Annotated in this window: 54 protein-coding genes and 3 pseudogenes (2 of these 57 only partly in view); 41 read left to right on the forward strand and 16 right to left on the reverse strand. The window is 66.6% G+C overall.

What is annotated here, in order from left to right:
* The 3 genes from ABIA65_RS22610 to ABIA65_RS22620 form a co-directional block, all read right to left on the reverse strand.
* Positions 1-299 carry the start of an ABC transporter permease gene (locus tag ABIA65_RS22610; RefSeq protein ID WP_354524962.1) on the reverse strand. 517 nt of this gene lie to the left of the window's left edge, so the window shows 299 of its 816 coding nt (coding positions 1-299); it begins with the start codon at positions 297-299; its stop codon lies off the left edge, out of view.
* Entirely contained in the window at positions 296-1,144 is an 849-nt protein-coding gene (locus tag ABIA65_RS22615; RefSeq protein ID WP_354524963.1) for an ABC transporter permease, read from the reverse strand. The genes ABIA65_RS22610 and ABIA65_RS22615 overlap by 4 nt, the downstream gene beginning before the upstream one ends.
* A 73-nt stretch (positions 1,145-1,217) precedes the next feature.
* Positions 1,218-2,255 carry an ABC transporter substrate-binding protein gene (locus ABIA65_RS22620; protein ID WP_354524964.1) on the reverse strand — a complete coding sequence of 346 codons (1,038 nt, stop codon included), beginning with the start codon at positions 2,253-2,255 and terminating at the stop codon, positions 1,218-1,220.
* A gap of 159 nt (positions 2,256-2,414) precedes the next feature.
* Between ABIA65_RS22620 and ABIA65_RS22625 the strand changes: the two genes are divergently transcribed.
* Complete coding sequence (locus ABIA65_RS22625; RefSeq protein WP_354524965.1) at positions 2,415-3,173, forward strand: TetR/AcrR family transcriptional regulator; 759 nt, start codon at positions 2,415-2,417, stop codon at positions 3,171-3,173.
* A gap of 9 nt (positions 3,174-3,182) precedes the next feature.
* Here the strand turns inward: ABIA65_RS22625 and ABIA65_RS22630 are convergent, their stop codons facing one another.
* Positions 3,183-4,058 carry a D-alanyl-D-alanine carboxypeptidase family protein gene (locus ABIA65_RS22630; RefSeq protein ID WP_241399808.1) on the reverse strand — a complete coding sequence of 292 codons (876 nt, stop codon included), beginning with the start codon at positions 4,056-4,058 and terminating at the stop codon, positions 3,183-3,185.
* 144 nt (positions 4,059-4,202) lie between these two features.
* Here ABIA65_RS22630 and ABIA65_RS22635 point away from each other — a divergent pair, with 144 nt between their 5' ends.
* From ABIA65_RS22635 to trmD, 8 genes are all read left to right on the forward strand, one after another.
* Positions 4,203-6,020, forward strand: a complete 1,818-nt coding sequence (locus tag ABIA65_RS22635; RefSeq protein ID WP_354524966.1) for an N-acetylglutaminylglutamine amidotransferase — start codon at positions 4,203-4,205, stop codon at positions 6,018-6,020.
* Between the two features lie 11 nt (positions 6,021-6,031).
* Positions 6,032-7,738: an N-acetylglutaminylglutamine synthetase gene (gene ngg, locus ABIA65_RS22640; protein ID WP_354524967.1), complete on the forward strand. Its 1,707-nt coding sequence runs from the start codon at positions 6,032-6,034 to the stop codon at positions 7,736-7,738.
* Between the two features lie 77 nt (positions 7,739-7,815).
* Positions 7,816-9,051: an osmoprotectant NAGGN system M42 family peptidase gene (locus ABIA65_RS22645; RefSeq protein ID WP_354524968.1), complete on the forward strand. Its 1,236-nt coding sequence runs from the start codon at positions 7,816-7,818 to the stop codon at positions 9,049-9,051.
* A gap of 25 nt (positions 9,052-9,076) precedes the next feature.
* Positions 9,077-9,493, forward strand: coding sequence for a nuclear transport factor 2 family protein (locus ABIA65_RS22650; protein ID WP_354524969.1), 417 nt, complete (start codon positions 9,077-9,079; stop codon positions 9,491-9,493).
* A 216-nt stretch (positions 9,494-9,709) separates the two neighbouring features.
* Positions 9,710-10,189, forward strand: a complete 480-nt coding sequence (rpsP, locus tag ABIA65_RS22655) for a 30S ribosomal protein S16 (protein ID WP_241399799.1) — start codon at positions 9,710-9,712, stop codon at positions 10,187-10,189.
* Complete coding sequence (locus ABIA65_RS22660) at positions 10,186-10,428, forward strand: RNA-binding protein (protein ID WP_056548932.1); 243 nt, start codon at positions 10,186-10,188, stop codon at positions 10,426-10,428. The genes rpsP and ABIA65_RS22660 overlap by 4 nt, the downstream gene beginning before the upstream one ends.
* A gap of 11 nt (positions 10,429-10,439) precedes the next feature.
* Positions 10,440-10,967, forward strand: a complete 528-nt coding sequence (rimM, locus tag ABIA65_RS22665) for a ribosome maturation factor RimM (RefSeq protein ID WP_241399797.1) — start codon at positions 10,440-10,442, stop codon at positions 10,965-10,967.
* Positions 10,968-10,977: 10 nt separating this feature from the next.
* The gene (gene trmD, locus ABIA65_RS22670) at positions 10,978-11,676 is read left to right on the forward strand and encodes a tRNA (guanosine(37)-N1)-methyltransferase TrmD (RefSeq protein ID WP_354524970.1); all 699 of its coding nucleotides are present in this window, start codon (positions 10,978-10,980) and stop codon (positions 11,674-11,676) included.
* Here trmD and ABIA65_RS22675 read toward each other — a convergent pair.
* Positions 11,673-12,617 carry a serine hydrolase gene (locus ABIA65_RS22675; RefSeq protein ID WP_241399793.1) on the reverse strand — a complete coding sequence of 315 codons (945 nt, stop codon included), beginning with the start codon at positions 12,615-12,617 and terminating at the stop codon, positions 11,673-11,675. The genes trmD and ABIA65_RS22675 overlap by 4 nt on opposite strands.
* A 299-nt stretch (positions 12,618-12,916) precedes the next feature.
* Here ABIA65_RS22675 and rplS point away from each other — a divergent pair, with 299 nt between their 5' ends.
* From rplS to ABIA65_RS22715, 8 genes and pseudogenes are all read left to right on the forward strand, one after another.
* Positions 12,917-13,258 carry a 50S ribosomal protein L19 gene (gene rplS, locus ABIA65_RS22680; protein ID WP_163798073.1) on the forward strand — a complete coding sequence of 114 codons (342 nt, stop codon included), beginning with the start codon at positions 12,917-12,919 and terminating at the stop codon, positions 13,256-13,258.
* A 91-nt stretch (positions 13,259-13,349) separates the two neighbouring features.
* Complete coding sequence (gene lepB, locus ABIA65_RS22685) at positions 13,350-14,243, forward strand: signal peptidase I (protein WP_241399792.1); 894 nt, start codon at positions 13,350-13,352, stop codon at positions 14,241-14,243.
* Positions 14,244-14,254: 11 nt separating this feature from the next.
* A complete protein-coding gene (locus tag ABIA65_RS22690; RefSeq protein ID WP_241399791.1) occupies positions 14,255-15,034 on the forward strand; it encodes a ribonuclease HII in 780 nt (259 codons plus the stop codon).
* Positions 15,031-15,336, forward strand: a complete 306-nt coding sequence (locus ABIA65_RS22695) for a DUF2469 domain-containing protein (protein ID WP_066983311.1) — start codon at positions 15,031-15,033, stop codon at positions 15,334-15,336. Before ABIA65_RS22690 ends, ABIA65_RS22695 begins: the two co-directional genes overlap by 4 nt.
* A gap of 2 nt (positions 15,337-15,338) precedes the next feature.
* The gene (locus ABIA65_RS22700) at positions 15,339-16,151 is read left to right on the forward strand and encodes an SDR family NAD(P)-dependent oxidoreductase (RefSeq protein ID WP_354524971.1); all 813 of its coding nucleotides are present in this window, start codon (positions 15,339-15,341) and stop codon (positions 16,149-16,151) included.
* 21 nt (positions 16,152-16,172) lie between these two features.
* Positions 16,173-16,946: an HAD-IIA family hydrolase gene (locus ABIA65_RS22705; protein ID WP_241399789.1), complete on the forward strand. Its 774-nt coding sequence runs from the start codon at positions 16,173-16,175 to the stop codon at positions 16,944-16,946.
* 85 nt (positions 16,947-17,031) lie between these two features.
* The gene (locus ABIA65_RS22710; RefSeq protein ID WP_354524972.1) at positions 17,032-18,237 is read left to right on the forward strand and encodes a CoA transferase; all 1,206 of its coding nucleotides are present in this window, start codon (positions 17,032-17,034) and stop codon (positions 18,235-18,237) included.
* Positions 18,234-19,040: pseudogene (locus ABIA65_RS22715) on the forward strand (acyl-CoA thioesterase); the annotation flags it as partial. The gene ABIA65_RS22710 and the pseudogene ABIA65_RS22715, both read left to right, overlap by 4 nt.
* Here the strand turns inward: ABIA65_RS22715 and ABIA65_RS22720 are convergent.
* From ABIA65_RS22720 to ABIA65_RS22740, 5 genes are all read right to left on the reverse strand, one after another.
* On the reverse strand, positions 18,921-21,560 hold the full coding sequence (locus ABIA65_RS22720; protein WP_354525206.1) for an AMP-binding protein: 2,640 nt from the start codon (positions 21,558-21,560) through the stop codon (positions 18,921-18,923). The pseudogene ABIA65_RS22715 and the gene ABIA65_RS22720 sit on opposite strands and share 120 nt — an antisense overlap.
* Positions 21,560-22,621: an ABC transporter ATP-binding protein gene (locus ABIA65_RS22725; RefSeq protein ID WP_241399787.1), complete on the reverse strand. Its 1,062-nt coding sequence runs from the start codon at positions 22,619-22,621 to the stop codon at positions 21,560-21,562. Before ABIA65_RS22725 ends, ABIA65_RS22720 begins: the two co-directional genes overlap by 1 nt.
* Positions 22,618-24,189, reverse strand: coding sequence for an ABC transporter permease (locus tag ABIA65_RS22730; protein WP_354524973.1), 1,572 nt, complete (start codon positions 24,187-24,189; stop codon positions 22,618-22,620). The genes ABIA65_RS22725 and ABIA65_RS22730 overlap by 4 nt, the downstream gene beginning before the upstream one ends.
* 12 nt (positions 24,190-24,201) lie before the next feature.
* Positions 24,202-25,221 (reverse strand): iron ABC transporter substrate-binding protein, encoded by a 1,020-nt coding sequence (locus ABIA65_RS22735; protein WP_241399784.1) that lies wholly within the window; start codon positions 25,219-25,221, stop codon positions 24,202-24,204.
* A gap of 105 nt (positions 25,222-25,326) precedes the next feature.
* A complete protein-coding gene (locus ABIA65_RS22740; RefSeq protein WP_241399783.1) occupies positions 25,327-25,611 on the reverse strand; it encodes a DUF8820 family protein in 285 nt (94 codons plus the stop codon).
* Between the two features lie 233 nt (positions 25,612-25,844).
* On the opposite strand from ABIA65_RS22740, the gene ABIA65_RS22745 reads away from it, so the two are divergent.
* Positions 25,845-26,228, forward strand: a complete 384-nt coding sequence (locus ABIA65_RS22745) for a heme-binding protein (protein ID WP_241399782.1) — start codon at positions 25,845-25,847, stop codon at positions 26,226-26,228.
* A gap of 11 nt (positions 26,229-26,239) precedes the next feature.
* On the opposite strand, the gene ABIA65_RS22750 is transcribed toward ABIA65_RS22745, so the two are convergent.
* Positions 26,240-26,668: a DUF732 domain-containing protein gene (locus ABIA65_RS22750; protein WP_241399780.1), complete on the reverse strand. Its 429-nt coding sequence runs from the start codon at positions 26,666-26,668 to the stop codon at positions 26,240-26,242.
* A gap of 252 nt (positions 26,669-26,920) precedes the next feature.
* Between ABIA65_RS22750 and ABIA65_RS22755 the strand changes: the two genes are divergently transcribed.
* The 10 genes and pseudogenes from ABIA65_RS22755 to ABIA65_RS22800 all read left to right on the forward strand — a co-directional run bounded on the left by ABIA65_RS22755 (position 26,921) and on the right by ABIA65_RS22800 (position 34,681).
* Positions 26,921-27,502: a GNAT family N-acetyltransferase gene (locus ABIA65_RS22755; protein ID WP_354524974.1), complete on the forward strand. Its 582-nt coding sequence runs from the start codon at positions 26,921-26,923 to the stop codon at positions 27,500-27,502.
* Positions 27,503-27,673: 171 nt separating this feature from the next.
* A pseudogene (locus tag ABIA65_RS22760) lies at positions 27,674-27,772 on the forward strand (DUF1326 domain-containing protein); the annotation flags it as partial.
* Positions 27,773-28,027: 255 nt separating this feature from the next.
* Positions 28,028-28,639, forward strand: coding sequence for a sigma-70 family RNA polymerase sigma factor (locus ABIA65_RS22765; RefSeq protein WP_354524975.1), 612 nt, complete (start codon positions 28,028-28,030; stop codon positions 28,637-28,639).
* A gap of 62 nt (positions 28,640-28,701) precedes the next feature.
* Positions 28,702-28,902: pseudogene (locus ABIA65_RS22770) on the forward strand (FAD-binding protein); the annotation flags it as partial.
* Positions 28,903-29,005: 103 nt separating this feature from the next.
* Entirely contained in the window at positions 29,006-29,377 is a 372-nt protein-coding gene (locus ABIA65_RS22775; RefSeq protein ID WP_354524976.1) for a YraN family protein, read from the forward strand.
* Positions 29,377-30,882: a YifB family Mg chelatase-like AAA ATPase gene (locus ABIA65_RS22780; protein ID WP_354524977.1), complete on the forward strand. Its 1,506-nt coding sequence runs from the start codon at positions 29,377-29,379 to the stop codon at positions 30,880-30,882. Before ABIA65_RS22775 ends, ABIA65_RS22780 begins: the two co-directional genes overlap by 1 nt.
* A complete protein-coding gene (gene dprA / locus ABIA65_RS22785; protein ID WP_354524978.1) occupies positions 30,882-32,006 on the forward strand; it encodes a DNA-processing protein DprA in 1,125 nt (374 codons plus the stop codon). Before ABIA65_RS22780 ends, dprA begins: the two co-directional genes overlap by 1 nt.
* Before the next feature lie 38 nt (positions 32,007-32,044).
* Complete coding sequence (locus ABIA65_RS22790; RefSeq protein WP_241399766.1) at positions 32,045-32,896, forward strand: siderophore-interacting protein; 852 nt, start codon at positions 32,045-32,047, stop codon at positions 32,894-32,896.
* A gap of 23 nt (positions 32,897-32,919) precedes the next feature.
* Positions 32,920-34,080 (forward strand): lactate 2-monooxygenase, encoded by a 1,161-nt coding sequence (locus ABIA65_RS22795; protein WP_354524979.1) that lies wholly within the window; start codon positions 32,920-32,922, stop codon positions 34,078-34,080.
* A 214-nt stretch (positions 34,081-34,294) separates the two neighbouring features.
* On the forward strand, positions 34,295-34,681 hold the full coding sequence (locus ABIA65_RS22800) for a VOC family protein (RefSeq protein WP_241399763.1): 387 nt from the start codon (positions 34,295-34,297) through the stop codon (positions 34,679-34,681).
* Positions 34,682-34,710: 29 nt separating this feature from the next.
* Here ABIA65_RS22800 and ABIA65_RS22805 read toward each other — a convergent pair whose 3' ends face one another.
* A complete protein-coding gene (locus tag ABIA65_RS22805) occupies positions 34,711-36,093 on the reverse strand; it encodes an HNH endonuclease signature motif containing protein (protein ID WP_354524980.1) in 1,383 nt (460 codons plus the stop codon).
* Between the two features lie 234 nt (positions 36,094-36,327).
* On the opposite strand from ABIA65_RS22805, the gene ABIA65_RS22810 reads away from it, so the two are divergent.
* The gene (locus ABIA65_RS22810) at positions 36,328-37,245 is read left to right on the forward strand and encodes a tyrosine recombinase XerC (RefSeq protein ID WP_241399759.1); all 918 of its coding nucleotides are present in this window, start codon (positions 36,328-36,330) and stop codon (positions 37,243-37,245) included.
* Between the two features lie 14 nt (positions 37,246-37,259).
* Here ABIA65_RS22810 and ABIA65_RS22815 read toward each other — a convergent pair whose 3' ends face one another.
* A complete protein-coding gene (locus ABIA65_RS22815) occupies positions 37,260-38,231 on the reverse strand; it encodes a TIGR03621 family F420-dependent LLM class oxidoreductase (RefSeq protein ID WP_354524981.1) in 972 nt (323 codons plus the stop codon).
* A 140-nt stretch (positions 38,232-38,371) separates the two neighbouring features.
* Here ABIA65_RS22815 and ABIA65_RS22820 point away from each other — a divergent pair, with 140 nt between their 5' ends.
* On the forward strand, positions 38,372-39,166 hold the full coding sequence (locus tag ABIA65_RS22820) for an alpha/beta fold hydrolase (RefSeq protein WP_354524982.1): 795 nt from the start codon (positions 38,372-38,374) through the stop codon (positions 39,164-39,166).
* On the opposite strand, the gene ABIA65_RS22825 is transcribed toward ABIA65_RS22820, so the two are convergent.
* On the reverse strand, positions 39,155-39,646 hold the full coding sequence (locus tag ABIA65_RS22825; protein WP_354524983.1) for a M23 family metallopeptidase: 492 nt from the start codon (positions 39,644-39,646) through the stop codon (positions 39,155-39,157). The two genes, ABIA65_RS22820 and ABIA65_RS22825, sit on opposite strands and share 12 nt — an antisense overlap.
* Positions 39,647-39,953: 307 nt before the next feature.
* On the opposite strand from ABIA65_RS22825, the gene rpsB reads away from it, so the two are divergent.
* The 11 genes from rpsB to ABIA65_RS22880 all read left to right on the forward strand — a co-directional run bounded on the left by rpsB (position 39,954) and on the right by ABIA65_RS22880 (position 51,414).
* Positions 39,954-40,832: a 30S ribosomal protein S2 gene (gene rpsB / locus ABIA65_RS22830; RefSeq protein WP_354524984.1), complete on the forward strand. Its 879-nt coding sequence runs from the start codon at positions 39,954-39,956 to the stop codon at positions 40,830-40,832.
* A gap of 2 nt (positions 40,833-40,834) precedes the next feature.
* Complete coding sequence (tsf, locus tag ABIA65_RS22835) at positions 40,835-41,650, forward strand: translation elongation factor Ts (protein WP_241399751.1); 816 nt, start codon at positions 40,835-40,837, stop codon at positions 41,648-41,650.
* Positions 41,651-41,832: 182 nt separating this feature from the next.
* Positions 41,833-43,068 carry a PucR family transcriptional regulator gene (locus ABIA65_RS22840; protein WP_354524985.1) on the forward strand — a complete coding sequence of 412 codons (1,236 nt, stop codon included), beginning with the start codon at positions 41,833-41,835 and terminating at the stop codon, positions 43,066-43,068.
* Between the two features lie 136 nt (positions 43,069-43,204).
* A complete protein-coding gene (locus ABIA65_RS22845) occupies positions 43,205-45,172 on the forward strand; it encodes an AMP-binding protein (RefSeq protein ID WP_354524986.1) in 1,968 nt (655 codons plus the stop codon).
* Positions 45,169-46,332, forward strand: a complete 1,164-nt coding sequence (locus ABIA65_RS22850) for a thiolase family protein (RefSeq protein WP_354524987.1) — start codon at positions 45,169-45,171, stop codon at positions 46,330-46,332. The genes ABIA65_RS22845 and ABIA65_RS22850 overlap by 4 nt, the downstream gene beginning before the upstream one ends.
* Entirely contained in the window at positions 46,329-46,778 is a 450-nt protein-coding gene (locus ABIA65_RS22855) for a Zn-ribbon domain-containing OB-fold protein (RefSeq protein ID WP_354524988.1), read from the forward strand. The genes ABIA65_RS22850 and ABIA65_RS22855 overlap by 4 nt, the downstream gene beginning before the upstream one ends.
* Positions 46,775-48,160 carry an MFS transporter gene (locus ABIA65_RS22860; RefSeq protein ID WP_354524989.1) on the forward strand — a complete coding sequence of 462 codons (1,386 nt, stop codon included), beginning with the start codon at positions 46,775-46,777 and terminating at the stop codon, positions 48,158-48,160. Before ABIA65_RS22855 ends, ABIA65_RS22860 begins: the two co-directional genes overlap by 4 nt.
* Positions 48,161-48,169: 9 nt before the next feature.
* A complete protein-coding gene (locus tag ABIA65_RS22865; protein WP_354524990.1) occupies positions 48,170-49,444 on the forward strand; it encodes an MFS transporter in 1,275 nt (424 codons plus the stop codon).
* On the forward strand, positions 49,377-49,811 hold the full coding sequence (locus ABIA65_RS22870; protein WP_241399742.1) for a MaoC family dehydratase: 435 nt from the start codon (positions 49,377-49,379) through the stop codon (positions 49,809-49,811). The genes ABIA65_RS22865 and ABIA65_RS22870 overlap by 68 nt, the downstream gene beginning before the upstream one ends.
* Entirely contained in the window at positions 49,808-50,974 is a 1,167-nt protein-coding gene (locus ABIA65_RS22875) for an acetyl-CoA C-acyltransferase (RefSeq protein WP_241399741.1), read from the forward strand. Before ABIA65_RS22870 ends, ABIA65_RS22875 begins: the two co-directional genes overlap by 4 nt.
* 41 nt (positions 50,975-51,015) lie before the next feature.
* Positions 51,016-51,414 (forward strand): VOC family protein, encoded by a 399-nt coding sequence (locus tag ABIA65_RS22880; RefSeq protein ID WP_354524991.1) that lies wholly within the window; start codon positions 51,016-51,018, stop codon positions 51,412-51,414.
* A gap of 83 nt (positions 51,415-51,497) precedes the next feature.
* On the opposite strand, the gene ABIA65_RS22885 is transcribed toward ABIA65_RS22880, so the two are convergent.
* Positions 51,498-54,017, reverse strand: coding sequence for an FAD-dependent monooxygenase (locus ABIA65_RS22885; protein ID WP_354524992.1), 2,520 nt, complete (start codon positions 54,015-54,017; stop codon positions 51,498-51,500).
* Positions 54,014-57,055: the end of a non-ribosomal peptide synthetase gene (locus tag ABIA65_RS22890; RefSeq protein ID WP_354524993.1), read on the reverse strand. It continues 4,179 nt past the right edge of the window; 3,042 of the gene's 7,221 nt are visible here — the last part of the coding sequence; the start codon falls outside the window, past its right edge; its stop codon occupies positions 54,014-54,016. Before ABIA65_RS22890 ends, ABIA65_RS22885 begins: the two co-directional genes overlap by 4 nt.

Genomic DNA, 57,055 nt, shown 5'->3' on the forward strand with positions numbered 1-57,055 from the left:
GCACCGGAGCCGGGGAGTCGGCTTCGGTTCAGCCCGTAGGCGGCCAGGGTTCCGACCACGGTCGCCACAACCCCGGTCAGCAGCGCGAGGGTGAGGCTGGTGCCCAGTGCCTCCAGCCAACCGCGGTCGGTGAAGAACTTCTCGTACCACCGCAGCGACCACCCCTCATTTGGGAACGCGAAGCTGCGGCGGTCGGTGAATGACAGCGGGATGACGACCAGCGTCGGTGCCACGAGCAGCAGTCCGACGACACTCGCGACGACGACGATGGGCCAGCGGACCCGGGTGGCTTGATTCATCGGGCACCCGCCGTCGTCCCGGTCCCGACCAGAGCGCGAAGCGGTTTGAACGCCAGCAGACCGACCAGGAGGCTGGCCACTGTTGCCAGCAGCAGGATCAGCGAGAGGCCGCCGGCGCCGGCGAAGTCCACCAGCCGCTCAACTCGGACGCCGATGACCTGAGCAATCAACGACTCCTGCGGGCTGCCGAGAAGCTGCGGAGTGATGTAGAACCCCAGCGCGAGGATGAACACCAGGACGCTGCCTGCGAACACGCCCGGCGCAGAGAGCGGCAGGTAGACCTGCGCGAACGCACGGAATCGGTTGGCGCCCAGGCTCTGCGCGGCGGTTAGCAGGCCGCGGTCGATCTGGCCCAGGCTGGTCGACAGGGTGAGAACCATATAGGGCAGGAGAATCTGGACCATGCCGATCATGACGCCGATGCTGCTCCCGAGCAGGACCACGTCAGGCATCCCGAAGAATCCGAGCACCGCAGCGACCGGGCCGTCGCGTTGTAGCAGTGAGATCCAAGCGAACGTCCGCGCCATCAGACTCGTCCAGAATGGCACCAGCACGACGACCATCAGGATGGACTTGGCGGTGGGGCCCACCAATGTCATCAGGTACGCGTAGGGATAGCCGAGGAGTAGGCACACGACGACGGCGACGGCGCCCGTTAGCAGTGTCCGCCCCAGCACCCGAAACGTGGTCGGGTCCGCCAGCAGGGCGCGGTAGGTCTCGAGACCCAGCTGCGGTTCGGTGAACGATCGGACGAGGATCGCGCCGATCGGCACGAGGAAGAACACGATTATCAGGAGCAGCGCCGGGGCTAGCAGCGCGAGTGCCCAGCGTCTTTTCACTGACATGGCGACTTCCACCTACCTGCGCGGTCTCGCGGGCTCTGTCGATCTCGAATGCTGATGTGGGGACTCGGCACCATCAAGACGTCGACCACGCCGTCCACGCCTTGTTGGCCGCGTCGTTGTTGTCGGCCCAGTACTGCACGTTGGTGATGACCGCCTGCCCCTGGATCTCTGGGGCCGCGACGTCGTACTTCTGCTGTAGTTCGTCAAGCTTCGGCGCTGCGTCGGAGTTGGCCGGGGAGTACGGCTGGAGTTCTGCGAAACGCGCTTGGGGCTCAGGGGTTGCCGCGTACTCGATGAGCGACTGTGCCGCTTCGAGGTTCTTGGTGCCCTTGATGATGCTCAGGCTGGCCCACGCCAGCAGATTGTTGTCCCACACCGGTGTCAGCGTGGCCCCGTTCTTCTCGGCCTCGTATGCGCGACCGGACCACATGAAGGCGATATCGGCGGTGCCGTCCTCCATCGCCTGCTGGCTTTCGGAACTGGTGTTCCAGAACCGCAGCGAGTCGCGGATCGTGTCGAGCTTGGCGAACGCGCGGTCGAGGTCGAGCGGATAGAGGTTCTCTGGTGCCACCCCGTCGGCGAGCAATGCCAGTTCGAGCGCGCCGCCGCCGGCCCAGTTCGGCACCATCCGGATACCCGGGAACCGCTGCAGGTCGAAGAAGTCGGCGTAACTGGTGGGCCCCTGCTCGAACTTCTTGGTGTCGTAGACCATCACGGTCGAGTACTGCGCGAACGGAATGGCGCAGTCTGACACGGTGCCCGGCGGGAACTTGCTCACATCGATCTTGCTGAGGTCGAGCTTCTCCACGTACTTGCCACAGTTTGCGACGGGATAGAACGGCTCGGTGTCGACGACGTCCCACATGACCTGGTTGGCGTCGACCATCTGAGCGATCTTCGGGTAGGACGTGGGGGAGTCGTTGGTCACGGCGGTGTCGGTCTCGGCGGACCACGGGTCGAGCAGCGCCTCGTTCTGCGCGTCCTGATACGCGCTGCCGTAGCTGGCGAACGTGACCTGCTTTCCATCGCCGGAGGATCCGGAGCAGCCCGACACGGCAAGTGCCGCCACTGCGGTGATCGTCAGGACCTGGTAGCGAGATCCGAGGCGCATGGGTTTCCTCCTGGGGAGTTCAGAGATGCAGGTCACAATAATACGATATTATGGTGACTACGGCCACTTATTGGTCGCGACATCGCTCGGATCACCGCCCGGTGCGCGATTTCAAGGCAGAGTGCAGGAGGTTTCGGCAGTGAGCAGAGGAGCTGCGCCATGACGAGCGACGCGCCCGCCCAGAGCGCCAGCGAGAGTGACCTGGCGCGGCTTCGTCGCGCCCAGATACTTTGTGCGGCAGTCAAAGTGATCGCGCGCGACGGTGCGGATCGGGCCCGGCTGAAGGATATTGCCGCCGAAGCCAGGGTCAGCCTGGGGCTGGTGCAGCACTACTTCCGCACCCGACAAGAACTCATGGAGCAGACGTTTCAGGTCATGATGAGCGTCAGCCTCGATGCCTGGCACCGGTTTGCGGATACCCAGCCCGATCCACTCGTGACGCTGTTCGCCGGGCTGCGGTTGCATGCGATCGGCAGTGTCACCTTCGCCGAACGCTGGGGATTCTGGATGGAACTGTGGGCGTCGGCCCGCCGCGATTCGGCCCTCTCAGCCATCGCGCACGAGGTCTACGCGCGGTGGACCGGGCCGTTCCGGAACGCCATCACGGCTCTGGCCGCCGCGGATAGGGCGACGACCACGGCGACTCACGACCACACCGCTCTGGTGTTGATGTCGCTGATCGACGGCCTGGCAGTGCGATCGATGGTGGATCCGGCTGTGGTCACCCCGGAGGGGATGTACGACCGGCTGGTGGACGCGACGACCGCACTGCTGTCGATCGCCGCCGACGAGTCGCGGGCGGCCGCTCAGGTCGCCAGGGCCGCCGTCGGAGACGGAACGCTGACAGAGCCGCTGACACCGGAGTTCATCGAGCGAATCCTGGCGGGACACGGGAACGGCGTTCACGCACCCAACTGATTCGAGCGGTCAGAGCGCGCCGATGCTCACCGAGCGGTCCTGGGCGAAGCCCCAGTCAAGAAGCGCGGTCGCCTGATCCCAGTAGGTGGGCCCACCCTCTTTGACCAGGCCGAACATCATCGCGACGACGAGGCGTCGACCATCGCGCTGCGCGGCGCCGACATAGGTCTTGCGGGCGACGTCGGTGAAACCGGACTTGCCACCGAGCATGCCGGGATAGCGGAACATCATCTCGTTCTGGTTGATCAGCGTCGCCGGGCCCGCGTCGCCGGGGAACGGTGCCGTGTGCGCCGCGGTGATCGCGGCGAAGACCGGATTGGCGAGCGCCGCGCGGAAGATCAACGCCAGGTCGTGTGCCGTCGTGTAGCCGTCGATACCGGGCCCGTTGAGACCGGACGGTGACCCCGCGTGTGTGGCTGCCGCACCCAGCGCGGCGGCCTTGGCGTTCATCTTCGCCACCGCCGCGTCCCTGCCGCCGAGCATGTGCGCCAGGGTGTTGGCGGCATCATTTCCCGAGACCAGCAGCAGACCGTCCAGCAGCTCCTGCGTGGTGTAGGTCCGGCCCGCCTCCACGCCGGCGCAGTTGCACTCGACCGTTGCGTCGGCCTCGTCGGCGACCACGGTGGCGGTCAATGGGAGTTCGTCGATGGCGACGAGCGCCAGGAGTGTCTTGATCGTGCTGGCCGGTGCGTGCGTGACGTACTGGTCGCGGCCCGCCAGGATCTGCCCGGTGTCCAGGTCGGCCACGATCCACGCGGGCGCTGGCCAGTCGGGCATCGGAACGGATCCGACGGGCGTCACCTCCACATCCGCCGAGGCCACCGGGATGGCGAGGGTGAACACGGCCGCCGTGGCGGCCAGGACTGCGGTGACGAACTTCCCCATGAAGCCAGGAGCCTAACCCGCTTACCTGTGTGTGACGCAGATCGTGTTTGGGGCCGCTCCCAACGGGCTACGTAGTGGACGCGGGCGACGTTTCTGGGTACCACCATGGCTTGTCGCCCCCGAACGAGAGGGTGATTGGACACCATGTGCGGCATCGCTGGAGAGGTCGCCCGCGGGCGTCCCGCCAATCTCGCGGCAGTAGCCGCCATGACGGACTCGATGGTCCCGCGCGGACCGGACAGCTCCGGCCTCTGGGCCCGCGAGGATGTTGCGCTGGGCCACCGCCGGTTGGCCATCATCGACCTGTCCAGCCACGGGCATCAGCCCATGCACGACCCGGAGCTCGGCCTCACCGTCGCGTTCAACGGGTGCATCTACAACTACGCCGAACTGCGCCGCGAACTTCTGGGCAAGGGCTACCGCTTCTTCTCACACAGCGATACCGAGGTGGTCCTCAAGGGCTACAAGGAGTGGGGCGACCGCGTCGTGGAGCACCTGTTCGGGATGTTCGCCTTCGCGGTGGCCGAGACCGACAGTGGACGCGTCCTGCTGGCCCGCGACCGGCTCGGGGTCAAGCCGCTGTACTGGTCCGATGTCGTCGACGGGAACGGTGCTGGCGCGCTGCGGTTCGCCTCGTCGCTGCCCGCCCTGGTGGCCGCCGGGGGAGTCGACACCGACATCGACCCCGTCGCACTGCATCACTATCTGAGCTTTCACTCCGTGGTTCCCGCGCCGCGCACGATCCTGCGCGGCGTGCACAAACTGCCGCCCGGCACCATCATGGCTATCGAGCCCGATGGCACCCGTATCGAGAAGACGTGGTGGGAGCCGGTTTTCGAGCGGTCATCCGAACGGGACGGCTGGTCGGAACGAGACTGGCAGGACGCGATCCTGGCGTCGCTGCGCACCGCGGTGGAGCGCCGCCTGGTGGCCGACGTGCCCGTCGGCTGCCTGCTGTCCGGTGGGTTGGACTCCAGTCTCATCGTCGGCCTGCTGTCGGAGGCGGGACAGCATGGCCTTAAGACGTTCTCCATCGGCTTCGAGGCGGCGGGCGGCGAGGAGGGTGACGAGTTCAAGTACTCCGACGTCATCGCGCGCCACTTCGACACCGATCACCATCAGATCCGCATCGACACCGCGCGCATGCTGCCTGCGCTCTCAGGCGCCATCGGGGCCATGAGCGAGCCCATGGTGAGCCATGACTGCGTGGCGTTCTACCTGTTGTCCGAGGAGGTCAGCAAGCAGGTCAAGGTGGTGCAGTCGGGGCAGGGCGCCGATGAGATCTTCGCCGGCTACCACTGGTATCCGCCGATGGCGCACGCCGCGGATGGGGACCCGGACGACGCGCTCACTCGCTACCGCGCGGCGTTCTTCGACCGTGACCACGATGCGACGAACGCGTTGCTGCAGCCGAGTTGGCGCCTCGACGGTGACGTCGCGGGACAGTTCGCGCGAGCGCACTTCAGCCATCCCGGTGCCGACACCGCGACGGACCGCGCGCTGCGGCTGGACACCACGGTGATGTTGGTGGACGACCCGGTCAAGCGCGTCGACAACATGACGATGGCGTGGGGGCTTGAGGGCCGGGTGCCGTTCCTCGATCACGAACTCGTCGAACTGGCGGCGACCTGCCCGCCCGAGCTCAAGACCGCGTTCGGCGGCAAGGGTGTGCTGAAGGAGGCTGCCCGCCAGGTCATTCCGGCCGATGTGATTGACCGCCCCAAGGGCTACTTCCCAGTGCCCGCGCTCAAGCATCTGGCCGGACCGTACCTCGATCTCGTCCGCGATGCCCTGCACTCGGACTCGGCGCGGACCCGCGGATTGTTCGATTCGGGTACGGTCAACTCGATGCTCAATGAGCCCAATGGAAATCTCACACCACTGCGCGGAAACCCGCTGTGGCAGTTGGGTTTGTTGGAGCTGTGGCTGGCCCGCCACGTGGATGGGGCCGCGCTAGCGTGATATCCGAGGCCGTGCGCGAAGAATCCACCCAAGGTGTGATCCAAGACCTCGGCTGGGGAAGGCTGGTGTTCGGCCAGACGTTCTCCGACCCCGACCAGTTCGGCAATGCGTTGCGGGCCGAGGGCAGCGGTAGACGCGATATCGGCATGTATCTCGACGCGCCGCATGTCTTTGTCGCGCTGCATCCGCACGAGTTCTTCATCGACCCGAGCTTCACCTACCGGCTGCGATTCGATCACCCGGGCGAGTACCGGCCGGACGACGTGCCGGGAATGTCGGTGCGAGCGGTCAGTTCGCCCGAGGACTGCTCGGCGATCAATCACATCTACCTGCAATGTCGAATGGTGCCCGCCGACGTCGATCTGATGTGGCGCAACTGTGAGTCCGAGCCGCACATGGTGTATCTGGTCGCGGTCGACGATGAAACCGGTGCGGTGGTCGGCACTGTGACCGGAATTGATCACCGACAACTCTTCGGCGACGAGGAGAACGGCTCCAGCCTGTGGTGTCTTGCGGTCGACCCGACGGTGTCACGCCCCGGGGTCGGTGGGCTGCTGGTGCGGTCGCTCGTCGAGGAGTTCGTCAGGCGTGGCCGCGCACAGATGGATCTCTCGGTGCTGCACGACAACGAGGGCGCCATCGCGCTGTATGAGCGAATGGGTTTCGAGAGGGTTCCGCCGCTGGGTATCAAGCGCAAGAACGCCATCAACGAGAAGTTGTTCGCGCCCGTGCAGGAGGAGGAGGGTCTGGCCGAACTCAACCCGTACGCCCGGATCATCGCCGACGAGGCCATCATGCGCGGGATCACCGTCGAGGTGCTCGACGGCAGGGGTGGCTACCTGCGACTGACGCACGGCGGCACCAGCGTGGTCACCCGGGAGTCGCTGTCGGAGCTGACCAACGCCGTCGCGATGAGCCGCTGTGACGACAAGCGAGTCGCGCGGAAGGTGGTGGCCGAAGCGGGTATTCGCGTACCCCGTGGCCACGATGCCACCTTCACCGACAAGGACTACGAGTTCCTCGCCGAGGTCGGCTCGGTGGTGGTCAAGCCGGCCCGCGGTGAACAGGGCGCGGGTATCACCGTCGGGGTGAGCAGCCCCAAGGACCTGGACCGCGCGCTGGCGTGGGCCGCCAAGCACTGCCCCGAAGTGATCATCGAAGAGCGTTGCGAGGGTGAGGATCTGCGGGTCGTCGTGATTGGCGGCAAGGTGATCGCGGCCGCGATCCGTCGTCCACCCGAGGTGGTCGGCAGCGGCAGGCACACCATCCGACAGCTCGTCGAGGCGCAGAGCCGTCGGCGATCGGTGGCCACTCAGGGGGAGTCGGTGATCCCGGTCGACGACCTCACGCGGGACACCATCGCCGAGGCCGGGTGGACGCTGGACGACGTGCTGCCCTCCAATGAACACCTGGTGGTGCGGCGGACAGCCAACCTGCACACCGGCGGCACCATCCGCGACGTCACCGACGATCTGAACCCGGCATTGGCGAAGGTGGCGGTCGACGCCGCCGACGCCATCGGCATCCCCGTCACCGGCATCGATCTGATGGTGCCCAGCGTGGAGGGTGCGGAGTACGTCTTCATCGAGGCCAACGAGCGGCCCGGGCTGGCCAACCACGAACCTCGACCCACGGCCCAGGCGTTTGTGGATCTGCTCTTTCCACGGACTGCCGCGACACCCTGGGCGTGGCAGCCCGGTCCCGTCGATCACGGCTGAGTAGGGTCGCGCCGTTGGTTGTGTAAGACATTGAGATGAGTCTGAGACCTCAGACCGTGACACCCGAAGGGAGAGCTGTGCCCGAGATCGCTGCGATGCCCGTGGAGGACCGCACATGGATGGTCGACACGCTGCTCGCGCTGTTGCAGACGCCGAGCCCCTCGGGGCGCACCGATGCGGTGATGCAGCTGATCGGCGATCTGCTCGACGACATGGGCGTGCCCTTCCTGCTGACGCGCCGCGGTGCCTTGATGGCCGAACTGCCCGGCGAGTCGGACACCACGGATCGTGCGCTCGTCGTCCACGCCGACACCATCGGCTGCATGGTCCGGGCGTTGAAGGACAACGGGCGGCTCGAGCTGATCCCGGTGGGCACCTTCTCGGCGCGGTTCGCCACCGGGGCTCGCGTGCGCATCTTCTGCGACGATCCCGACGAGTTCATCACCGGAACGGTCATGCCGCTCAAGGCCAGCGGACACGCGTTCGGCGACGAGATCGACACGCAGCCCACCGACTGGGAGCACGTCGAGGTCCGCGTCGACCGCAGGGTCTCGTCGCGCGAGGACCTCGAGCGGCTCGGCGTCAACGTCGGTGACTTCGTCGCGTTCATCACGAGTCCCGAACTCACCGAGGACGGGTTCATCGTCTCCCGGCACCTTGACGGCAAGGCCGGTGTCGCGGTGGCGCTCGCGCTGGCGAAGAACTCCGCCGAGGGCAAGCTCGTGCTTCCGCACCGCACCACGATCATGGTGACCATCACCGAGGAGGTCGGTCACGGCGCCAGCCACGGGCTGCCGCCGGACGTCGCAGAACTCATCTCAGTGGACAACGCGGTGTGCGCTCCCGGGCAGCACTCGATGGAGGATGGCGTGACCATCCCGATGGCAGACCTGCACGGCCCCTTCGACTATCACCTCACCCGCAAGCTGTGCAGGCTCGCCGACGAGCACAAGATCCCCTATGCACGAGACGTGTTCCGGTACTACCGGTCCGATGCGGCCGCGGCGATCGAGGCGGGCGCGGAGACGCGAGCCGCGCTCGTCGGGTTCGGGCTGGACGGCAGCCACGGCTGGGAGCGCACCCACCTGGAGTCGCTGGAGGCCACCTACAACCTGCTGCACTGCTGGCTGCAGACGCCGCTCACGTTCGCGAAGTGGGACGCCCACCCGACCGGCAAACTGCGCGACTTCCCGTCCTCGAAGCAGCCCGCGCCCAGCGAGCAGTGGGTGCCACTGGCGCGTGGCGAGCACGCCGAGCCGGGTGACGTGTCGCCGGGGGAGCACTGGCCACCGGCGGAGGGCCCGCAGGCCTGATTGTGGCGCAGGGCACAATCGGGGGGTGCTGAGCCTCGAAGAGATCTCCGACCGCCTGGAAATTCAGCAGTTGCTCGTCGACTACTCGACTGCGATCGACACCCGCAAGTTCGACGATCTCGACCGCGTCTTCACCGAGGACGCCTATATCGACTATCGCGCGATGGGCGGTATCGACGGCCAGTTTCCCGACGTCAAGGCGTGGCTGGCGGAGGTCCTGCCGAACTTTCCCGCGTACTCGCACCTGATCGGCAACTTCGACGTGCGGATATCGGGGGACACGGCGTCATCGCGGGTGATCTGCTTCAACCCGATGACGCTCTCGGCCGACGGTCAGATCCTGTTCTGTGGGCTCTGGTACGACGACGAGTTCGTCCGCACCGATGCCGGCTGGCGGATGACGCGCCGGGTCGAGACCAAGTGCTTCGACAAGATCGTCTGAGCGCCGGCGCAGGGTCGTGGTCGCGATTTCTCTTTGACCAGCACGCTCTGGCAGAATGGGCGGCTGTCCGCCACCCGACCCGTTCTGAGCGATCCGCCTCCGGCTTCTCGCTGGGCGCTTGGGTGCCGGTCACACACGCAAGGCAAAACCGGACCGTGCACCCCGCACGTGTCGCTTGAATTGCAAGCGTGGCAATCACAGGAGAAGTAGCCCGATATGGCTGTCAAGATCAAACTCGCCCGCTTCGGCAAGATCCGCAACCCCCAGTACCGCATCTCCGTCGCTGACGCGCGCAACCGTCGCGATGGCCGATCCATCGAGGTCATCGGCCGGTACCACCCGAAGGAAGAGCCGAGCCTCATCGAGATCGACTCGGAGCGCGCGCAGTACTGGCTGGGCGTCGGCGCACAGCCGACCGAGCCCGTGCTGGCCCTGCTGAAGATCACGGGTGACTGGCAGAAGTTCAAGGGCCTGCCGGGTGCCGAGGGCACGCTGAAGGTCAAGGAGCCCAAGCCCAGCAAGCTCGACCTGTTCAACGCCGCGCTCGCCGCAGCGGATGACGCGCCCACGGGTGACGCGACCACGGCCAAGAAGAAGAAGGCTCCTGCCAAGAAGGCAGAGGAAGCCGCTCCTGAGGCCGCAGCCGAGCCCGCCGAGTCGGCGCCTGCCGAGTCCGAAGCACCCGCCGCCGAATGAGCACGGTCGTCGTCGACGCCGTTGAGCACCTCGTGCGCGGAATCGTCGACAACCCCGACGACGTTCGGGTCGATTTGGTGACCAACCGGCGCGGCCGGACCGTCGAGGTGCATGTGCACCCCGACGACCTGGGCAAGGTGATCGGCCGTGGTGGACGTACCGCGACTGCACTGCGCACGTTGGTGGCCGGCATCGGTGGCCGCGGCATCCGCGTCGACGTGGTTGACACCGACCAGTAGTACGGCAGGCAGTGGACCTCGTCGTCGGGCGAATCGCAAAGGCACACGGCATCACCGGTGAGGTTGTCGTCGACATCCGCACCGATGATCCCGCCGCACGTTTCTCGGCCGGGGCGACGTTGCGTGGCAGGGCTGCTCGCAACGGTCCCGAGCGCGACTTCACCATCGAGTCGGTCCGAGAGCACGCGGGACGGTTGTTGATTCGCCTGGCCGGGGTCGCCGACCGCAACGCCGCCGAGGCGTTGCGCGGCACCCTGTTCCTGGTTGACTCGACGAGTCTGCCGCCCATTGATGACCCCGACGAGTTCTACGACCACGAACTCGAGGGTCTGCTGGTGCGTACCGTCGCCGGTGCGGACGTGGGTGTCGTCGCCGAGGTGCTGCACACCGCGGCGGGGGAGTTGTTGTCGGTCAAGAACGAGGCCGGCGCCGAGATACTCGTCCCGTTCGTCGGCGCGATCGTGACGTCGGTGTCGCGGGAGAACCGCGTCATCGAGATCGAACCGCCCGACGGTCTGCTGGACCTGGACTCGATCTAGGTGCGCTGCCATGCGTATTGATGTCGTCACGATCTTCCCGGACTATCTCGATCCGCTCCGTCAGTCGTTGCCGGGCAGGGCGATCGAGGCGGGCATCGTCGATGTCGCCGTGCACGATCTGCGGCGCTGGACGCACGATGTGCACCGCTCGGTGGACGACTCGCCGTACGGCGGTGGTCCCGGCATGGTGATGAAGGCGCCCGTGTGGGGTGAGGCGCTCGATGAGATCTGTTCACCGGGAACGCTTCTCGTCGTTCCGACACCGGCGGGCCGGCTGTTCAAACAGGCCGACGCGCAGCGCTGGAGCACCGAGAGTCACCTGGTGTTCGCCTGCGGACGCTACGAGGGTATCGACCAGCGGGTGGCCGAGGATGCCGCACGCCGCATGCGGGTCGAGGAGGTGTCGATCGGTGACTACGTGCTGCCCGGCGGCGAGTCGGCGGCGCTGGTCATGATCGAGGCGGTGGTCCGGTTGATGCCTGAAGTTCTCGGCAATCCCGCTTCCCACCAGGACGATTCACACTCCGATGGTCTGCTCGAGGGGCCGAGCTACACCCGGCCACCGAGTTGGCGGGATCTCGACGTGCCCGCCGTACTCCTGTCGGGTGACCATGCGAAGTTGGCGGCGTGGCGCCGGGAGCAGTCACTGCAGCGCACGCGGGCCCGTCGCCCGGATCTGTTGGATCAGAGCCCGGATCTGCCGAACTAGACGTGCCCTTCGGGGAACATCGTCCTGACGGCCTGGGTGATGGTCTGGCGCGCGACGTCGGCGCTGGCGGGCTGCATGGAGCCGATGACCATGACATAGCGGCGGCTTGGGCCGATGACACCGGTGGACAGGTGCATCCAGTCGGCGCCGACACAGCACATCCAGCCCTGTTTGACCGCCACCGGTTCGCCGGGCAGACCCTCGGGAATGCCGAACCGCTGCGGGTACACACCGCCGGGCACCATTCCATCGACTGCCGTCGGCGTCGAGGCCGCCAGATTGGACAGGATGATGCTGGCCTGTTCGGGCGGTAACCCGCCGGTGCCTGCCATCAGCATGTCGTAGTAACGCACCAGGTCGGTCGCTGTGCTGACGGTGTTGAACCACCGCCCATTGTCCGGCGGACGCGTGGAGTCCAGCCCGTAGCGGGCAACGACTCGGTCGATGATCGCGCTGCCGTCGCTGCGGTTCCAGAACACCTCGGCGGCGCTGTCGTCGGAGGCTCGCAGCATGACGTCGAGCGATTTGCGGTCCTCGGGCGAGAGCGTGGTCTCGCCCTTGGACACCTGCAGCAGCAGGTCATCGGCGATGAAGAGCTTGACCACCGAGGCGATGGCGATCGACATGTCGTTGCCGTTGGTCACCAGCTGCCCGGTATTGCGGTCGAGGATCGCGGCCGTGATCTCGGCGCCGGCGTCGGCCGCCTCGTCAGTGGCGAGCTGCTCGCGTTGCGCCAGGCCGTTGAACGTCGCCGCCGGCTCGTCAGGGGGTGCGTCGGGAAGCGGGGCAATGCTGCCCAGCGGCGCGACGACGGTCAGCTGCGGTGCTTCGGGGTTCAGCGGCGGATTGCCATACACCTTGGCCTCACACCCTGCGGCCACCGTGACCACGGCTACCGTCGAAGCAGTGACCATCAGCAGCTTTGACGGCCGCCGGAACATGGTCCTCCTCGATTGAGTGGGTGGTCTCGACGTGAGGCGAGAACTCTCCTGAGCCTAGTCGTTCGGGCATGGCGCCGCGCTTCAACCTCGGCGGTGTCAGACAGCCACCGGAACGGTGCGATTTCGCCGGTGGGGGGGCCGTCTGGCACAATTGGGCAGTTGTCTGCGCACGACTAGGGCCAATTGGCCTCGGTGTGCTGCGGAAGGCATCTCGAACGTACGCCCAGGAGATCGGCTAGGTGCTGCGTCGCAACGCGACGAGCGACAGCCGGACCCACCACAACAAGGAAGTGTCCCCGATGAACACGCTGGACTTCGTCGACCAGACGTCGCTGCGCGACGACATTCCGACCTTTGGCCCCGGCGACACCGTGAACGTTCACGTGAAGGTCATCGAGGGCTCCAAGGAGCGCATCCAGGTCTTCAAGGGTGTCGTGCTGCGCCGCCAGGGCGGCGGTGTGCGCGAGACCTTCACCGTGCGCAAGGAGAGCTACGGCGTCGGTGTGGAGCGCACGTTCCCGGTGCACTCGCCCAACATCGATCACCTTGACGTCGTCACCCGCGGTGACGTCCGTCGCGCCAAGCTGTACTACCTGCGCGAGCTGCGGGGCAAGAAGGCGAAGATCAAGGAAAAGCGCTGACGTCGTCTTCCCACGGTCTTGACCGTTGGGTCGCCGGAGCGGCTCCGGCGGGGCGCGTCGCCCCGCCGGTCACTCTGACTACTCTGATGGCGTGACCGGACCCACCGACGCTGCCGATACCGCCGACACTGACGACACCAAGAGTGTCGACGACGTCGGCGAGGACAAGAGCGTCGACGACACCGACAGTGTCGAACACACGGATGACGAGCCGCCGAAGAAGAAGCACGGTGCGCTGCGCGAAGCCGCGATCCTGCTGACCATCGCGCTCGTCCTCTACTACGTGATGCTGACGTTCGTGGCCCGGCCGTACCTCATTCCGTCGGAGTCGATGGAGCCCACGCTGCACGGATGCCCCGGATGTGTGGGCGACCGGATCATGGTCGACAAGATGACCTACCGGTTCTCGTCGCCGGAACCGGGTGACGTCGTCGTCTTCAAGGGACCGCCGGCATGGAACGTCGGCTACAAGTCGATTCGCTCCGACAACCCCGCCGTCCGCTGGGTGCAGAACGCGTTGTCGTTCGTCGGCTTCGTGCCGCCCGACGAGAACGATCTGGTGAAGCGCATCATCGCCACCGGCGGGCAGACGGTGCAGTGCCGTGCCGACACCGGCCTCACCGTCGACAACAAGAAGCTCGTCGAGCCCTACCTGGATCCCGCCACGATGATGGCCGATCCCGCGGTCTACCCGTGCCTCGGCAACGAGTTCGGCCCGGTGACCGTGCCGAAGGATCGCGTGTGGGTGATGGGCGATAACCGCACCCACTCCGCGGACTCCCGGGCGCACTGCACCAACCTGCCCGCAGACGCTCAGCGCGGTCTGCTGTGCACCGGTGACCCGATGTCGGGCACCGTCCCGGTCGAGAACGTGATCGGCAAGGCGCGCTTCATCGCATGGCCCCCTGGGCGTTGGGGCGGCGTCAGCTCCTTCAACCCCCAGACGGCCAACCCCCAGGCCGCAGACCTTCAGACCGCGCAGTAGGAGAGACCGCTTTGCCGGCGAACTGGCCGCCCCGAACGGTGATTCGCAAGTCAGCGGGTCTCCGAACGCTCGAGTCGGCGCTGTATCGGGGTGGGCTCGGACCGGTGGCCGGTGTCGACGAGGTCGGTCGCGGTGCATGCGCGGGTCCGCTCGTGGTGGCGGCCTGCGTGCTCGGGCCGAATCGCCTGGAGAGCCTGGCCGCACTCGATGACTCGAAGAAGCTCACCGAGCGCGAGCGGGAGCGGCTGTTCCCCATCATTCGCCGCTATGCGCTGGCCTACCACGTGGTGTTCATCCCCTCGGTTGAGGTGGATCGTCGTGGTGTGCACATCGCCAACATCGAGGGCATGCGACGCGCGGTCGCGGGCCTGTCGCTGCGACCGGGGTATGTCCTCAGCGACGGTTTCCGCGTGCCCGGTCTGCCCGTGCCGTCACTGCCGGTGATCGGCGGTGACGCGGCGGCTGCGTGCATCGCGGCGGCCAGCGTGCTGGCCAAGGTGAGCCGCGACCGGCTGATGGTCGAGATGGAGCGCGAACACCCTGGTTACGGGTTCGCCGAGCACAAGGGTTACAGCACCGCCGCGCACACTGCAGCGCTCGCCGAGCTGGGTCCCTGCAGGGAGCACAGATACTCGTTCATCAATGTCCGCAGGATGGCCGTCATCGGGGCGGACCCGGCTATGGTGCCCGAAGGTGTGTCCGGCACCGGGTCGGGTGTGCCCGCCTCACCGGGTGGAGGAAAATCGGGAAAGATGAACGCCACACCGACAGAAGGATCGCGTAACCGATGAGTGCCGAGGATCTCGAGAAGTACGAAACCGAGATGGAACTCTCGCTGTACCGCGAATACAAGGACATCGTGGGGCAGTTCAGCTACGTCGTGGAGACGGAGCGACGGTTCTACCTGGCCAACAGCGTGGAGATGGTTCCCCGCAACGCCGACGGCGAGGTGTACTTCGAGCTGCGACTGGCTGACGCGTGGGTGTGGGACATGTATCGCCCCGCCCGGTTCGTCAAGCAGGTACGGGTGATCACCTTCAAGGACGTCAACATCGAAGAGGTGGAGAAGCCGGAGCTTCGGCTTCCCGAGTAACCATGACCTCTGACGATGACAGCCGCGTCGCCGTGGTCACCGGCGCGAGCCGGGGCGCCGGCCGCGGTATCGCCAACGCGCTACTGGCCTCGGGGTGGCGCGTCTACCTGACCGGCCGCACCATCACCGACACCGGTGACGGCGGTATTGCCGTCACGGTGGACCACCGCGACGATGCGCAGGTCGCCGCGCTGTTCGAGCGGGTCGCCGACGAGTCCGGCGGGCTGGACCTGCTGGTCAACAACGCCGCCGCGATTCACGATGAGTTGACCGGCTCGGAGCCGTTCTGGCGCAAGCCGCTGACGTTGGCCGATGTGCTCGACGTCGGCCTGAGATCCTCCTACGTCGCGTCCTGGCACGCGGCACCGCTTATGGTCGGCCGCGACCGCGCACTGATCGCGTTCACCTCATCGCCGGGATCGGTGTGCTACATGCATGGCCCCGCCTACGGCGCACAGAAGGCCGGTGTCGACAAGCTCGCCGCAGATATGGCCGTCGACTTCAAGGGGACCGGCGTGTGCACGGTGTCGATCTGGATGGGCATTCTGCTGACTGACAAGTTCCGCAGCGCCTTCGACGGGCACCCCGAAGCACTGGCCAAGACCGCGCAGCACGCCGAAACCCCGGAGTTCACCGGCTATTTGATCGACGCGCTGTATCGGGACCCGGCGCTGGCAGAGCTGACCGGGCAGACGGTCATCGGCGCCGAACTCGCATCGCGATACGGCATCACCGACGCCGACGGTCGCCAACCGCCGTCGCACCGGGACGCCCTCGGCAGCCCACGGACACCGTCCGCAGTGGTTATTCGCTGACATCCGGGTGAGGATTCAAGGATGCGCACCACACCGCAGTGCTGGCTCACCGATATGGATGGCGTCCTGGTCCGCGAGGAACACGCCCTGCCGGGTGCGGCCGAGTTCCTTCAGACGCTGACCGACAAGCAGCGGCCGTTCCTGGTGCTGACCAACAACTCGATCTTCACCCCGCGCGACCTCGCGGCCCGACTGGCGCGATCGGGTCTGACGGTGCCGGAGTGGGCGATCTGGACCTCGGCGCTGGCGACGGCGGCGTTCCTGCACGATCAGCTGCCAGGCGGATCGGCATACGTGATCGGCGAGGCCGGTCTCACCACGGCACTCCACGAGGTCGGGTACACGCTGACCGATATCGATCCCGACTTCGTCGTGCTGGGGGAGACGCGGACCTACTCGTTCGAGGCCATCACCAAGGCCATCCGGCTCATCCTCGGCGGTGCCCGCTTCATCGCGACCAACCCCGACGTCACCGGGCCGTCCGCCGAGGGACCGATGCCCGCGACGGGCTCCGTCGCTGCACTCATCACCAAGGCCACCGGACGCGAGCCGTACTTCGTCGGCAAGCCCAACCCCATGATGTTCCGCAGCGCGCTCAACCGCATCGAGGCGCACTCGGAGAACACCGTCATGGTGGGCGACCGGATGGACACCGACGTCGTCGCCGGTATCGAGGCGGGCCTGGAGACCATTCTGGTGCTGACGGGTTCGACGGACGTCGAAGATATCGAGCGCTACCCATTTCGGCCCAGCCGTGTTCTGGATTCGATCGCCGACGCCATCGATCTCGTCTGACCGATCTCATGTGACCGATCTCGTGTGACGTGGTGGCCGTGGGGGCGTCGACACGGCCGGACACCTGCCCAATATCGTTGGGCGCATGACTGACGGATTGCACGGCGGTGGTCCACTGGCCGGGGTACGGATCATCGAGATCTCGAGCTTCGTCGCGGTGCCGCTGGCAGGGATGACGCTGGCCCAGCTCGGCGCCGAGGTGATCCGCGTCGATCCGGTCGGCGGTGCCGCCGACTACAACCGCTGGCCGGTGACCGACGACGGTGACAGCATCTACTGGGCCGGACTGAACAAGGGCAAGCGGTCCGTGGCGGCCGACGTGCGATCGGCAGAGGGGCAGGATCTGATCCAGCGGCTGATCGCCGACGCAGGGATTCTGATCACGAACGTCGCAGGCCGAGAATGGCATTCGTACGAAACCCTGTTGAGGGTGCGGCCCGACCTGATCCACGTCGAGGTGTCCGGTCGTGCGGACGGCGGCACCGGGGTCGACTACACCGTCAACGCGGGCGTCGGGTTTCCGTTAGTGACCGGGCCCGCAGACCTGGCCGCCCCGGTCAACCACGTTCTGCCCGCGTGGGACGTGGCGTGTGGCATCTACGCGGCGCTGGCCGTCGTCAGCGCGCTGCGGCATCGCGACGCCACGGGGGAGGGACAGCGAATCTCCATCCCATTGGAGAACGTCGCGCTGGCCACCGCGGGCAATCTCAGCTTCCTCACCGAGGTCATGGTCAACGGCACGTCGCGACAACGGATCGGCAACTCCATCTACGGCCAGTACGGCCAGCACTTCACCAGCGGTGACGGCGAGTCCTTCATGATCGTCGCGCTGACCGGGCGGCACTTCCGGGACCTGACCGAACTCACCGGTACTTCGAAAGCCGTTGCTGCACTCGGTGACTCGCTCGGTGCTGACTTCGCTGACGAGGGTGACCGCTACCGGCACCGGGATGCGCTGACGGGTCTGTTCACCGTGTGGTTCACCGATCGCACGGCCGAGGAGGTGTCCCACGCACTGTCGGGGACATCGATCCTGTGGGAGCGGTACCGCACCTTCGCCGACGTGGTGGTCGACCCCAAGGTGACCGACAACCCGCTGTTCACCGAGTTGGACCAGCCCCGGATCGGGCGCTATCTGGCCCCCGGGCTGCCACTGTCGATCGACGGCATCTACCCGCCGGCCGTACCGGCGCCGGCGCTTGGCGATGACACCGTGGCCGTCCTGCGCGAGCGGTTGGGGCTGCGTGACGATGAGGTGCAGCACCTGTTGGATGCGGGGACGGTGGCGTGAGCGCGCTGTTGGACCTGCTCGACGTCAAGGCGGACGAGGGCGCCGGTAACTGGGTCGGCCCCGCAAGCGGCCCGGCGGGCAAGCGGTCGTTCGGCGGCCAGTTCATGGCGCAGAGCCTGGCGGCGGCGGCCCGCACGGTCGACCCGGCGAAACTGCCGACCAGCATGCATCTGCAGTTCCTGCGCGGCGGGGAGGCGGGCGAGGTCGTCGACTACGCCGTGACAACCGTCTTCGACGGGCGTACCGCGGCCGCCCGCCGGGTCGATGCCAGCCAGGCGGGTCGGCTGCTCACCACGGCCAGTGTGTCGTTCGCCGCGCCCATGGCTGGCCCCGAGCACGGCGTGGCGCCACCGGGGGATCCCGAGGCGCTGCCCCGCACCGGACCGGCGGGGCCAGCTCCGTCGATGCCGTTGGATGAGATCGACATTCGCATCTCCGACGACCGCCGCGACGGTGAGTTCGTGCGACGGCTGTGGTGGCGCGTCACCGTCCCGGTACCCGACGACGCACTGCTGCACACCGTCATCGCGGCCTACATCACCGACGTCTACATGATCGACCCGGCACTACAGGTGCACGGTTACTCCATGGCCGGCCGCACGCATCGCAGCGGCACCACCGACTCCTCGATCTGGTTTCACCGTCGGGTGCATGCCGACCGGTGGAATCTGTTGGAGACCCGGTCACCGGCCGCGGCGCGCGGGCGGGGCGTGATCACCGGGAGCCTGATCGGGGCCGACGGTGTCATCGCCGCGACCCTGGTCCAGGAGGGGCTCATCGCCGAGCGCGAGCCCGCGCCGCACGTCTGACCGGCCGCGGGTGCGACGACGGTTCCACGTCCGCACGAGGGTGACGAGCTGGGTCAGGAGCACTCCGACGATGACAGATGCCGTCACGCCCAACACCTTGTGGTCACCGAACAGCGGATAGACCTGGTAGTGCGTCAGGTAGATGAACAGTGACGCCTCGGCGATGATGCCCGCCGCCACGGTGAATGCCGACGGGCAGCGGATCGCGGGCAACCAGATCAACAACGCCAGGCCCACGAACACGAGCGCTTCACGGTCGGGGTTGCCGAAGTAGCCGACGATGCCGATGGCGAGGATCAGTGTCACCGCCGCACGCTGCCACGCGGTCGTGGACTTCGCCGCGGCCCAGCCGACCGCGAAGAACCAGAACGCCAGCACGGTGAACCACGCGTCGCGACCAAGGCCGAAACCGAAAACATCCCAACGCAACGCCAGGCCCAACCCCAGGAATGCCAGCGCGATTCCGAACGGCCAGCGCCGCTCGGCCCGGTCGAAGATCGGTGTACAGCACACCAGCGCCAACGCGACGAGGGTCCACACCACGATCTCGACGAACCACAGTCGTCCGGCTGTCATGCTGTCGGCCGGCCCCAGGAACTTGTTGGCCAGCAACAGGTTCGACGCGGTGTAGTCGTTGGTGATGATCAGCGCCACGGCCACCCAGATGATCGCAGGCACGGCGATCCACGCGATGGTGTTGCGCAGGTGTCGCGTACGGTCGCCGCGTGGCAGGGGAGTGAGGCAGAACCGGCCGAAGTTGTAGCCGGCGATGCCGAGCAGTATGTGCGCACCGCCCCACACCGTGTACAGCTCGGCGTGGGAGATGACCACGAGAATGATCGCCGCGGCGCGCAGCGCGACGCTGGTCTCCAGTGTCGCGCCCCACCACCGTCGGGGGCGGGTGGTGGTCTGCAGGTCCCGCAGCGAGATCCGCTGCCAGTCCGACGGCAGGTGTCCGAGCGCTCGTTCCAGGCGCACCGACATGGCGACATACGACAACGAGTTGCCACCCAGATCGACGAAGCTCTGGCCCGGATCGATCGACGCCTCATCGATCTGCAGCACGTCGGCGAACAGACCGCGCAGGTCCAATCGCTGTGCATCGGGTGCTGCGCGGTCGGCGGCGAGTTCGGCCAACCGTGGGTAGTCCGGCTTGCCGGAGGACAGCCGCGGCACCTCGTCGACGTCGACGACGCGGATGGCGGCGCGCGGCAGACCGGACGCGTCGGCGGCCAGCTGCGCCACGTCGCCGCGGGCCCGCACCGCCGCCGTGCACGTGGGCCGCACCGCGGCCGTGTCCATCTGCCGCACCGCGGCGACCAGCAGCAGGCCGTCGCCGTCGGTGCAGATGGCCTCGATGCCTGCGGCCTGCAGCGCCGACTCGACTCGCTGCAGGTCGATCCGCAGCCCGTACAGCTTCACGAAACGGCTGCTGCGCCCGACCACTTCGTAGACTCCGTCTGCGCCCGCGCGGGCGATATCGCCGGTGCGAAGTTCCTCGACGGTGCGGCCCATGGCCAGATCGGCCGTTTCGTGTGCGTAGCCCAGCATGACGTTGGGACCCCGATAGATGAGTTCGCCGACGTCATCGGCCATACCGTCGATCGGCTCGATGGAGAACGATCCACCGGGGATCGGGATGCCGATCGAACCGGGGTGATCATGGGCGAGTTCCGGTGGCAGATAAGCCATCCGCGCGGTGGCCTCGGTCGCCCCGTACATGACGAACAGCTGCCAGCCCCTGGCCTGGCCGAGCGCGGCGTATCGGCGGACCAGATCGGGTGCCAACCGGCCACCGGCTTGTGTGACGTAGCGCAGATGCGGCAGCGTCATGTCCTCGAAGCCGATCCGTTCGAGCAGGTCGAAGGTGTGTGGCACACCCGCGAACGACGTTGCGGCATGGCGTTGCAACAGATCCCAGAACCCGTCGTCCACGACCGAGTGTTCACTGAGGATCAGCCCGGCGCCGCGAAGGAGGTGGCTGTGGATCACCGACAGGCCGTAGCAGTACGACATCGGCAGCGTTGTCATCGCCCGATCGCCTGCGCCGATGTCGAGGTAGGTGGCGATCGCCTCGGCGTTGGCGTTCAGGTTGTCGCGCGACAGCCGCACCAGCTTCGGTGAGCCCGTACTGCCCGATGTCGACAGCAGCAGCGCCAGATCGGGATGGAGGTCATGCCGCGGACGGTGGCGGTACTCGACGGTGCCATCGGCCACGATGGTGTCGGGATCGTATGCGTCGACCACCGCCGTCACATCACCGTCGGCCGGAATCGGCAGCACCACATGCCTGCCCGCGAGTGCGGCCAGATAGGTGATGAGCGTGGACAGATCGTTGCGGGTCTCGAGCACGAGCAGCCGGCGTCGACGGCCGAGTTCGGCCGTTCGCGCGGCGACCCGGTCCGCGAGTTCGGCGTAGGTGAGCTTCCCGTCGTGGGTGTGGGCCTCATCGGTGAACACCGCGATCTGATCGCCGAATGACGCGAGATGCTCGACGAGCCGGTCGAACATCATCACGGTTGGTCGTCGCCGAACACGACTGCGGCACCGTTGACATGGATGCGGACCTTGGCGTCAACCGATGGCGGGGCGACGCTGTGCTGGCGGACCGTGACGGGTTCGGTGTCACCGCCGAGATCGACGGTCAGCAGCACGTCGTGACCGCGGAACTCCGAGGCGAGCACCGTGGCCAGGCCGACGGCGGGTGCCTCGTGGTCGGAGACCACGGTGGCGACCAGCTGCTCCGGGCGCAGCATCAGCGTGGCAGGGCCGGCGACGCCCGTCGTGCGTACCGGCAGACGGCCCAACACGCTCTCCGCGGTGTCACCGGACACGGTGCACGGCAACAGCACACAGTCGCCAAGGAACTCGGCGGTGAACCGGTCGTGGGGTTCGAGGTAGACCTCTTGTGGCGTACCGACCTTGGTGAAACGCCCGTTGCGCATCACCGCGACCTGGTCGGCGATCGACAGGGCCTCCTCCTGGTCGTGGGTGACCAGTAGTGTCGTCACACCCGCATCGGAGAGCAGCTTCGCGACGGCCTTGCGGGTGGACGCGCGGAGGCCGGTGTCCAGGGCGCTGAAGGGTTCGTCGAGCAGCATGAGTGCGGGCTGACGGGCCAGCGCGCGCGCCAGCGCGACACGCTGCTGCTGACCGCCGGACAGTTCGTGTGGCCTGCGCCGAGCGTAGGACCCGTCGAGCGACACCGTGGCCAGCAGTTCGTCGACCCGGGTGGTGACGTTGCGTGCGGGGCCGTCGAGCCCGTAGGCGATGTTCTGGCCGACCGTGAGGTGCGGGAACAGCGCGCCGTCCTGTGCGACGTAACCAACATCGCGCCGGTGCGCCGGAACACAGCGGCCGGAGTCGGCCACCTGGCGCCCGGCAATGGAAACGCTTCCCGCGTCGGGTGTCTCGAATCCGGCGACCAGCCGCAACAGCGTTGTCTTGCCGCATCCGGAGGCGCCGACGACGGCGGTGATGGTGCCCGTGCGCACGGCGAGGTCAACCTCGTGCAGCACGGTGTTGCCGCCGAACGACTTGGCGAGCCCCGCCACCTCCAACGCGTTGTCGTTCACAGGGCAGCCGCCTTCGTCGATTGCTTGAAGAGCACGACCGTCACCGGGACGGACAGTGCGACCATCAGGAATGCGTACGGTGCCGCGCCTGCATAGTCCAATTCGCTTGACAGTGACCAGAATCGCATCGCCAGGGTATTGGTCCCGGTGGGCGCCAACAGCAGGGTGGCCGTCAGTTCGGTGGCGACGGCAACGAACACCAGCGACGCGCCGGCTGCGGCCGCCGGTGCCGTGAGTCGCATCGTCACCCGCAGGAACGTCCACGTCGGCGACACCCCGAGGGACCGAGACGCCTCCTCCAGACCCGGTGGCACCTGCGCCAGGCCCGATCTCAGGTTCACCATGGCCCGCGGCAGGAACAGCAGCACATAGGCGGCCAACACCAGCGACACCGTCTGATAGAGCGGCGGCGCATAGCGAATCGCCACCGTCACGAGAGCGAGTGCGGTGACGATGCCGGGCATGGAACTCGTGATGAAGTTGGAGCCCTCGACGAAGCGGGCGAAGAACCCGCTGTAGCGCACGGCAACCCAGGCGAACGGGAAGGCGAGCACGGTCGTCAGCGCCGCGGCCACGGCTGCCAGGCCGACCGTCTGCAGGGTGGATGTCACGATGTCGCTGGAGGTCCAGGCCTGGGTCCCACCGATCCACAACCACCGCAGGATGGTCCACACGGGCACGCCGAGCGCGAGCACGGCCAGTGCGATCAGGCCCACGTTGGCGGGTATCGCCCACGCGCCGAGCTGGCGTGGCGCCGACGCGCGTTGGGCGCCGGAGCCGATCCGCGCGTAGCGCGCGTTACCGCGCGCCGCGGACTCTCCGACGATGAGCACCAGGCACAGCAGGATCAGCACAGCGGCCAGCGTGCTGCCCGCGGCACCGTTGAAGGTCGCCTGGAACTGCTCGAATATCGCCGTTGTGAACGTCGAGAAGCGCAGCATCGCGAACGCGCCGTACTCGGCCAGCAGGTGGACGGCGATGAGCAGCGCACCGCCGAGAACCGCCAGCCGCAGCTGGGGGAGCACCACGCGCCAGAAGACGGCCACCGGGCTGGACCCCAGTGCGCGTGCGGACTCCTCGATGGCGGGGTCGAGACGACGCAACGTGGCTGCCACCGGGACGTAGGCGAACGGGAAGTAGGACATGCTCGCCACCAGCACACCGGCCCAGAAACCGTGCAGCGTCGGCACGACGCTGACCCAGGCGTAGCTGTTGATGAAGGCGGGAACCGCCAGCGGTGCCACGAACAACGGTCGCCAGATCGCGCGACCGGGCAGATCGGTGCGCTCCACCAGCCAGGCCGTGGCGACACCGACCAGCAGGCAGATCGGCACCGTCACCACGACGAGTCCAACAGTGTTGACCAGGAGTTCGCCGACGCGCGGGCGGGCGAGTAGTTCGTAGACCTGGGCCGGTCCCATCGACACTATCGACCAGGCGACGAAGCCGATGGGCACGAATGTCGCGAGCACCAGGAGGACGACGCCCGCGGTGATGACCGGGCCTGGCCGTGAGGTACCGGACGCGGCGGTCGGCGCTGTGTCGGGAATCGTCTCGGCGGTGACCACCTAGGAAACCATCTAGAGCAGGCCAGCCTTCGTCATCAGGTCGGTGACCTTCTTCGAGTCGAGGTTCGACGGGTTCACCGCAGGCGCCTGAAGATCGGCGAGCGGGACCAGCGCGGGGTTGGCGGGGACGCCGCTGGCCACCGGGTACTCGAACGAGGTGCCCTTCTCCAGAACCTCCTGGCCCGCCTTGCTGGTGATGAAGGTCAGGAACTTCTGCGCGTCATCCTTCTTCTTGCTCGAGTCCAGGATGCCGCCGCCCGAGATTGAGACGAATGCGCCCGGATCCTCGTTGCGGAAGTAGTGCAGGGCGGTGTTGTTGCTGATCTCCTTGGTCTTCGCCTGATCGCGGAACCAGTAGTAGTGGTAGATCACGCCACCGTCGACCTGACCGTCGTTCACGGCGCGCAGCGTCGCGATGTTGTCGGAGAAGATCTCGGCATTCGTCTTCATACCGGCCAGCCACGCCGAGGTGGCCGGCTCACCGGTCAGTTCCAGCATCGCCGCGACGATGGCCTGGAAGTCGGGCTTGACGGGCGGCGCGCCCCAGCGCCCCTTCCACTCCGGCTTCTCGAGATCCATGATCGAGCGGGGCAGCTGGTCCTCGGTCAGCTTGGACTTGTTGTAGGCGAACACCGTTGTCCGTGCGGCGACACCGGTCCACTTGTTGGTGGACGGACGGTACTGCTCCGGCACCTGCGCGATGGTTGCCTGGTCGATGTCGGTGAAGAGACCTGCGTCCTCGACAGCCGCCATGGCCGGTGAGTTCTCGGTGAGGAACACGTCGGCGGGTGACGATGATCCCTCGGCGATCAACTGGTTCCCGAGCTCGGTGTCACCACCCTGGCGGTAGGTGACCTTGATCCCGGTCTCCTTGGTGAATGCGTCGATCCACTCCTTGGTCAGCGACTCGTGCTGCGCGTTGTAGATCAGCAGCCCGTCGGCCTCCTCGGAGGACGAGGAGCAGGCGGTGAGGCCGGCTGCCAGCGCCACAGAGGACAGAAGTGCGGCCATTCGAGTCCAGCGGGATGCCATCGACGGGTCCTTTCGCGACTGAGGATTGCCTAGCCAACATACTCGCCAAGCATCGCGGTCAGGGCGGCGACGGTGACATGCGGGTTCACATGTTGCGCGCCCCGCTTACGCCGTCCTCCCAAGGACCCGCCAGGTGCCGGCGGGCACTTCGAGTTCGGGACGCCGCTCGTGGTCACGCAGGTGCACCAGCCGCGTCGGGCCGTGGAGGTCGACATAGAGGTCACCGTCGGCAGCGATGATCTTGTCGAACGCATGATCACTGTCGAGCATGTGGTGCGGACCCGACGCGCTGCCGCCGACGATGCAACTGGTGACTTGTTCGGTGGCGCCGGCCGGTGCCGACCTCACCGGAAGCAGCAGGACGTCTCCGTGACGGATGGGCGAGTGCATCGACGAATCTCCTCGGGGTGTGGTGCTGGAACGCGACGACGGTCCGACGTGCAACATAGCGCGAGGGTGTGACAGGTCGGACAGTGAAATCGGTTGTGCCGGTTAATCGGTCGGAGCTATCGCCGGCCGGGGCTGTGCTCGGGAAATCCGAAACCCGGTTTTGGGAGCGTGGATCGGCGCTACGTTGGCTGTCGGTACGGGGAATCCACTCGAGACACATGCAAGGGAACACAATGAAGACGATCAATTCATCCGTGCGCCGGGGAGTCGCCGGCGTGCTGGCCACTTGTGCCCTCGGTGTGGTCACCGGTGCTGTCGCGATGCCTGCGGCCAGCGCGGCACCGTGCTCGGCCAGTGGCTTCGCCAACACCGCCAGCGGGGTGCTCGGAGCGGCGGGCGGCTACCTGGATGCGCATCCAGGGGCCAACGATGTCCTCACCGCCGCAGCCAGCCAGCCGGCCGGGGAGGCGGAGACCTCGGTGCGGGCCTACTTCACCGCACACCCGAACGAGTACTTCGACCTCCAGGGGATCGTCGCCCCGCTCAAGGATCTGCGCGGGCAGTGCGGCGTCTCGGTCACGCCGAGTCAGTTGGCACTGCTGTTGGACGGGATCTGAGAGCCGCGCGATTAGAAGCCGGGAATGCCGCTGAGCCCGGACAGGCCGGGCAGGTTCATCTGAGCCGCCTGGCCCAACCAGTCGCCGTTGGCGATCGAGGCCATCATCTGGGGGCAGTACATCGAGATCGCGATGCTGGTGAACAGGCTCGACATACCGGGTGAGACGCCGTTGGTGCCGCCCATCTGGGAGGCGATGGACGCGAAGTCGCCGCCCGGTTTGACGAGCATGGGGCAGATCGATTGAGCCATGCTGACCGCCGTGCCGGGATCGCCGTATGACACGCCGGAGTCTTTGAGCGCGGCCAGGAATCTGTCACTGACCACATCGGCGTTGGCCGGAGGCGGGGCGACGGCTGCGACCGCAACGATGCCGACCGAGAGTGCCACCGCCGCGGTGGCTCGTGCGGAAACGTCCAGTAAGACCGGAATCACGTTCATGGGTCCTACTCCCTTGTTTGAATCACGAATTGAAATCACTGCCGTAACTTCTGGAACACTGCTGTACTTCTGTAACATTTGGAACACGACGCGGACACGATTTGCACGCTATGCGTTTCGTGAGCGGAGCCTGACTGTCCTCATGTGAAGATGCATCGCCTCCGAGGCGGGTCCATATCGACGTTCGTGGGGTGACGCGCTCTCGAATTAATTCGATATGCCGCAAGGACATTCGTCACTAGGCTGTCTCGGATGGATGTGCATCGTGCGCGCGCCCTTGGCGCTGGCGTCGCACCGCCGGAGCGGATCGACCTCGGCGACATCGTGCTGCGCCGCTGGCAGCCCGGCGATCTGGCGGCTCGGTTCGAGGCCATCACGAAGTCCTACTCGGCCATCCATCCGTGGATGGAATGGCTCGCCGAGCCGGCCACGCTGGAGCAGCAACGCGCGTTCGGCGCGACAGTGGCTGTGAGCTGGCCTGCTGCTGACGGAGGCTGCCACTACGGAATCTTCGATGGTTATGGTGCCGTGGTCGGGGCGGTCGGTCTGCACGACGATGTGGGAGCGCCGGCGTTGGCGATCGGCTACTGGTGTCACATCGACTACACGGGGCGCGGGTTCATCACTCGCTCGGCCTCGAGTCTTACCGACATAGCGCTCTCGCTGCCGGGCGTCGAGCGGGTGGAGATCCATTGCGACGAGGCGAACCTTCGCAGCGCCGCGGTGGCACGCCGGCTTGGCTACCGCCTTGACCGTGTTGAACCGCGGCCGGTGCGCGCCCCGGCCGAGTCCGGCCGGCGAATGGTGTGGATCAAGGACTCGAGCCGCGCCTGATGTGTGCGGCAGGCCTTGGGTACCTTGCCTTCTCCTACGTCTAGACCGCCATGTACCCCCAGGGGGTACTTGCGCGCCGGGATCGGGCGTTGTAGCGTGGGTCCGGCAAGATACCCCCCGGGAGTATATTGACCAAGAGGGAGAACAGATGACGACATCGACGACGGACTGGCGCCGACGCACGGTGACTGCCTCTTCACGCTCGTGTGGCACGTCCGCGAAGGACACTTTGGCGATACCGACCTAGCCGGCCTCGGGGTGGTATCACGGCACATCCAGCAAGCACTTCCCCTTCGATTGGCGGCCCGATTCCGATCGGCCGACCGCCGATGAGGTGCGGGAGGAACTGGGCGCGTCAAAGCAGTGCCAATGCGACCACTGAGGTCTCGCACCACCCCCAGCGATGGGGTGAGCCCGGGAGGGGACGTCATCGGCAGGCCATGGAGTCGGCCGATGACGTCCACACCGGCCCCTCACCACCGTTGACCCACCACGGCTCAGCGTCGCGAAAGAAAGGGATCCGTCATGCCGAACTCGACTGACCTGTCAGATCGTTTCGACCGCGATGTGATCCCACTGCTCGACCAGCTCTATCGCGCTGCGATGCGGATGACCGGCAACCGTGCCGACGCGGAGGACCTACTCCAGGACGCAATGCTCCGCGCCTATAAGGGATTTGGGTCCTTCACGCAGGGCACAAATCTCAAGGCGTGGTTGTACCGCATCCTTACCACTACCCACATCAACAGGCACCGTAGCCGGCAGCGTCGACCAGCGGAGTGGCTTACCGACCAGCCTGCAGACTGGCAGCTCAGGCCGCAGCAGCCCATGCTGCCCGGGCTGCGTTCGGCGGAGGTTCAGGCCCTGGAGGCGCTACCCGACGAACGCATCGTCGCGGCACTACAGCAATTGCCGCTGGCCGCTCGGATGGCGGTCTACTACGCCGACGTCGAGGGTCTGCGGTACGCGGAGATCGCCCAGATCATGGACACTCCGGTCGGAACAGTGATGTCACGGCTGCATCGCGGCAGACAGAGACTTCGGGTATCGCTGGCCGAGGTCGCACGTGAACGCGGGTTGACAGAACGTGTTCCGCTCACTGGGCGACCCCTCGTCCTTGAGTCGAATGATCAATAGAGTCAACGCCGTCCACGTGTGGAAGAAGGCTGATGACGACATAGGTCCCCGCAGACACCGAGCTGCACGAGTCCGTCGACCTACTGGTGATCGGATCGGGCACTGGGATGGCGGCCGCGCTCGCGGCCAGCGAACTCGGAATGTCCTCGCTCATCATCGAGAAGACGCACCACGTTGGTGGCTCGACCGCGCGGTCAGGCGGAGCGTTCTGGATTCCGGCCAACACTATCCTCAGGCGCTCGCCACACGATGCCGCGGAACGACAGGGTATGGCGTAGGGGGCCCATCTGTGGATGAAGTCGCGTCTGGGGATAACCGCTAGCGCGGACGCCTGTTCTGTCGGGCTCGACGATGACTGTGGTCGTCATGACGCAATCACGGACCCGCGCCCAGATCGGGGCGCTCGGTGAACAACTGGTAGTCGATCACCTGTGTGCGCTGGGCTGGCGGGTGCTCGAGCGCAATTGGCGGTGCCGGTACGGCGAACTCGACGTCATAGCCTTCGATCCCGGGCCCGCCGCGCTGGTGTTCATTGAGGTCAAGACGCGCACCAGTGATCAGTTCGGTGGCGTCGCGCAGGCCGTATCGCCCGACAAGGTGCGCCGTTTGCGCAGGCTCGCCGGGTTGTGGCTCGCTGGCCAAACGCGGAGTTGGTCTCAGATTCGGATTGACGTGCTTGGGGTGCGCATCACCCCAGGGGGCGCCCCGGAGATATCGCACGTGCTGGGGGTGGGGTGATGGCGCTGGGTCGGGCGTTCGCGGTGGCGGTGTGTGGGCTGGAGGGCCACCTCGTCGAGATCGAGGCCGACATCACCTCGGGATTGCCCGGGGTGCACTTGGTGGGACTGCCCGACACCGCGCTGCAGGAGTCCCGGGACCGGGTGCGTGCCGCCGTCACCAACTGCGGGAACACGTGGCCGATGGCACGCCTCACGCTGGCGTTGTCACCGGCCACGCTGCGCAAGGTCGGATCGGTCTACGACGTCGCACTGGCGCTGGCCGTGCTGTCCGCGGATCGCAAGAAGTCGTGGTCGCGGTTGGAGAAGACGGTGCTACTGGGGGAATTGGCGCTCGATGGACGAGTTCGTCCGGTCAATGGCGTGCTGCCCGCGGTGCTTGCGGCCAAACGCGAGGGCATCCCGACGGTGGTGGTGCCGCGCGCCAACCTCGCCGAGGCCAGCCTGGTCGATGGCATCGATGTTCTCGGCGCAGGCACGCTCGGGCAGCTGCAGGCCTGGGTCGAGGGCAAGGGCACACTCGACGAGCCGAGCGCCGCGCCGCCGACCGCGCTGGGCGTCGCTGCCGATCTCTCCGACGTCGTGGGGCAGGCCCATGCCCGCTACGCCGTCGAGGTCGCTGCGGCGGGCGCGCACCACCTGATGCTGACCGGACCGCCGGGTATCGGCAAGACGATGCTGGCACAACGGCTTCCGGGTCTCCTGCCGCCGCTGACGCACGACGAGTCCCTGGAGGTGACGGCCATTCACTCGGTGGCCGGCCTGCTGTCGGGTAGCGCGCCGCTGATCACCCAGCCGCCGTTCGTCGCCCCGCACCACACCTCGACGGTCGCTGCGATGGTCGGCGGCGGTTCGGGACTGGCTCGACCGGGCGCGGTCAGCCGCGCCCACCGGGGTGTCCTGTTCCTCGACGAGTGCGCCGAGATCGGTGTCAGCGTGCTTGAGGCACTGCGAACGCCGTTGGAGGACGGGGAGATCCGGTTGGCGCGGCGTGACGGCGTGGCCAGGTATCCGGCGCGATTCCAGCTGATCCTGGCGGCCAACCCCTGTCCGTGCGCACCCCCTGATCCGCGGGACTGCATGTGTACGGGCTTGGTCAAGCGTCGCTATCTGGGCAAGTTATCGGGTCCGCTGCTCGACCGCGTCGACCTGCGTGTGCAGTTGCATCCGATTCGATCCAGTGCCTTCGCCGCAGGCGAGGGGGAGGCCACGGCCGCGGTGCGTGACCGTGTCGCGGCCGCCCGAGACGCCGCGGCCGCGCGCTGGGCTCCGCATGGCATCCGAACCAACGCTGAGGTCAGTGGTTCGCTGCTGCGGAGGCGGTTTCGCCCCGCGCCCGCGGCGATGCAGCCGTTGCGGTCCGCCCTTGATCGTGGATCGTTGAGCATTCGGGGCGTGGACCGGACGTTGCGCGTCGCGTGGACGCTGTCGGACCTCGCCGGGCGGACCTCACCGGGCCTGGGCGAGGTCACCGCCGCGTTGAGTTTCCGTGGGGCAGGTGCCTGATGGACGAACAGGAGTGTCGTGCGTGGGCCTACCTGTCCCGAGTCGCCGAACCGCCGTGCGCCCAACTGGCGTCGTTTGTCGCCGAGGTGGGTGCGGTAGAGGCGGCCGAGCGGGTGCGACGTGGTGCGGTGGGCGCCGATCTGTTGGTGCTGACCGAGGCGCGTCGTGAGATCGACTGCGCTGTTGAGGATCTGGCTGTTCTGGATCGGCTCGGTGGCCGGCTGCTGACACCCGACTGTCAGGACTGGCCGCTCCTGGCGTTCGCAGGTCTGCGCCGTGCGCCGGGTCGGCCGAAGCAGCAGAGCCAACCACCGCTGGTGTTGTGGGTGAACGGGCCCGAGCGGCTCAGTGACGTCGCTGAACGCGCCTGCTCGATCGTCGGAACACGGGCTGCCACCACCTACGGCGAATTCGTCGCCGGAGACCTCGCGACCGGGCTCGTCGAACGCGATGTCGCGGTGGTCTCCGGGGGCGCCTACGGCATCGACGGCGTCGCGCACCGTGCGGCGCTGGCCGCCGAGGGCAGCACTGTCGCGGTCCTGGCCGGCGGTATCGACGTGCCCTACCCCGCGGGCCACACTGCACTGCTGCGACGCGTGGCCGAGCAGGGCGCGGTGGTCAGCGAGTACCCGCCGGGAGTTCGGCCTGCGCGATACCGGTTCCTCACTCGCAACCGCCTGGTCGCCGCGCTGTCCGGGGCGACGGTGGTGGTCGAAGCCGGTCTGCGCAGCGGTGCGGCCAACACCGCGGCGTGGGCCGCCTCGATAGGCCGACCGGTGTGCGCGGTACCGGGGCCGGTCACGTCATCGGCCTCGGCGGGTTGTCATGTGCTGCTGCGTGGCGGCGCGCAGCTTGTCACCCGAGCCGCGGAGGTCGTCGAACTGGTCGGCAGCATCGGTGAGCTCGCGCCGGAACTCGATCGTCCTGCCACCCCGCTGGACGATCTGGACGATGTCGAGCGGAGGGTGTACGAGGCGCTTCCCTCCCGTGGCGCGCGAACCGCCGACCAGATCGCCGTGGCATCGGGCATCCCGGCTCAGCAGCTGTTCGGCCCGTTGACGGTGCTGGAGCTGGCGGGTCTGGTGATCCGGCAGGAGGGCCGCTGGAAGATCGCGCCACGGTAGACCGCCACGTCTGGTGGGCCGCTCGTATAGTCCAAGGCGTGGCTGGACGACCGATTCATACATTCGAAGTGATCCGCAGCGAGCAGCTGACCCCGCACATGATCCGGCTGGTGCTGGGTGGTGACGGCTTCGACACCTTCGTACCCAGTGAGTTCACCGATTCCTACGTGAAATTGGTGATCGTGCGCGACGGTGTCGACGTCAGCGAGCTGCCCACGCCACTCACGCTGGACAGCTTTAACGAACTGCCCGAGGAGCGCCGGCCCGTCGTGCGGACCTACACCGTCCGCAGGGCCGACGCCGACAAGCGCGAGATCGCGATCGACTTCGTCGTCCACGGCGAGCAGGGTGTCGCCGGTCCGTGGGCGGCCTCAGCGAAACCCGGCCAACCCGCATACCTGATGGGCCCCAGCGGCGCCTACGCACCGGATCCGGAAGCCGACTGGTACCTCTTGGCCGGTGACGAGGCGGGATTGCCCGCGCTGAGTGCGGCGCTGGAAGCGTTGCCACGCAATGCCGTTGGACAGGCGTTCATCGAGGTGAGCGGCCCTGACGACGAGGTGCCGTTGGCAGCGCCCGATGGTGTCGAGGTGCGCTGGATCTACCGAGGCGGTCGTGCCGACCTGGTGTCCGATGACAGCGCGGGCGACAACGCGCCGCTCGTCGCCGCGGTCACGGAGGCCTCGTGGCTGCCGGGCCGGGTGAGTGTGTTCATCCACGGCGAGGCGCAGGCCGTCATGCACAACCTGCGGCACTACATCCGCAAGGAGCGTGGCGTTGATGCGAAGTCGGCGTCCATCTCGGGCTACTGGCGTCGTGGCCGCACCGAGGAGACGTTCCGTCAGTGGAAGGCCGAACTGGCGAAAGCGGAATCCGGCACCGACGGCTGACCATCAGCTGGCACCCTTAGGTCATGGCGTTCGGTGACTATCAGTTAGAGATCTACCTCCAGGGCCTGTCCGGCATCGTGCCCTCACTGCCGATGTCGTTCGAGGATCTGGAGGCCAGGGCGCAGTCGGCGATGTCGCCATCGCTGTGGTCGTATGTCGCAGGCGGCGCGGGGGACGAGCGCACACAGCGCGTCAACGTCACCGCGTTCGAACGCTGGGGGGTGATGCCCCGTATGTTCGTCGGGGCCAAGGAGCGCGACCTCTCCGTGGACTTGTTCGGCCTCACGTTGCCCTCACCGGTGTTCATGGCGCCGATCGGCGTGATCGGGCTGTGCGCTCAGGATGGCCACGGCGACCTGGCGGCGGCACGTGCGGCGGCGCGCACGGGTGTGCCGATGGTGGTGTCAACACTGACCGAGGATCCACTCGAGGACATCGCCGCCGAATTCGGTGATACCCCTGGGTTCTTCCAGCTCTACACGCCCACGGACCGCGACATGGCGGCGAGCCTGGTGTCACGTGCAGAGGCCGCCGGGTACAAGGGCATCGTCGTCACGCTCGACACATGGGTCCCGGGTTGGCGGCCACGCGATCTGTCCACGTCGAACTTCCCGCAGCTCCGCGGCAAATGCCTGTCGAACTACACCAGCGATCCGGTCTTCCGCGCCGCGCTGGCGCAGTCGCCGGAGGAGAACCCGCAAGCCACGGTGCTGCAGTGGGTGTCGTGGTTCGGTAATTCACTGTCCTGGGACGACCTGCCGTGGTTGCGATCCCTGACCACATTGCCTCTGCTGGTGAAGGGCATCTGTCATCCGGATGACGCACGCCGCGCCATCGACGGTGGCGTCGATGGCATCTACTGCTCCAATCACGGTGGCAGACAGGCCAATGGGGGACTGCCCGCGATTGACTGCCTGCCCGGTGTTGTCGAGGCCGCCAACGGTGTGCCGGTGCTGTTCGACTCGGGCGTCCGCAGCGGCGCCGACATCGTCAAGGCCTTGGCCCTCGGTGCGACAGCCGTGGGCATCGGGCGGCCCTACGCCTACGGCATGGCGTTGGCCGGAACCGACGGTGTCGTGCACGTGCTGCGGTCTCTGCTCGCCGAGGCGGACCTCATCATGGGCATCGACGGCTACCGCTCGCTCGCCGACCTGACACCGGATGTGTTGCGGCCCGTCACCTAGTTGACCGGCTGGGGATTGATCACTTACCGTTACCGAGTCGAAAAAGGCACGGTCGGTTGAAAAGGTAAGCCCGGCCACTTCCCTCCGGAAGCTCTGTTCCGCAGCAGACGCGAGAACCCACGACACGTTTCCTAGCGCGCCTGCTAGGGGTCACGTGTCGCGCGGGTACGGAGTCCGCGCTCCATGGTGATCACCGATTCCTTGGAGCGACACCATGATTCTCAATCATCTCGACCTCTATGTTCCCGATGTCACTGCGACACGCACATTCTTCGAGCGGCACTTCGGTTTCCGCCATCAGGTGACGCGTGGCGCCGACCGACTCGCTGTGCTCTATGACGATGCCGGCCTTGAGATGGTGATCAGCCAGCCCATTCCCAAACTGGGCGGTGCGGATCAGGTCGGCTTAGGGGCGACCACCTACCACATTGGGTTTCGGCTGCCGTCGACGAAGGACGTCGATACCGTGTTTCTCGGTCTGCAGGCTGGCGAGGAGCAGCAGATTGACCCGCCGAGGAAGATGCGCGGGCGCTATCTGTTCTATTGCCTGGCACCCGGCAACATTCTGGTCGAGGTATCAGCACCCGGCGACGATGCTTAGGGCGCACCGACACAACGACATTCGACCGGCTAGACGGGGTCGTCGTCTTGGTCGGGGGTTTCCTGGGGTTGTCGCAGCATGCGTTCGGGGTGGTGCAGGTCGTTGACTCTGGTTTGGCCGGTGTCGAGGTGTGGTGGTGGGATCCATTCGGTGCGGCCGTCTTTGCGTTTTCGTGTGGTCCACTCGGTTAGCTCGATGAGGCGGTTGTCGGGTCCGCAGGCCAGGGTGAGGTCGTCGATGTTGGTCTGGCCGCCGTTCTTCCAGTCGGCGACGGCGTGGTGGGCTTGGCATGTGTAGCCCGAGGCTGTGCAGCCGGGTCGGGTGCAGCCCCGGTCGCGGGCGTAGAGCACGATGCGTTGGGCGCCGGTGGCGCAGCGTCGGGTGCGCCCGAGGTAGAGGGCCGCTTCGGTGTGTTGGTCGAACACCGCCAGGTAGTGGAAGGCGTGGGATGCCTGTGCGATGAGATCGCGCATGGGTAGGCGGGTGCCGCCTGCGGTGATGGCGTGCCTGGTCCCGGATTCCAGTTCCTGCAGGGTGGTGGTGACGATGATGGTGGTCGGTAGCCCGTGGTGCTGACCTAGCTGTCCTGTGCACAGCAGGTTGCGGCCCATGGCGAGTAGGGCGTCGTGGTTGCGTTGGTATTGGGTGCGGTCATCGCTGTCGATGGCGGCGTCGGTGGGTTCGCCGTCGATGGTGGGTGTGAGGTCGTTGGGGTTGCACATGCCGGGCTTGCCCCATTTGGCGAGGATTGGTTCGAGGGTGGCGCGCAGTTCGGGGGTGAGGTGTCCGCTGATGCGGCTCAGCCCGTCAGCGCCCTGGTTGCCGATCGAGATGCCGCGGCGGCGGTCGCGTTGGGCGTCGGTGTAGTCCCCGTCGGGGTGTAGCAGCGCGAGCAGCAGAGCAGTGGCACTGCGCAGCCCCTCGGGGCTCTGTTTGGCGGCCACACGCACCAGGTCGGTCTCGGCGTCGGTGCGGGTCTGGGTGTCGATGTGCTCGGGTAGGTCGGCGAAGAACTTGCGGATGATCGCGATGTGTTCGGTGTTGATCTGGCCGCGGGCCTGGGCGGCGGCGGTGCGCTCCAAAACGGGTGGCAGGGGTTGGCCGGTCAGGGTGCGCCGGGGGCCCAGTTCGGCGGCGGTGTCGATGCGCTTGCCGGCCTCGGTGGTGCTGATCCGCAGCCGGAACGCCACCAGCTTTCGCAGTGTGGTGTCGCCGAGTTCGACGGGGTTGGCCTCGGTGGCGAGTCGGTTGAGGATGCGGTGCTCGGCGACTGGTGCGCGGCGGGTGTCGTGTTCGAGGTGATCGAGCAGTTCGAGGAGTTCCGGGTGGGTCAGGGCGTCGAGGTCGAGGGCCGCGACTGTGTCGCGGGCGGCGCGCAGCGCCTGCACGGCGGCGACGGGACCCGATGACATGCCTCGAACATACGTGCGATGACCGACAGGAATCTCAGATTTGTGACACGTGAAACCAAAGGGGCAGAAGAGTTTTCACCAATTCGGCGAGCGTGCGCGAACTCGTATCCGAGACCGGCGTGTCGCCCGCAGACACGCGCGTTCGCGGGTGGGCGGGGTTGGGAAAAGTCTCGAAACCATCACACCCCCGACCGCCTCACGCAGTCCCGGACGAATCTCTGCAACGGTGGTGAGGTGACGACGGTTCAGGTCGAGGCGGTGCTCGAGGAGTTCGACGAGTACCTCGCGCTGCAACGCGGCCGCTCCGAGCACACTCGCCGCGCCTACCTCGGCGATCTCAGGGCGCTGTTCACCTTCGTGCGAGAGCGGACCCCCGACGGCGGGCCTGCGGAACTGACGCTGCCCGTGCTCCGCTCATGGCTCTCGGCGCAGGCCTCCGGCGGCGCGGCGCGTACGACGCTGGCTCGGCGCACCTCGGCGGTCAAGACGTTCACGGCGTGGGCGTCGCGATGCGGCCTGCTCGACACCGACCCGGCGACGCGGCTACAGGTGCCCAAGGCGCATCGGACACTGCCCGCGGTGCTGCGCCAGGATCAGGCGCTTGACGCCATGGAAGCCGCGACGTCAGGCGCCCAGCAGGGCGACCCGCTCGCGCTGCGCGACCGTCTCATCGTGGAGATGCTGTACGCCACCGGAATTCGTGTCAGCGAACTGTGCGGTCTCGACGTCGATGACGTCGACTCGTCGCGGCGGCTGCTTCGGGTGCTGGGCAAGGGCAACAAACAACGCACCGTGCCATTCGGTGAGCCAGCCGGAAGAGCCTTGGCGGCATGGCTTTCCGACGGCAGGCCCGCGCTGGCCACCCCGACGTCCGGCCCAGCCCTACTGCTCGGCGCCCGCGGTGGGCGTATCGACCCGCGTCAGGCGCGCACCGTCGTGCACCAGACGATGGCTGCGGTCACCGGCGCGCCCGATATCGGCCCCCACGGGCTGCGACACAGTGCGGCAACCCATCTGCTCGAGGGCGGTGCCGACCTGCGCGTCGTCCAGGAACTCCTGGGCCACTCGTCGCTGGCCACCACCCAGCTGTACACACACGTCACCGTCGCCCGGCTGCGCGCCGTGCACGACCAGGCGCATCCACGCGCCTGATCGCGCAGCAGCGCTCAATTCCGCAACAGTGCAATGACCTTCGCGAGATCGGGCAGCGCCGACGCGCGTCCGGGCAGTTCGTCGAACACCGTCCAGTAGCTGATCCCGAACCGCCGCTGCCGGTCGACGAGTGCCTGCGCCATCTGCTCGTGTGTGCCAATCAGGACGAACGGCGACTCAAGCAGCAGCTCGGGCGTGGTGCCATCAACCGTGGCGGCCAGCTCCGCCGCGGCAGCGGCGGGATTGTCGGTGGGCACGACGAACTGGATCAGGGCATTCAGTTCGATGGTGTCGAAGCGGGACCCTGCCGCCTCCCGCACGACCGCGATGCGGTCCTCGACGCCCACGGGGTCGAAGTGGGTGAGCCGCACACGCGTGGCGTCGTGATTGTGCGTGATGCCCGCGAGCCCGGCGATGTCGGCGATCCGCCCCGCGAGCGCAAGTACGCGGGTCCCGTTGCCGCCGATCAGGATCGGGACCCTTGTGGGTGGGGCGGCGACCAGGGCGCCGCCCGGTGCGTGCACCCGGTAGTGCGTGCCGTCGACGTCAACGGCCTCGCCGTCGAGCAGTGAGCGGATCACCGTGACCGACTCCTGGAGGCGGGCCACCCGGATGCCGCCCCCGTCGAACGGCAGGCCTGCGGCGTCGTACTCCGACCGCATGTGACCCGCGCCGAGGCCGAGCTCGAAGCGGCCGCCGGAGACCGCCGCAAGAGTGGCCGCCTCCCGTGCCACGTCGACGGGATGGTGGAAGTCGTTGTTGAGCACCAGGGTCCCGGTGTGCAGGGTCGTGGTCGCCATGGCCGCGGCGGTGGCACCGACGAACGGTGACAGCGTGGGAACGAGATGATCGGCGAACGTCATGACGTCGAAACCGGCCGCTTCCACCGACACGGCGAAGTCGCCGAACTCGCGACCGCGGGGCAGCGCCGTGGTCAACCCGAAGCGCATCGGGCGGGAGGTGTGCGACTGCGATGCCGAGACCATGTCTCGACGGTAGGCCCGCGTAGGATCACGGGGGAGCAGAGGAGCCCTCTATCAGCGTCATTCGGTCCACAATCGATATGTCCTGGGGTTCGGTTTCGGCCCTTGAATGGTCATCCGGGAGTCCGCAGGCGCCGGCGGTCATGCTTTTGCACGGTGGTGGAGTTGACAACGCGTCACTGTCATGGGGTGGCGTAGGACCACGGCTCGCGGCCGCCGGCTACCGCGTCATTGCCCCCGATCATCCGGGCTTCGGTGAGAGCGCCTCCGCGCCATGGCAGGTCACCCAGGAGCGACTCGTCGGCTACGTCGGGGAGCTGGCCGATGCGCTGGCGCTGGACTCCTACGTGCTCGGCGGCCTCTCGCTGGGCGGCGGTATGACCATCGGCCACGTACTGGACCGGCCAGACCGGGTCGCCGGCGCGATGCTGCTCGGCAGTTACGGGATCATGCCGAGGTTGTCCGATGGACCGATGTCGCTGCCGCGACAGACGCTGACCTGGGCGATGCTGCGCACCGGACTGCTCGGTGCGACAACGCAATGGATGGCGCGCAGCCCGCGGGCCATGGCGTGGAGCATGGCGGCGCTCATCGGTGACCCCGCGCAACGAACCGACGCGCTGATGGCGGAGGTCGCGTCGGCGGCCGCACGCGGTGACGGTTTCGCCGCGTTCGCGAGCTGGCAGCGAGACCAGGTGCGATGGAATCGACTCGCGACCGACTACACCGCGCAATTGCGGTCCTTCACATCCCCAGCCCTGATCATCCACGGCAGCTGCGACCCAGGCGTGCCGGTCGCCCACGCGGTACAGGCGGCGTCGCTGATCCCCGACGCGGAACTCAAGGTCGTCGCAGGCGCCCGCCATTGGGTGCAGCGGGACCAACCCGATGTCGTCGTCGATGCGATGCTCGGCTTCCTCGGGCGACTAGGGGTGTAGGGGTTTCAAGCGAACCCGCGCCGAGGCGAGTAGCCCCAGCGGATTGAGGTAGTCCGCCCGCGACGCCGGGCCCCACATCGCGCCCCAGTGCAGACACGCCGCTGTCGGGCAGCCCGCGTGACCGGCGATCAACTCGCCGAGCGAGGTGCCTGCAGTGACCAGCGTGCCGGGTCGCACCAACGCGCGCACCGGCTCATAACTGGTCCGCAGCCCGCCGGGGTGTGCGATCGACACCACCGGTCGACCGGCGAGTTCTCCCGCGAACACCACAGTCCCGGGGCCGGCGGCGTGGACGATCTGACCGGCGGATCCGGCGAGGTCCACACCACGGTGGCCCCGCGTCCAGTTGGGCGACGGCGCGTCGAACTCACGGACCACCGCAGGCCGGGGCCACAGCGGCCACTCCAACCGTCCGTTGGCCGCCCATGCCGGGGTCGCGCACACCAGGCAGAGCAGCCAGCACAGGGCTAGTATTCGCATAGTCCCAGTTCAATGGGTCCAGGCAGCGGTGCCAAGGGCCGAAACCGCCCGCTGTGGACGAATTCGCCACTGTGGATATCGGCGTGGCAAAAGCATGCACGTCAACGGTGTAAACTCAGTCCCGCAATCCGCAATTGTGGATTGACTTCGCGCGCCTGTACCGCAGCCCCGTAGTTCCAGGGTTCGCATTCGCACGCCGGGCGGTCCCGCCTCGAACGATTCGAGACGGGTCCGGCTTGCAACAGGCGCCAGGGTCCGGCGTCACCCCGACTCCGGACGACAACCGACAATGAAAGCTGGACTAGACATGGCCGTAGTGACCATGAAGCAGCTGCTTGATAGCGGCGCACACTTCGGGCACCAGACCCGTCGCTGGAATCCCAAGATGAAGCGGTTCATCTTCACCGACCGCAACGGCATCTACATCATCGACTTGCAGCAGACGCTGACCTTCATCGATCAGGCGTACGAGTTCGTCAAGGAGACTGTCGCCCACGGTGGCAGCATCATGTTCGTCGGCACCAAGAAGCAGGCGCAGGAGTCGATCGCTGACGAGGCGACCCGCGTCGGCATGCCCTACGTGAACCAGCGCTGGCTGGGCGGCATGCTCACCAACTTCTCCACCGTGCACAAGCGTCTTCAGCGTATGAAGGAGCTTGAGGCCATGGAGCAGACCGGTGGCTTCGAGGGACGCACCAAGAAGGAAATCTTGATGCTGACCCGCGAGAAGAACAAGCTTGAGCGCAGCCTCGGCGGTATCCGTGACATGGCCAAGGTGCCGTCGGCGATCTGGATCGTCGACACCAACAAGGAGCATCTCGCCGTCGCGGAGGCTCGCAAGCTGAACATCCCGATCATCGCGATCCTGGACACCAACTGCGATCCCGACCTCGTCGACTACCCGATCCCGGGTAACGACGACGCCATTCGCTCCGCTGCACTGCTGACCAAGGTGGTGGCCTCCGCGGTCGCCGAGGGTCTGAAGGCACGGGCTGGCGCGGGCGCCAGCGACAAGTCCGACGCCGCGGTGGTCGAGCCGCTCACCGAGTGGGAGCAGGAGCTGCTCGAGGGCGCTACCGCGAGTGCCCCCGCCGAAGCGGAGGTGGCTGCTGCCCCCGAGGCCGCCGCCCCCGAGGCCGCTGCTGCAGCGACCGAAACCCCGACCGAGCCGACCCCGGAGAGCTGAGAATGGCGAACTACACCGCTGCCGACGTCAAGAAGCTTCGCGACTTGACCGGCGCCGGCATGCTGGACTCGAAGAACGCACTGGTCGAAGCCGATGGTGACTTCGACAAGGCCGTCGAGTTGTTGCGTATCAAGGGCGCCAAGGACGTCGGCAAGCGCGCTGAGCGTGCGACTGCCGAAGGTCTGGTCGTCGCCAAGGACGGCGCGCTGGTCGAGCTCAACTCCGAGACCGACTTCGTCGCCAAGAACGCCGAGTTCCAGGCGCTCGCCGACCTCGTCGTCACCGCCGCAGCCGCGGCGAAGGCGACCGATGTCGAGTCGCTGAAGGCGGCCAAGGCAGGCGACTCGACGGTCGAGCAGGCCGTCGCGGCGCTGAGCGCCAAGATCGGCGAGAAGCTCGAACTGCGCCGTGCCGCGTACTTCGACGGCCAGGTCGAGACGTACCTGCACAAGCGTGCCGCCGACCTGCCGCCCGCGGTGGGCGTGCTCGTCGAGTACACCGGCGATTCCAAGGAGGCCGCACATGCGGTCGCTCTGCAGATCGCCGCGCTGAAGGCCAAGTACCTGACGCGTGACGACGTCCCCGAGGACCTGGTGGCCAACGAGCGCCGCATCGCCGAGGAGACCGCCAAGGAAGAGGGCAAGCCCGAGCAGGCGCTGCCCAAGATCGTGGAGGGTCGCGTCAACGGCTTCTACAAGGACGTCGTGCTGCTCGACCAGCCGTCGGTGTCTGACAACAAGAAGTCCGTCAAGGCACTGCTCGACGAGGCAGGCGTGACCGTGACACGGTTCGTCCGCTTCGAGGTCGGCCAGGCCTAACGACACAAGGCTTGAGCGGCCACCACGCCGCTCTCGAGGAAGCCCCGCGACTCAACCGGTGATCCCGGTTGGCGCGGGGCTTCTACGTTTTCGGGCACCTTGTATCTTCAGATGGGCACGATCACTCCGCTGATGCTGCTTTGCAGGCCCGTCGCATCGGCCCAAACCGACGGAGGTCGTCGATGGTCTCGCAGTCGGTCGATCCCGACGACCTGGTTGCGGTGACCGACGACCTGGTGGCCTACCTCCGCAGCCGGTCCGAGGACATCGGACGTCTGCTGGCCCAGCGGTACCGCGAGGAGATCGTCGAATATCGCTCGCTACCTGAGGGTTTCATCGATCAAGACGTCGCGCCGACGGCGAGACGAAACTTCGAAGAGGTCCTGTCAGGGCTGTCGTCGGGGTATCCCGAGCGGGAAACCCACCTCGATGAGTTCCGTGACAGTGCGATACGCCGCTTTCAGCAGGGCGTTCCTATTCAGGCTCTGCTGCATGCGTACCGGCTTTGGGGACACACAGTATGGGAGGAGGTGCAGAGGGCACCGCAGACCCGAACGAATCCCGAAGCCGCCCTTGTGATCGCGGGCCGCATCATGAAACACGTCGACTTGGTTTCGACCACTGTTGCGCAGGCGTACCTGCAAAAGGCCTCCGGATTCATCCACGACCGGGAGGTGGTGCGGCGCGATCTCATCGAGGCACTCATCGCGGGCAATGCGCCCGAACGCGTCGCCAGTCACGCCCCTGCGTTCAAACTCAACGACGACAACAAGTTCTTCGTGATGCTTCTACGCCCTCGCCCCCAAACTCCAGGTCTGGAGCCGGGCGCGCTGCGCGCGGCGCTCGAGCTGATCGAGAAACAGGTGAAGGGCACGTCGATAGCGGTTCTCCTCGCAGTGGTGCGAGGGGAGGAGATCGTCGCGGTATGTCACTCCGTCCAGGGGATGACCGTGGATCTGCGTCAACACGCCAACACACTCGCGACTCTGCTCAGCGGTTTTCTCGTGGGTGTCGGTCGAACACACGACGGCCTCGCTGGGATTGCTCGGTCGTATGTCGACGCACAGGACGCAATCCTGTCGGCGTTGTCGGTCAGTGACGAACGGGCACGCGCATACATGTTCGCCGACGCCTTGGTGGAACACGTAGTGCGGGCGAGCACATATCGGGACGATCTCCATCGCGAGGCGCTCGCGCCGTTACGCGCCTACGACGAACGTCACCGCACCGAACTGGTGTCCACCTTGCGTTCCTATATCGACGGTGGATTCAACCTGGCTCAAGCGGCGGCCGATCTCAAGGTCCAGCCGAACACCGTCAAGTACCGGTTGCAGCGAATCCAAGGGTTGACCGGCTACAACCCACTCAACCCCAGGGACGTTCTGCTCTTCGCACTGGCGCTCAAGGTGCGTGCCTGACCGCGCCGACGTTGCGAAAGTGGGATTGCGGAAAGCGCAAACGTGGCGTCGCAACTTCGCGGAATCGCGTAGCGACTTGTGCTCCACATCACTTTTACTCTCAGGTCACTGTTAGTTCACAGAGGCAGGAGAACAGATGTCCACGACTTCGATCCCGGGCGTCGAGCTGGTGTGGAAGCCAGGTCGGACCGACCTCGAACGTAGCCGCATCCTGGCATTTGCTCGCCATGTCGGCTGCGACGACCTGCCCGCGTTGCGGACGTGGGCACACGAACACCCCGACTTGTTCTGGGCAAGCGTCGCGTCTTGGCTACAGCTCGAGTGGCAACGCACACCGACGGCGGTCTTCGACCAATTCGACACCCCGCATGAGACCAAGTGGTTCGTCGGCGGAGCACTCAATATCGCCGACAACGCCGTAGACCGATGGATCCGCGCAGGTCGCGGTGACGACGTCGCTCTCCTCTGGGAACTTGACGACGAGAGTCAGGGCAGTTGGACGTTCTCCGAATTGTCGGCCGAGGTCGACCGGGTCGGCCATGGACTACTGGCCGCAGGGATTGGTTTCGGCGACCGGGTGGGCATTCAGCTGCCAATGGTCCGGGAAGCGGTGGTGGCCCAGCTCGCCTGCGCGAAGATCGGTGCGGTCTCGATTCCCGTTTTCTCCGGTTTCGGCGCCGCCGCCGTCGTTGACCGCCTCAAGATAGGTGGAGCGAAGGCGCATATCGTCGCCAACGGGTTTCACCGCCGGGGCAAGGAGGTGCGTGTCGGCCGCGACCTTGCCGATTCACTGGCTGAGGTCGACACCTTGACCGCAACAGTCGTGGTGCCCCTGATTTGTGAGAACGATAGGCCAGCGCTGCCCAACGAGATCTCGTGGGACGGGCTCGGACGGTCGGCAGTGGGCGTCGCGCTGACGCCGGCCGAATGTCCCACCGATCATGCCCTTTTCATCGCGTTCACCTCCGGCACGACCGGTGCACCGAAGGGAATTGTGCTCGGACACGCGGGTTTCGCAGTGAAGGCAGGCAGCGACGCCGCGTTCAGCTTCGATGTCGGGCCGGGCGACGTCGCGACGTGGATCACCGACCCGGGTTGGATCATGAGTCCCATTGTCGTGCTTGGCGGTCTCATCGCGGGCAGCTCAGTTGCGCTCTACGCGGGTACACCTGACTGGCCGCATGCCGACCGAATCTGGTCCATGGTGCGCTCGTTGGGCGTCACCATGATGGGTATCTCGCCGACGCTGGTCCGCAGCTTGATGGGTGTCGACAACGGGCTCATCGACGTCGGTGGACTACGGGTACTCGCCTCCAGCGGTGAGGCCTGGACACCCGATGCCTACGAATGGCTGCACGTGCAGGCTGGGCGCCGCCAGATCCCGATCATCAACTACAGCGGTGGTACCGAGGTCTCGGGAGCCATCCTGTCCAATACCACAGCCGAGCCGATCCACCCCTGTGGCTTCGCCGCCCCGCTGCCGGGCATGGGCGCCGACATCGTCGACGCAGACGGGCGGGGCATCGATCGCGGCATCGGTGAACTCGCGCTGCGCCGTCCGTCTCCCGGTATGCCACTGACGATCTGGGGGAGCCATGAGCGCTACTTTCGAACGTATTGGGATCGCTGGCCTGGCGTGTGGCACCACGGGGACTGGGTCGAGGTGGATGAGTGCGGCATCTGGTTCATCCGTGGACGTAGTGACGACACCCTCAAGATCGCAGGCAAGCGACTGGGTCCCGCCGAGGTGGAGTCGATCGTCAACGCCAACTCCCGAGTCATCGAATCGGCGGCAGTCGGCGTTGCCGACGACATCAAAGGCGAGGCATTGGTGGTGTTCGCCCGGGTGGCAGAGGGGCTGACCAGCGGCGGCGACGAACTCGTCGCAGAGGAACTCCGGCGGCAAATCTCCGAAGACATCGGCCGACAGCTCGGTAAACCGTTGACACCCCGAAGCGTTCATCTGGTGCATGTGCTACCGAAGACGCGCAGCGGCAAGATCTTGCGGCGAATGATCAAGGCGGTGTACGCCGGCGACAACTCCGGCGACACATCGTCTCTGGATGACCCGGCTGCGCTGGACGCGATCAGAGTGCTGCAATGAGTCGGCGACCACACGCTGCCGTGATCGGCGTTGCCGAACTCCCGCCGCAGCGCACAACCGAGGGTGTCACCACGCTCGAGATGATCGCGCGGGCGTGCCGACTGGCAGTCGCCGACAGCGGATTGACCCGATCAGCCATCGACGGCTTGATGTGCGGGCCGCAGGTGGGTGAGACGCCCCAGCACGTCCCCGCCACCGTGGCCGAATATCTCGGCCTGGAGCCACAATTCGCCGATATCGTTGACCTCGGTGGTGCGACCGGCGCCGGGATGCTGTGGCGGGCTGCAGCGGCGATCAACGCCGGAATGTGCACGACCGTCCTGTGCGTCCTGGGCAACTCCCGCGACCCCCGAAACGTCCCGCGTTCGGCCAACCGCAATCCCATTCGGGAATTCGACGTCCCCTACGGTGCCAGCGGAGCCAATCAGGCCTACGCGATGATCGCGCAGCAGCATATGGCTGAATTCGGCACCACCGAAGAACAGTTGGCCCACGTGGCGGTCAAGGAACGGGCCAACGCGCAACTGAATCCGGATGCGGTGTTCTACGGCAAGCCGATCACGGTGGCCGACGTGCTCGCCTCACCGATGGTGATGTCGCCACTGCATCTGTACGACGTCGTGATGCCCTGCGGCGGCGGGGCCGCGTTCGTGGTGACGGCTGCCGATCGGGCACAGTCGAGCCCGCACCCGCCGGTCTACCTCCTCGGCGCGGGTGAGAAGGTCACCCACCGTGCACTGAGCCAGGCTCCCCGTCTGACGACATCGCCCATCGCGCCTGCCGTCGAGCACGCCTATCGCGCCGCCGGTGTCGGCCCGCGCGACCTCGACCTGATGTCGATCTACGACTGCTACTCAATCGTTGTCGCGATCACGGCGGAGGACGCCGGAATCTGCGCCAAAGGCGAAGGAGGTCAATGGGTTGCCGAGCACGACTTCTCTGCGACCAGTTCGCTGCCGGTGAACACCCATGGGGGTCAGCTGGCCTGTGGCCAGGCCGATCTCGCAGGCGGAATGAGCCATATCACCGAGGCTGTACGACAACTGCGCCACGACGCGGGTCCACGCCAAGTCGACGACGTCGAGATCGCATTGGTGACCGGCAACGGCGCGACGATGAGCGAGGAAGTCGCTCTCATCCTGGGAGGAGCAGGCACATGACCACTACCGCCGCGACCAGTCCGACGATCAGCAAGCCTGGGCCAGTCACCACCGCGCTCACTGAACACTACTGGCAGTGCGCATCACGAGGTCAGTTGCTCATCCAGCGCTGCACCCTCTGCGGTCTCTGCCAGCATTACCCGGCTGCGCTCTGCCGGAAGTGTTGGTCGGAGGATCTCTCCTGGGTGCGAGCCCGGGGCACCGGCACGGTGTGGACGTTCACCGTTGTCGGTATGCCGGGACACCCGGCATGGGGTGACGAGACGCCCTACGTGCTCGCGCTTGTCGAACTCGACGAGGGCCCGCGACTGATGACCAACGTCGTCGACTGTCCCAGCGATGCAGTTCATGTCGGCCAACGGGTACAGCTCGTCACCACTGTGCGTGACAGCCAACCGCCGTTGCAGTTCGCACCCGTCGTCCCTCAAGAGATCGGAGAATCATGACCACGGCCATGGCAACGGCGCCTGCCCCCGCAACCAACGAGCGGCGGGCACGGCTGGGTAGCTTCATCGGCACCACCATCGAGTGGTACGACTTCTACCTCTACGGAACGGCAGCGGCCCTCGTCTTTCCCAAGTTGTTCTTTCCCTCCTACTCACCGCTAACGGGCACGCTGCTGGCGCTGCTCACCTACTCCGCCGGATTCATTGCCCGCCCACTGGGTGGAATCGTCATGGGACACTTCGGTGATCGAATCGGCCGGAAGGCGATGCTGGTCACCTCACTGATGGTCATGGGTGTCGCGACGACGCTGATCGGCGTACTGCCGACGTTCGAGAGTATCGGCGTCTGGGCACCGATCCTGCTGCTCGCAATGCGCATCGTGCAGGGCTTCGGGGTGGGCGGCGAATGGGGCGGTGCGGTGCTCGTCGCGGTCGAACACGCACCGCCGACCCGGCGAGGGCTCGCGGGTGCCTGGCCGCAAGCGGGCGTCCCGGCCGGACTGTTACTTGCCAACGGTGTCTTCATGACCCTGACCATGACCCTCTCGGATGCGGCGTTCATGGCCTGGGGTTGGCGCGTGGGTTTCCTCGGCTCGGCAGCGCTCATCGCCGTCGGACTAGTCATCCGTCTCAAGATGGAGGAGACGCCGGACTTCCGAAAGGCGAAGGAAGACGGCCAAATCGCCAAATACCCGATCCTCGAAGTCTTTCGCACCCAGTGGCGCCAGGTTCTCCTGGCGATTGGGATCAAGATGTCGCAGAACGCGATCTTCTACGTCATCACCGTCTTCGCCTTGACCTACATCACCACCGTGCTCCATCTTCCCCGCTCGACTGCTCTTATCGGCGTGCTCGTCGCATCGGCCGTCAGCCTCTTCACCCTGCTGTTCGCAGGCCATCTGTCCGACTTGTACGGACGGCGCAGGGTCTACCTGATCGGCGCGGTGCTGTCCGGAGCGTTCGCCTTCCCGTTCTTCCTGCTGATGGACACCAAGAGTTCACTGTTGATCTGGGGATCGATCGTCATCAGCCTGATCTTCCACGACCTGATGTACGGCCCGCAGGCGGCTTTCATGTCCGAACTATTCGAGCCTGAACTGCGGTACACCGGTGCCTCAGTCGGCTATCAGACGGCGTCACTCCTGGCCGGCGGTCTCTCACCGGTGCTCGCAGTCCTACTGCTCGGTCTCGCCGACAATCGGCCCTGGCCCATTGCGTTATACATGGTGGGCCTCAGCCTGATCACCGTGCTGGCGACCGTGTTCTCACCCGAGACCCACCGGGGCAATCGATGCGCGGGCGCCCTCGGTTCGGCCGATCTGCACGAGGAGAACCCGGCCACTCAGACAAATGCCAAGGCGACCACCAGCGCCGTGGCCTGAGGTGAACCCGTGAAGTTATCCCCGAGAGGCCGTCAGCTGGCGCTTGTGGCGCTCGTTCAGGTACTCGGGCTGAGTGTCTGGTTCTCAGCCACCGCGGCGGTGCCGAGCCTCCGGATCGAGTGGAACCTAACTTCTGCCTCGGCCACCTGGCTGACGGCGTCGGTGCAAATCGGGTTCGTCGTCGGGGCGCTGGCTTCCACGGCGCTCAATCTCGCTGACCGCATCAGACCGCAATCCGTCATGGCGGCAAGCGCTTTGGGTGCCGGTGGATGCACCATCGTGCTGGCGTTGTTCGCCGGCGGACTCAGTACCGCCATACCGCTGCGGTTCGCGACCGGCGTGTTCCTCGCCGGGATCTATCCAATCGGGATGAAGCTCACCGCGTCGTGGTCGAGCCCGGCGCAACGCGGCCGTGCATTCGGCGTGCTGCTGGGAGCGCTGACGCTCGGCTCGGCACTGCCGCACCTGATTGGAGGACTCGGGCCGTTGTCGTGGCGAGCCATCATGGCAGCGGCCGCTGGCTTGAGCGTGATCGCCGCCATCATCTCCCTGAGCGCGATAGTGCCCGGCCCGAACCTCGACACGAGACCAGTCAAACCAAACGCCCGTTACGCCCTTGCCATGTTCACCCAGCGTGGTCCAAGGCTGGCCAACCTGGGGTATTTCGGTCACATGTGGGAACTGTATGCCCTGTGGACCTGGTTGGCCGTCTTCGTCATAGCTGGCCGAGAGGACCGCGGCGACGAGTTGGGTTGGGCAACCGGCATCGTCACGTTCTTGGCGATAGGTGTGGCCGGGGTGTTCGGCTGTTTGGTCGGCGGCTGGGCGTCGGACAGATTCGGTCGACCACCGGCAGCTGTTGTTGCATTGGTCATCAGCGGCATCTGCTGCCTGCTTTCGCCTCTGTTCTTCGCCGTTTCCACCCCAATCCTCGTTGCCTTCCTGCTCGTCTGGGGCGCATCGGTCATCGCCGACTCCGGAGTGTTCTCCACCTCTCTCAGCGAGACCGTCGACCCCCGTTACGTCGGGACCGCGTTGACCGTACAGACCGCCATCGGGTTCACGCTGACCGTCCTGACCATCCAGTTCGTTCCGATTTTCGCGAATGTCGTTGGATGGCAATACGCCTTCCTCTTGCTCGCGCCTGGCCCCATCGCCGGTGCACTCGCGATGAACGCATTGCGCCGTAACAACCCCCAACAGAAGGAGAATGACTATGACGAGTTCGACATATGCCGCCCCTCAGGTCGGCCAGACGGCGGAGTTGTCCCGCACCGTCGGTGACAACGATATCGCGTTGTTCACCGACATCAGCGGTGACCGCAATCCGCTGCACTACGACGAGGCTGCCGCGAAGGCGTCGCGCTTCGGCGAGATTGTGGTCCAAGGCGGCATTACCAGTGCCATCTTGAACGCCGTCGTCGCCGAGGAGCTGCCGGGGCCGGGAACGGTGTTCCTCAGTGTGAGTTGGGATTTCAAGGCTCCAGTGCGGCCGGGTGACACAATAACGGGTCGTGTTGAGGTTACCGAGGCGCGTGCGGACAAGCCGATCACCAAGCTGAAGACAACGGTGACCCGCGGCGACGGCACCGTAGTACTCGACGGCACCGCGGTCTGCTACACGATGGATATGTCAACGAGGGGTGCATGATGTTGGATGACTCTGCGGCGGTGCTCGTTGCCGCAGCGCGCACGCCAGTGGGCAAGTTCGGTGGCGCGCTGTCGCACCTGAGTGGCGTTGAACTCGGTGCGCGAGCGGTAGAAGCTGCGCTGAGGACGTTCGACGGCGAACTCCTGCCCGACCACACGTTTCTTGGCAACGTCGTGCAGGCCGGCAATGGCCAGAACCCCGCTCGCTCCGCTGCGATCCGCGGGGGTGTGCCGGCAACAGTGCCCGGCACCACGATCAACGACGTCTGCTTGGGCTCCATGAGTGCAGTCGGACTGGGTGCCACCCTGATTCGGGTGGGCGAGATGACCACGGCGCTGGTCGGTGGCTTCGAGTCGATGAGCCGCGCTCCGCATGCGCTGGACGTGCGGTCCGGAGTAAAGGTGGGCTCGACAGAGATGCGGGACCTGCTGGTGACTGACGGGCTGTGGTGCGCTGTCAGCGACAGCGGCATGGGTGAGCTGTCTGAGGAGGCCAACTCTGCCCTGGGAATCGGGCGCGGCGACCAGGACGCCTTCGCTGCCGACAGTCACCGACGTGCGGGCGCCGCGACCGCATGCGGTCGATTCAAGTCCGAGATCACCGCACTGACCGATGTTCTCGAGTCCGACGAGGGAATCCGGCCTGACACAGACGAGCAGAAGCTCGCACGGCTTCGGCCCGCGTTCGCTGCCGGTGGCACCATCACGGCGGGCAACTCCTCACAGATGTCTGACGCAGGTGCGGCGGGAATCATGACCAGTAGCGGAAACGCCCGGTCGTTGGGGATCGCCCCCATCGTCGAGATCGCTGATCGCGCGGTAGTGTCCGGACCGGATGCGACGTTGCACCTCAAGCCCGCGATGGCCGCCCGTGCCTTGCTGGATCGTAACGGGCTCGGCATCAAGGATATCGGCCTCTGGGAGATCAACGAGGCTTTCGCCGGCGTCGTCGTCGCCTCAGCGAGAGAACTTGACGTCGACACCAGTATCGTCAACGTCAACGGCGGCGCAGTTGCCCTCGGCCATCCGCTCGGAGCATCCGGCTTCCGGCTTGTCATGACACTCGCGTTCGAAATGCGTGAACGCTCAGTCGAATACGGCGTCGCCGCGATATGCGGCGGCGGCGGTCAGGGGCAGGCGATGCTACTGCGGTTGCCCTCCTGAGCCGGGCTTCTCACGACCAATGCACACAAAGGAATTCGATAATGAGCCAATTTCCCGGACTGGCACACGTGGCGGTGACCGTGTCAGACCTTGAGGTGAGCACCCGTTGGTACAGTGCCCTGTTCGACTCAGGCCCCGTGCTCGACGAGGACGAGGAGTCAGGAGCCTTTCACCACACTGTCTTCGCCCTCGACAACGGCATGCTGTTCGGCCTGCACAAGCACACCGGTGTGGGTCCGACCCAGACATTCCGTGCCGAACAACCAGGTCTGGATCACATCGCCTTCGCCTGTCGGCAGGCCGACCTGGTCACCTGGGAGAAGCGGCTGGACGGATTGGGCATCGCGCACGGTGGGATCAAGCATGCTCACTATGGCTCAGGCATCTCCTTCCGCGATCCCGACGGCATTGCGTTGGAGTTCTTCGCAGCGCCCGACTAGCCACACCGAACGCTGACGGGAGGAGGCCGCATACAAAGGCGGGGTTCTCGGCGTTTCACGGACGCGAGTCGACGCCGACTCGACTAGCTGTCGACACCGATCGGCGCGGCCGTCGCGATTTCCGATATGGCACTGCGCAACGCGGAGGCGGTGTTCTCGATCAGCTCCTCTGCGCGCGCCGGTGAGATGATGCCGTCGACGTAACCGAGGTTCAACGACAGCTCGTCGCGTCCCACGGTGGCGTACAGCATGAGGTAGCCGCTGATGGACATCCCGGAGACGACGTGAACGCCTGACAGCGACCAGTCGCCCAGGCGCGCGGGAAAATCGCTGGTGTCCACCACGCTGGTGCACAGGTTGCCGGGACCGTGGCTGTCCAACCCGGCGACGATCCGGTCGGTGTGCTTGGGCGTGGCAGCCGCCATCACGCCAAGCAGCGGAAGGTTGGCCAGATGGTGGCGTGCGTCGATCGCATTTCGCAGCCGGTCGTCGAACGGTGCGGCGATCTGCCACAGTGACCGTCCCGGTGTGCACTCAACTGGCAGCGCCACCATGGCCTGGTAGCTGCCAGTCGCATCGGGGTCGGGCAATTTCGTCAGATGGGCTCGGAACGGCACCGAAACGCTGACCGCGAAACCTGCCGAGGGGGCGTCGGTGTCGACCGCCGCCGCGATCGCGAGCGCCGTCGCGATCGCGGCCTCGGGCAGGATGCGCCGAGTGCGGCACCCGTTGAGAAGGGCCGTGAACTCATCGCCGCTGATGACGCGATTCGCCAACCGGGTGCACCGCTCGCGCGGCGGCACGGATGTCTCGGCGGGCAGTCGTTCCATCGAGACGCCGTCGCTCCCGGCGATGGCATCGGCAGCCATCCGGCCCAGAGCCCGGCACTTTCCGCGAAGCCCCCGAAACTGGTTGGGCATGAGGTCTTCTGGGCCGACAGGTGCGGGGATCTCGGGTCGCCAGCCGCCGGGCTCGCCGTCGGTGGCGAGCTCGAGCACCTGACGGCACAGCGCCACGATGGCAATCCCGTCGGCCAGCGCGTATGTCGACGTGAGGATCAGATCGTGCACATCGGGCTCGACGGTTATCAACGTGGCCCGCAGCAATGGGCCGTCTGCATCGAGTGGCTCGCGCAGCTCGTGGTCGATCTCCGTGCGCCACGATCCCTCGCCGACGAGGCGCAGCGGAACCGCACGCGGCGGCCCCGGGACGAACGAGAGACCGCCCTTGCCATGGCGAACCGCCACCCGCAGCAGCGGGTGGCGGCGCACCAGCGCGTCCAGAGCGGCGCGTACCTCGGAGGGGTCGAGGCGACCCTCGATACGGACCCTGGCACCGATGTTCAGCGGCGATACTCGGTCGGCCGTCCAGTGCCAGCGCTCCAGCGCCGACAACGGGCGCGGAAGGCCCGCACCGGGACCGCCGTCGCCGAATCCGGGCCACGTCATCGGTTTCGACATGAAGTCGAGCACCCTGCTGTCAGGCGCATGCCGGATGATTCGGCTGCGGGTGGTGACCGTCGCGCGGTTGCTGCTCTGCTCGATGCGCCCCAGCGACAGCGAACCGTCGACGAGATCCGTCGTCCGGGGGAGCCGGCGCCGTTCGTAAGCCTGCAGAGCCGACCGGGGATCGCGGTAGCCGGCCAGCGCGTGCCCGAGCACCACCGCGTCCTCGATCGCCGAGTTGGCCCCTTGCCCGAGGCTCGGCAGCATCGGATGCGCGGCGTCACCGAGCAGCGTCACACGGCGGGTTCCCCACCGGCTCAGGGGTGGGCGATCCAGGGCGGGCACCGCAAGGATGGCGGACTCGTCTGTGCGGGCGATGATCTCGTTGACGTCCGGGCACCAGTCGGCGAAGCGCTGCTGCAGGTCATCCTTGCCATGCGGCCAGTTCGCCGCGAGCTCGGGCTCGGCCGGCATGGTGGCCCACCAGTAGATCGAGTCGTTCCCGCAGTCGTGCAGGCCGAACCGAGAACCGCGTCCCCAGTAGTGGATCGATTCGCCCTCGCGTAGAGAGGCCGGCATGAAGGGTGCGAGTGACAGCCAGCAGACAAACCCGCCGGGACGCGGTGCGGCGGCGCCGTGCAATTGCGTGCGGATCACCGAGTTGATGCCGTCGGCACCCACCAGAACATCGGCCTCCAGCGCGCGACCGTCGGCCAGGTGCAGTACGACGGCGTCGTCGGTCTCGGTGAAACGCACAGCCTCGGCGCCGGCCTCGACACGCAGTCCGCTGCCCGCGGCCCGCAGGAGGATGTCGTGAAGATCCTTGCGCGCCAACACCACCGATGGTGCGCCTAGCGCATCGTCGATCGGGGTCAGGTCGAGCCGCCGCAATAGCTTCCCCTTGGTGTCTCGGAAGCTGAACGTCGTGACCTGCCCGCCTGCCCGCAGCATCTCATCGTCGAGCCCGAGGTTCAGAGTGCGTAGCGCGTGCATCGCGTTGCTCTGCACTGCCAACCCGAACCCAGCAGCCCGCAGGTGGGGGGAGCGTTCGCACAACGTCACGTCGAAGCCGGCCTGCCGTAGAGCCACCGCAGCGGTCAGCCCGCCGATGCCTGCGCCGACCACGATCGCCGAACGGTTGCCCGCCGCGTTACTCAATTCGTCACTCCGAGGTAGTTCGACTGCCGCTCCACGTGATCGGCGAGGTGAGCTGCCAGCACTGCCGCATGCGGCTCGGTGACCATGGTGAGGTGATCACCGGGCACGTCGATGACGTCGAGGTGGCCACCGACGAGGGTGTCCCAGCCGTAGGTGGGCTCGGCATAGCGGGATCCACCCACGTCATGGGCGGATCGCAGTACCTCGGGCAGCGGTTCGCAGGCCCGCAGCAGTGTCACGTCCAACGCGGTCGGCGTGGGTCGGTAGGTCGCCCCCGCCCGCCAGGCTGCGCGGAAGACATCGAGCAGCCGCCGAACCAGTTCCCGGGATCCTGTGCGCGGTAGTACACCGTGATCGGCGGCACGGGAGATGATGACATCGAGCGCGTCGTCGTCGGACTCGAGGTCGTCTGGGAGCGGGTCGACCGGGGTGTCGGCGCCGAGCGTGCCCCACAGCAGCTCCCACAGGAAATAGGAGTACAGCTTGGACGCAGGAAGTTCGGCTGACGCCTCCGGTCGCATGGTGATGGTGTCCAGCAACACCAGCGAGCCCTTCTCGGTGCCGGCTTCCTCCAGCTGGCGTGCCATCTCGAAGGCGATGAGACCGCCCAGCGACCAGCCCGCGAGGTGGTATGGGCCCTCGGGCTGGATGCGCCGGATCGCCTCGAGATAGTCGTGGGCCATCTGTGGAATCGATTCGCTGGCGGTGGTGCCCACCTCGATGCCCGATGCCTGCAGGGCGTAGAGAGGCTGATCGTCAGGAAGTGAGCGCCCGAGTTCGTTGTAGCACAGCACATTTCCGCCGATGGGGTGTACCAGGAACAGTGGCGGACGGTCTCCGGTCGGCTTGACGGGAACCACGGGGTCGAAGGCCGAGACGCGGCGGTGCGCCACCCGTTGTGCCAGGTCCGCCACAGTCGATCCGGCGCCGAACGTCGACATCGGGATGCTGATTCCGTACCGCTGCTCGATTCCGACGACCAACCGAATGGCTGAGAGCGAATCTCCGCCGAGCGCGAAGAAGTCGTCGAGCACGCCGACATCGCCGACGCCGAGCGCGTCGGCCATCAGTGCGGCGATCACGGTTTCGTGTTCGTCGCGTGGTGCGACGTGATCGACCTGTCGCGTCGCCATCGCCATCGCGGAGAGCGCATGATCGTCGCGCTTACCACTCGGCGTGTGTGGCATCGCGTCGAGCCACTCGAACCGGGCGGGAATCAGGTAGCCGGGTAGGACGTCGCAGATCGCGGTGCTGATCGCGGTCGCAACGCCGTCGTCTGGGCGGCCCACCAGATATGCGATGAGTTGGGTTCCAGCGCTCGATCCGTCGCTGCCGGAGCGGGCGACGACAGCGACGTCGGTGACACCGCTGTGCGCAGCCGCCGCGTGGCCCACTGCCAGCTCGGCCTCCATCGGTTCGACGCGATGTCCACGCACCTTGATCTGGCTGCCGAGCCGTCCGTCGATGACCAGGGCTCCGTCGGGCAGGCGACGTCCGATGTCGCCGGTGCGGTACATCCTGGCCCCGTGGAGCGCCGGAACTGGCTGGAACGCCTCGGTGGCGAGTTCGGGGCTGCCCAAGTAACCGTCGGCCAGGGCAGCGCCAGCGACCCAGATCTCGCCGGGGACTCCGTCGGGGACGGGGCGGCCCTCGGGGTCGAGAACCACGACCGCGACATTGTCGATGGGTACGCCGATCGGTGGCAGCGCGGGGAACAGAGCCGCGTCTCCCGTCATGGTGTGGCGCGTGACAACGTGAGTCTCGGTGGGGCCGTACTGGTTCTCGACAATGAGGCCGTCTCGATCGGATCCGCCGATGCCGGCGCAGAGCGCCCGGATCTCGTCGGTGATCCGCAGTTGTTCCCCGGAGGAGACGATGATCCGCAACCCGGCGGGCACCGCTGCGCGCGCCGCGGCGATCTCGGCGAGCGACTGCAGCGCCACGTAGGGCAGGAAAACCCGTTCGGTCCGGGTGCCATCGAGGGTGCGCAGCAGTGTCGGAAGGTCGTGCCGGTCGTCCTCCGACAACAGGATCAACCGACCGCCGCCACACAGCGTCGAGTAGATCTCCTGGAATGAGACGTCGAACGACAACGGGGCGAACTGCAACGTCGACGGCGCCCCCTCGGAGTCCCTGCTGCGCCCGCTGCTGGCGGACAGTTGCCAGGTGATCAGGTTCACCAGCGCGCGGTGCGGCATCACCACGCCCTTGGGCACGCCGGTCGACCCGGAGGTGAACAGCACGTAGGCGGGTCGCTCCGGTGCCACGGCCGGCAGCGTCGCGGGATGTGCACGGCCGGTGGCGAGGAACGCTTTGATGTCATCGTCGGCGATGACGGTGACGCGCCCGGCCTGAGCGAGCATGGCAGCCCGCCGCGCGGCCGGATAGGCCGGATCGACCGGCACGCAGGCGGCTCCGGCGCGTGCGATACCGAGGACGGCGGCGATCTGTTCCGGACCGCGGGCCGCGGTCAATGCCACCAGGTCGCCCGGGCGGGTGCCGTGTTCGACCAACCCGGCGGCGACGGCCGCCGACATCTCGGCAAGTTCAGCGTAAGTCACGGTGCGAGTGCCGAACTCGAGCGCGATGGTCTGAGGGTGGCGATTTACACGGTCGAGGAAGAGGTCGACGACGGTGCCGGTGGCACTGCGAGCGACGGTGCCGGCGACCGCGTCGCCTACCGCAGGTGCGAGCCGCGTGAAATCGATCGGTGCGGCGGGATCGGCGGCGCAGATGCTCGCCAGCGTGGCCAGATAGGTGGCGCCGATGAGGTCGAGTTGCTCGCCCGTGTACATCGCCGGATCACCGTCGAGCTGCAGCGTCATCGTTCCGTCGCGGGGGTCCCGGAACACCGTGACCAACAGTGCGAAGTTGGTGTCCTCGTGGGCTTCGACGTTGACCAATTCGATGTCCAGTGACTGCACCAGCGCACCGGCCTGGTGGTAGTTGACGTAGTTGAATGCCACGTCGATGGCCAGGTCTGCATCGCGCTGGATATCGGCCAGCGGGTACGCGGTGTGGGCGGCGCTCTCCCGTTC

It is taken from the genome of Mycolicibacterium sp. 624, from assembly GCF_040548615.1.
GTDB lineage: Bacteria > Actinomycetota > Actinomycetes > Mycobacteriales > Mycobacteriaceae > Mycobacterium.

Coding starts and splice junctions, on each gene's coding strand:
- ABIA65_RS22635 (WP_354524966.1), top strand. CDS start 4,203: ATGTGCGGCATCGCTGGAGAGGTCGCCCGCGGGCGTCCCGCCAATCTC.
- ABIA65_RS22875 (WP_241399741.1), top strand. CDS start 49,808: ATGATGTTGGATGACTCTGCGGCGGTGCTCGTTGCCGCAGCGCGCACG.
- trmD (WP_354524970.1), top strand. CDS start 10,978: ATGCGTATTGATGTCGTCACGATCTTCCCGGACTATCTCGATCCGCTC.
- ABIA65_RS22615 (WP_354524963.1), bottom strand. CDS start 1,144: ATGTCAGTGAAAAGACGCTGGGCACTCGCGCTGCTAGCCCCGGCGCTG.
- ABIA65_RS22850 (WP_354524987.1), top strand. CDS start 45,169: ATGAGTCGGCGACCACACGCTGCCGTGATCGGCGTTGCCGAACTCCCG.
- ABIA65_RS22845 (WP_354524986.1), top strand. CDS start 43,205: ATGTCCACGACTTCGATCCCGGGCGTCGAGCTGGTGTGGAAGCCAGGT.
- ABIA65_RS22815 (WP_354524981.1), bottom strand. CDS start 38,231: ATGGTCTCGGCATCGCAGTCGCACACCTCCCGCCCGATGCGCTTCGGG.
- ABIA65_RS22675 (WP_241399793.1), bottom strand. CDS start 12,617: ATGTTCCGGCGGCCGTCAAAGCTGCTGATGGTCACTGCTTCGACGGTA.
- ABIA65_RS22705 (WP_241399789.1), top strand. CDS start 16,173: ATGCGCACCACACCGCAGTGCTGGCTCACCGATATGGATGGCGTCCTG.
- ABIA65_RS22805 (WP_354524980.1), bottom strand. CDS start 36,093: ATGTCATCGGGTCCCGTCGCCGCCGTGCAGGCGCTGCGCGCCGCCCGC.
- ABIA65_RS22825 (WP_354524983.1), bottom strand. CDS start 39,646: ATGCGAATACTAGCCCTGTGCTGGCTGCTCTGCCTGGTGTGCGCGACC.
- ABIA65_RS22800 (WP_241399763.1), top strand. CDS start 34,295: ATGATTCTCAATCATCTCGACCTCTATGTTCCCGATGTCACTGCGACA.
- ABIA65_RS22620 (WP_354524964.1), bottom strand. CDS start 2,255: ATGCGCCTCGGATCTCGCTACCAGGTCCTGACGATCACCGCAGTGGCG.
- ABIA65_RS22720 (WP_354525206.1), bottom strand. CDS start 21,560: ATGATGTTCGACCGGCTCGTCGAGCATCTCGCGTCATTCGGCGATCAG.
- ABIA65_RS22780 (WP_354524977.1), top strand. CDS start 29,377: ATGGCGCTGGGTCGGGCGTTCGCGGTGGCGGTGTGTGGGCTGGAGGGC.
- ABIA65_RS22735 (WP_241399784.1), bottom strand. CDS start 25,221: ATGGCATCCCGCTGGACTCGAATGGCCGCACTTCTGTCCTCTGTGGCG.
- ABIA65_RS22860 (WP_354524989.1), top strand. CDS start 46,775: ATGACCACGGCCATGGCAACGGCGCCTGCCCCCGCAACCAACGAGCGG.
- tsf (WP_241399751.1), top strand. CDS start 40,835: ATGGCGAACTACACCGCTGCCGACGTCAAGAAGCTTCGCGACTTGACC.
- rplS (WP_163798073.1), top strand. CDS start 12,917: ATGAACACGCTGGACTTCGTCGACCAGACGTCGCTGCGCGACGACATT.
- ABIA65_RS22630 (WP_241399808.1), bottom strand. CDS start 4,058: ATGGGGAAGTTCGTCACCGCAGTCCTGGCCGCCACGGCGGCCGTGTTC.
- ABIA65_RS22765 (WP_354524975.1), top strand. CDS start 28,028: ATGCCGAACTCGACTGACCTGTCAGATCGTTTCGACCGCGATGTGATC.
- ABIA65_RS22700 (WP_354524971.1), top strand. CDS start 15,339: ATGACCTCTGACGATGACAGCCGCGTCGCCGTGGTCACCGGCGCGAGC.
- ABIA65_RS22755 (WP_354524974.1), top strand. CDS start 26,921: ATGGATGTGCATCGTGCGCGCGCCCTTGGCGCTGGCGTCGCACCGCCG.
- ABIA65_RS22795 (WP_354524979.1), top strand. CDS start 32,920: ATGGCGTTCGGTGACTATCAGTTAGAGATCTACCTCCAGGGCCTGTCC.
- ABIA65_RS22745 (WP_241399782.1), top strand. CDS start 25,845: ATGAAGACGATCAATTCATCCGTGCGCCGGGGAGTCGCCGGCGTGCTG.
- ABIA65_RS22625 (WP_354524965.1), top strand. CDS start 2,415: ATGACGAGCGACGCGCCCGCCCAGAGCGCCAGCGAGAGTGACCTGGCG.
- rpsB (WP_354524984.1), top strand. CDS start 39,954: ATGGCCGTAGTGACCATGAAGCAGCTGCTTGATAGCGGCGCACACTTC.
- ABIA65_RS22660 (WP_056548932.1), top strand. CDS start 10,186: ATGAGCACGGTCGTCGTCGACGCCGTTGAGCACCTCGTGCGCGGAATC.
- rpsP (WP_241399799.1), top strand. CDS start 9,710: ATGGCTGTCAAGATCAAACTCGCCCGCTTCGGCAAGATCCGCAACCCC.
- ABIA65_RS22870 (WP_241399742.1), top strand. CDS start 49,377: ATGACGAGTTCGACATATGCCGCCCCTCAGGTCGGCCAGACGGCGGAG.
- ABIA65_RS22750 (WP_241399780.1), bottom strand. CDS start 26,668: ATGAACGTGATTCCGGTCTTACTGGACGTTTCCGCACGAGCCACCGCG.
- ABIA65_RS22820 (WP_354524982.1), top strand. CDS start 38,372: ATGCTTTTGCACGGTGGTGGAGTTGACAACGCGTCACTGTCATGGGGT.
- ABIA65_RS22880 (WP_354524991.1), top strand. CDS start 51,016: ATGAGCCAATTTCCCGGACTGGCACACGTGGCGGTGACCGTGTCAGAC.
- ABIA65_RS22855 (WP_354524988.1), top strand. CDS start 46,329: ATGACCACTACCGCCGCGACCAGTCCGACGATCAGCAAGCCTGGGCCA.
- ABIA65_RS22710 (WP_354524972.1), top strand. CDS start 17,032: ATGACTGACGGATTGCACGGCGGTGGTCCACTGGCCGGGGTACGGATC.
- dprA (WP_354524978.1), top strand. CDS start 30,882: ATGGACGAACAGGAGTGTCGTGCGTGGGCCTACCTGTCCCGAGTCGCC.
- ABIA65_RS22840 (WP_354524985.1), top strand. CDS start 41,833: ATGGTCTCGCAGTCGGTCGATCCCGACGACCTGGTTGCGGTGACCGAC.
- ABIA65_RS22695 (WP_066983311.1), top strand. CDS start 15,031: ATGAGTGCCGAGGATCTCGAGAAGTACGAAACCGAGATGGAACTCTCG.
- ABIA65_RS22740 (WP_241399783.1), bottom strand. CDS start 25,611: ATGCACTCGCCCATCCGTCACGGAGACGTCCTGCTGCTTCCGGTGAGG.
- ABIA65_RS22775 (WP_354524976.1), top strand. CDS start 29,006: ATGACGCAATCACGGACCCGCGCCCAGATCGGGGCGCTCGGTGAACAA.